The sequence below is a fragment of the Marilutibacter chinensis genome, assembly GCF_021725675.1.
In the GTDB taxonomy this organism is placed as follows: Bacteria; Pseudomonadota; Gammaproteobacteria; order Xanthomonadales; family Xanthomonadaceae; genus Marilutibacter; species Marilutibacter chinensis.
In genome coordinates this window covers 167,473-224,846 of record NZ_JAKJPO010000007.1, presented here as the reverse complement: position 1 = coordinate 224,846, position 57,374 = coordinate 167,473, and the positions used below count along the sequence as shown (strand labels likewise).

46 protein-coding genes, 2 pseudogenes and 1 riboswitch (2 of these 49 only partly in view) are annotated in these 57,374 nt (G+C 69.0%); of the genes and pseudogenes, 27 read left to right on the top strand and 21 right to left on the bottom strand.

From position 1 onward, the window contains the following. A protein-coding gene (locus L3V18_RS19465) for a hypothetical protein (protein WP_425493520.1) crosses the window boundary here: on the top strand, positions 1-36 show its 3' portion. The gene continues 465 nt to the left of window position 1, outside the view; the window shows 36 of its 501 coding nt (coding positions 466-501); its start codon lies beyond the left edge, outside the window; it ends in the stop codon at positions 34-36. 198 nt (positions 37-234) lie between these two features. Here L3V18_RS19465 and L3V18_RS12240 read toward each other — a convergent pair whose 3' ends face one another. Continuing rightward, positions 235-1,563 carry a serine hydrolase domain-containing protein gene (locus L3V18_RS12240; RefSeq protein ID WP_237055238.1) on the bottom strand — a complete coding sequence of 443 codons (1,329 nt, stop codon included), beginning with the start codon at positions 1,561-1,563 and terminating at the stop codon, positions 235-237. A gap of 90 nt (positions 1,564-1,653) precedes the next feature. Here L3V18_RS12240 and L3V18_RS12235 point away from each other — a divergent pair, with 90 nt between their 5' ends. Both L3V18_RS12235 and L3V18_RS12230 read left to right on the top strand, forming a co-directional pair. Further along, complete coding sequence (locus tag L3V18_RS12235) at positions 1,654-2,244, top strand: LemA family protein (protein ID WP_237055344.1); 591 nt, start codon at positions 1,654-1,656, stop codon at positions 2,242-2,244. An 88-nt stretch (positions 2,245-2,332) separates the two neighbouring features. After that, positions 2,333-4,267, top strand: a complete 1,935-nt coding sequence (locus L3V18_RS12230) for a M48 family metallopeptidase (protein WP_237055236.1) — start codon at positions 2,333-2,335, stop codon at positions 4,265-4,267. Between the two features lie 225 nt (positions 4,268-4,492). On the opposite strand, the gene L3V18_RS12225 is transcribed toward L3V18_RS12230, so the two are convergent. After that, positions 4,493-6,127: a GMC family oxidoreductase gene (locus tag L3V18_RS12225; protein WP_237055342.1), complete on the bottom strand. Its 1,635-nt coding sequence runs from the start codon at positions 6,125-6,127 to the stop codon at positions 4,493-4,495. 187 nt (positions 6,128-6,314) lie between these two features. Between L3V18_RS12225 and L3V18_RS12220 the strand changes: the two genes are divergently transcribed. The 3 genes from L3V18_RS12220 (at position 6,315) to L3V18_RS12210 (ending at position 9,634) form a co-directional block, all read left to right on the top strand. After that, positions 6,315-7,724 carry an NTP/NDP exchange transporter gene (locus L3V18_RS12220; RefSeq protein ID WP_425493519.1) on the top strand — a complete coding sequence of 470 codons (1,410 nt, stop codon included), beginning with the start codon at positions 6,315-6,317 and terminating at the stop codon, positions 7,722-7,724. A 74-nt stretch (positions 7,725-7,798) separates the two neighbouring features. Then, the gene (locus L3V18_RS12215; RefSeq protein WP_237055234.1) at positions 7,799-9,004 is read left to right on the top strand and encodes an NAD-dependent epimerase/dehydratase family protein; all 1,206 of its coding nucleotides are present in this window, start codon (positions 7,799-7,801) and stop codon (positions 9,002-9,004) included. Positions 9,005-9,142: 138 nt separating this feature from the next. Beyond that, a complete protein-coding gene (locus tag L3V18_RS12210) occupies positions 9,143-9,634 on the top strand; it encodes a DUF922 domain-containing protein (protein WP_237055233.1) in 492 nt (163 codons plus the stop codon). 114 nt (positions 9,635-9,748) lie between these two features. Here the strand turns inward: L3V18_RS12210 and L3V18_RS12205 are convergent, their stop codons facing one another. Continuing rightward, a complete protein-coding gene (locus L3V18_RS12205) occupies positions 9,749-10,240 on the bottom strand; it encodes a hotdog fold domain-containing protein (protein WP_237055231.1) in 492 nt (163 codons plus the stop codon). 104 nt (positions 10,241-10,344) lie between these two features. Then, a complete protein-coding gene (locus tag L3V18_RS12200; protein ID WP_237055229.1) occupies positions 10,345-12,822 on the bottom strand; it encodes an acyl-CoA dehydrogenase in 2,478 nt (825 codons plus the stop codon). Between the two features lie 286 nt (positions 12,823-13,108). Between L3V18_RS12200 and L3V18_RS12195 the strand changes: the two genes are divergently transcribed. The 4 genes from L3V18_RS12195 to L3V18_RS12180 all read left to right on the top strand — a co-directional run bounded on the left by L3V18_RS12195 (position 13,109) and on the right by L3V18_RS12180 (position 17,926). Beyond that, complete coding sequence (locus tag L3V18_RS12195; RefSeq protein WP_237055227.1) at positions 13,109-13,699, top strand: TetR/AcrR family transcriptional regulator; 591 nt, start codon at positions 13,109-13,111, stop codon at positions 13,697-13,699. A 117-nt stretch (positions 13,700-13,816) separates the two neighbouring features. Next, positions 13,817-15,655, top strand: coding sequence for a phosphoenolpyruvate carboxykinase (GTP) (locus tag L3V18_RS12190; protein WP_237055225.1), 1,839 nt, complete (start codon positions 13,817-13,819; stop codon positions 15,653-15,655). Between the two features lie 7 nt (positions 15,656-15,662). Continuing rightward, positions 15,663-16,262: a 2OG-Fe(II) oxygenase gene (locus L3V18_RS12185; protein WP_237055223.1), complete on the top strand. Its 600-nt coding sequence runs from the start codon at positions 15,663-15,665 to the stop codon at positions 16,260-16,262. Between the two features lie 47 nt (positions 16,263-16,309). Continuing rightward, positions 16,310-17,926, top strand: coding sequence for a tetratricopeptide repeat-containing sulfotransferase family protein (locus tag L3V18_RS12180; protein ID WP_237055220.1), 1,617 nt, complete (start codon positions 16,310-16,312; stop codon positions 17,924-17,926). 62 nt (positions 17,927-17,988) lie between these two features. On the opposite strand, the gene L3V18_RS12175 is transcribed toward L3V18_RS12180, so the two are convergent. The 4 genes from L3V18_RS12175 to hslO all read right to left on the bottom strand — a co-directional run bounded on the left by L3V18_RS12175 (position 17,989) and on the right by hslO (position 23,727). Next, entirely contained in the window at positions 17,989-18,648 is a 660-nt protein-coding gene (locus L3V18_RS12175) for a putative 2OG-Fe(II) oxygenase (protein ID WP_237055218.1), read from the bottom strand. Positions 18,649-18,749: 101 nt separating this feature from the next. Further along, complete coding sequence (locus tag L3V18_RS12170; RefSeq protein ID WP_237055216.1) at positions 18,750-21,587, bottom strand: TonB-dependent receptor; 2,838 nt, start codon at positions 21,585-21,587, stop codon at positions 18,750-18,752. 216 nt (positions 21,588-21,803) lie between these two features. Further along, positions 21,804-22,637, bottom strand: coding sequence for an XOO1806 family protein (locus L3V18_RS12165; protein WP_425493524.1), 834 nt, complete (start codon positions 22,635-22,637; stop codon positions 21,804-21,806). 187 nt (positions 22,638-22,824) lie between these two features. Further along, positions 22,825-23,727 carry an Hsp33 family molecular chaperone HslO gene (hslO, locus tag L3V18_RS12160; RefSeq protein WP_343226334.1) on the bottom strand — a complete coding sequence of 301 codons (903 nt, stop codon included), beginning with the start codon at positions 23,725-23,727 and terminating at the stop codon, positions 22,825-22,827. A gap of 221 nt (positions 23,728-23,948) precedes the next feature. Here hslO and mtgA point away from each other — a divergent pair, with 221 nt between their 5' ends. The 3 genes from mtgA to L3V18_RS12145 all read left to right on the top strand — a co-directional run bounded on the left by mtgA (position 23,949) and on the right by L3V18_RS12145 (position 26,326). After that, positions 23,949-24,680: a monofunctional biosynthetic peptidoglycan transglycosylase gene (gene mtgA, locus L3V18_RS12155; RefSeq protein ID WP_237055338.1), complete on the top strand. Its 732-nt coding sequence runs from the start codon at positions 23,949-23,951 to the stop codon at positions 24,678-24,680. Positions 24,681-24,733: 53 nt separating this feature from the next. Next, positions 24,734-25,789 (top strand): glycosyltransferase family 2 protein, encoded by a 1,056-nt coding sequence (locus tag L3V18_RS12150; RefSeq protein ID WP_237055211.1) that lies wholly within the window; start codon positions 24,734-24,736, stop codon positions 25,787-25,789. A gap of 108 nt (positions 25,790-25,897) precedes the next feature. Then, positions 25,898-26,326: a CBS domain-containing protein gene (locus L3V18_RS12145; protein WP_237055209.1), complete on the top strand. Its 429-nt coding sequence runs from the start codon at positions 25,898-25,900 to the stop codon at positions 26,324-26,326. A gap of 159 nt (positions 26,327-26,485) precedes the next feature. On the opposite strand, the gene trhA is transcribed toward L3V18_RS12145, so the two are convergent. Beyond that, on the bottom strand, positions 26,486-27,217 hold the full coding sequence (gene trhA / locus L3V18_RS12140) for a PAQR family membrane homeostasis protein TrhA (protein WP_237055207.1): 732 nt from the start codon (positions 27,215-27,217) through the stop codon (positions 26,486-26,488). Between the two features lie 204 nt (positions 27,218-27,421). On the opposite strand from trhA, the gene L3V18_RS12135 reads away from it, so the two are divergent. Further along, positions 27,422-28,045, top strand: coding sequence for a sulfotransferase family 2 domain-containing protein (locus tag L3V18_RS12135; RefSeq protein ID WP_237055205.1), 624 nt, complete (start codon positions 27,422-27,424; stop codon positions 28,043-28,045). Positions 28,046-28,078: 33 nt separating this feature from the next. Beyond that, positions 28,079-28,702 carry an aspartyl/asparaginyl beta-hydroxylase domain-containing protein gene (locus L3V18_RS19350; RefSeq protein ID WP_237055203.1) on the top strand — a complete coding sequence of 208 codons (624 nt, stop codon included), beginning with the start codon at positions 28,079-28,081 and terminating at the stop codon, positions 28,700-28,702. Between the two features lie 22 nt (positions 28,703-28,724). Here L3V18_RS19350 and L3V18_RS12125 read toward each other — a convergent pair whose 3' ends face one another. From L3V18_RS12125 to L3V18_RS12115, 3 genes are all read right to left on the bottom strand, one after another. Continuing rightward, positions 28,725-30,329: a peptide chain release factor 3 gene (locus tag L3V18_RS12125; RefSeq protein WP_237055201.1), complete on the bottom strand. Its 1,605-nt coding sequence runs from the start codon at positions 30,327-30,329 to the stop codon at positions 28,725-28,727. Positions 30,330-30,423: 94 nt separating this feature from the next. Beyond that, a complete protein-coding gene (locus tag L3V18_RS12120) occupies positions 30,424-31,350 on the bottom strand; it encodes a peptidoglycan DD-metalloendopeptidase family protein (RefSeq protein ID WP_237055199.1) in 927 nt (308 codons plus the stop codon). Positions 31,351-31,395: 45 nt separating this feature from the next. After that, the gene (locus L3V18_RS12115) at positions 31,396-32,529 is read right to left on the bottom strand and encodes an NHL repeat-containing protein (RefSeq protein ID WP_237055197.1); all 1,134 of its coding nucleotides are present in this window, start codon (positions 32,527-32,529) and stop codon (positions 31,396-31,398) included. Positions 32,530-32,771: 242 nt separating this feature from the next. Then, positions 32,772-32,882: riboswitch (SAM riboswitch) on the top strand. A gap of 110 nt (positions 32,883-32,992) precedes the next feature. Between L3V18_RS12115 and metX the strand changes: the two genes are divergently transcribed. The 3 genes from metX to L3V18_RS12100 are packed head-to-tail and all read left to right on the top strand — an operon-like array spanning position 32,993 to position 36,461. Continuing rightward, positions 32,993-34,135, top strand: a complete 1,143-nt coding sequence (metX, locus tag L3V18_RS12110; protein ID WP_237055195.1) for a homoserine O-succinyltransferase MetX — start codon at positions 32,993-32,995, stop codon at positions 34,133-34,135. After that, entirely contained in the window at positions 34,132-35,331 is a 1,200-nt protein-coding gene (metB, locus tag L3V18_RS12105; RefSeq protein ID WP_237055193.1) for a cystathionine gamma-synthase, read from the top strand. The genes metX and metB overlap by 4 nt, the downstream gene beginning before the upstream one ends. Beyond that, entirely contained in the window at positions 35,328-36,461 is a 1,134-nt protein-coding gene (locus L3V18_RS12100) for a homoserine dehydrogenase family protein (protein ID WP_237055191.1), read from the top strand. The genes metB and L3V18_RS12100 overlap by 4 nt, the downstream gene beginning before the upstream one ends. Positions 36,462-36,573: 112 nt before the next feature. On the opposite strand, the gene L3V18_RS19345 is transcribed toward L3V18_RS12100, so the two are convergent. Beyond that, positions 36,574-38,619, bottom strand: coding sequence for a glycosyl hydrolase family 18 protein (locus L3V18_RS19345; RefSeq protein WP_343226335.1), 2,046 nt, complete (start codon positions 38,617-38,619; stop codon positions 36,574-36,576). Positions 38,620-39,157: 538 nt separating this feature from the next. Continuing rightward, positions 39,158-40,552, bottom strand: coding sequence for an L-serine ammonia-lyase (locus tag L3V18_RS12085; protein ID WP_237055190.1), 1,395 nt, complete (start codon positions 40,550-40,552; stop codon positions 39,158-39,160). Positions 40,553-40,651: 99 nt separating this feature from the next. On the opposite strand from L3V18_RS12085, the pseudogene L3V18_RS12080 reads away from it, so the two are divergent. Then, positions 40,652-40,900 (top strand): annotated as a pseudogene (locus tag L3V18_RS12080) (glutaredoxin family protein); the annotation flags it as partial. A gap of 409 nt (positions 40,901-41,309) precedes the next feature. On the opposite strand, the gene L3V18_RS12075 reads toward L3V18_RS12080, so the two are convergent. From L3V18_RS12075 to L3V18_RS12065, 3 genes and pseudogenes are all read right to left on the bottom strand, one after another. Further along, entirely contained in the window at positions 41,310-41,891 is a 582-nt protein-coding gene (locus tag L3V18_RS12075; protein WP_237055189.1) for a YceI family protein, read from the bottom strand. Between the two features lie 11 nt (positions 41,892-41,902). Then, entirely contained in the window at positions 41,903-42,475 is a 573-nt protein-coding gene (locus tag L3V18_RS12070) for a cytochrome b (RefSeq protein WP_237055188.1), read from the bottom strand. A 185-nt stretch (positions 42,476-42,660) separates the two neighbouring features. Further along, positions 42,661-43,218: pseudogene (locus L3V18_RS12065) on the bottom strand (YceI family protein); the annotation flags it as partial. A gap of 390 nt (positions 43,219-43,608) precedes the next feature. Between L3V18_RS12065 and L3V18_RS12060 the strand changes: the two are divergent. The 6 genes from L3V18_RS12060 to L3V18_RS12035 all read left to right on the top strand — a co-directional run bounded on the left by L3V18_RS12060 (position 43,609) and on the right by L3V18_RS12035 (position 52,943). Then, on the top strand, positions 43,609-47,217 hold the full coding sequence (locus tag L3V18_RS12060) for a hybrid sensor histidine kinase/response regulator (protein WP_237055187.1): 3,609 nt from the start codon (positions 43,609-43,611) through the stop codon (positions 47,215-47,217). Positions 47,218-47,415: 198 nt separating this feature from the next. Then, entirely contained in the window at positions 47,416-49,716 is a 2,301-nt protein-coding gene (locus tag L3V18_RS12055) for a hypothetical protein (protein WP_237055186.1), read from the top strand. 139 nt (positions 49,717-49,855) lie between these two features. After that, positions 49,856-51,253, top strand: coding sequence for a metallophosphoesterase family protein (locus L3V18_RS12050; protein ID WP_237055185.1), 1,398 nt, complete (start codon positions 49,856-49,858; stop codon positions 51,251-51,253). Positions 51,254-51,339: 86 nt separating this feature from the next. Then, positions 51,340-51,777, top strand: coding sequence for a DUF2946 family protein (locus L3V18_RS12045; RefSeq protein WP_237055184.1), 438 nt, complete (start codon positions 51,340-51,342; stop codon positions 51,775-51,777). A gap of 399 nt (positions 51,778-52,176) precedes the next feature. Next, positions 52,177-52,314: a hypothetical protein gene (locus tag L3V18_RS12040; RefSeq protein WP_237055183.1), complete on the top strand. Its 138-nt coding sequence runs from the start codon at positions 52,177-52,179 to the stop codon at positions 52,312-52,314. Next, on the top strand, positions 52,311-52,943 hold the full coding sequence (locus L3V18_RS12035; RefSeq protein WP_237055182.1) for a copper chaperone PCu(A)C: 633 nt from the start codon (positions 52,311-52,313) through the stop codon (positions 52,941-52,943). The genes L3V18_RS12040 and L3V18_RS12035 overlap by 4 nt, the downstream gene beginning before the upstream one ends. A gap of 75 nt (positions 52,944-53,018) precedes the next feature. Here L3V18_RS12035 and hemE read toward each other — a convergent pair whose 3' ends face one another. From hemE to L3V18_RS12020, 3 genes are all read right to left on the bottom strand, one after another. Then, positions 53,019-54,092 (bottom strand): uroporphyrinogen decarboxylase, encoded by a 1,074-nt coding sequence (gene hemE, locus L3V18_RS12030; RefSeq protein ID WP_237055180.1) that lies wholly within the window; start codon positions 54,090-54,092, stop codon positions 53,019-53,021. 129 nt (positions 54,093-54,221) lie between these two features. Beyond that, positions 54,222-54,479, bottom strand: coding sequence for a WGR domain-containing protein (locus L3V18_RS12025; RefSeq protein WP_237055178.1), 258 nt, complete (start codon positions 54,477-54,479; stop codon positions 54,222-54,224). Positions 54,480-54,514: 35 nt separating this feature from the next. After that, positions 54,515-55,477, bottom strand: a complete 963-nt coding sequence (locus tag L3V18_RS12020) for a GlxA family transcriptional regulator (protein WP_237055176.1) — start codon at positions 55,475-55,477, stop codon at positions 54,515-54,517. A gap of 93 nt (positions 55,478-55,570) precedes the next feature. Here L3V18_RS12020 and L3V18_RS12015 point away from each other — a divergent pair, with 93 nt between their 5' ends. After that, positions 55,571-56,212 (top strand): cysteine hydrolase family protein, encoded by a 642-nt coding sequence (locus L3V18_RS12015; protein WP_237055174.1) that lies wholly within the window; start codon positions 55,571-55,573, stop codon positions 56,210-56,212. An 86-nt stretch (positions 56,213-56,298) separates the two neighbouring features. Here L3V18_RS12015 and L3V18_RS12010 read toward each other — a convergent pair whose 3' ends face one another. Continuing rightward, positions 56,299-56,754, bottom strand: coding sequence for a hypothetical protein (locus tag L3V18_RS12010; protein ID WP_237055173.1), 456 nt, complete (start codon positions 56,752-56,754; stop codon positions 56,299-56,301). A gap of 295 nt (positions 56,755-57,049) precedes the next feature. On the opposite strand from L3V18_RS12010, the gene L3V18_RS12005 reads away from it, so the two are divergent. Beyond that, positions 57,050-57,374: the start of a hypothetical protein gene (locus L3V18_RS12005; protein WP_237055171.1), read on the top strand. It continues 353 nt past the right edge of the window; the window shows 325 of its 678 coding nt (coding positions 1-325); the start codon lies at positions 57,050-57,052; the stop codon falls past the right edge of the window.

Here is a 57,374-nt window from a genome sequence, read left to right as displayed (position 1 = left end):
GCCACCATGCCGGCCACGCCGGCGCCGATGATCTAAGAAGTCCCGATACCGTAGTACGCTGTCATCCGACTCTCTCCCCGCAGCCCAGGCGGGGAGAGAGTTTTTTCATGGGGCGGTGCACGACGCCGGCTCGCCGGCACTCCCGGCCCGACCCGGCATCGGAGTCTCGCGCAACGCTACAGCGGTCCTGCCCGGGGGTGGCCCGGTTCCCGACAGTTGCCGGCGTATGACGGTTCAGTGCGCCCTTGCCGCGTGTTCCAGGCCGAAGCGGTTCCCGGCCGAATCGTCGTCCGTGAACATCGACTCGTCGAGATCGATGTCGAGCCAGCGGCGTTCCGGCAGGCCCAGCGCGCTGTCGAGAATCGTCGGCATCAGGCCCGATGGCAGCGCGCTTTCCGAGTTCCACATCACCACCACGCCCAGATCGCGCTCCGGCAGCAGTGCGATCATTCCGCGATATCCCTGCACGGCGCCGCCGTGGTAGATCATCCGCTGCCCGGCATAGTCGTACACGCGCCAGCCCAGCGCATATCCGGCCGAGTGGACGCGCTCCCGGCGCCAGGAACTGCGCATCTCCCCGGGGGTGTCGACCAGCGGTTCGTGCAGGGTTGCCAGCAACGGGGCGGAGATCACGTCGGGACGGTGACCGGTCTGGGCGATCAGCCACTGCGCCATGTCGCTCGCGCTGGCATTGACGCCGGCGGCAGGCGGCAGCTGGTAGTAGGTCGGTTTCGGCGAGACCGATACCCAGCCGCCGCGGGTGCGCACGTGCGGACGCGCCCAGCTCGGACTGCCTTCGATGCCCTCCAGGCCGAGGCTGGCGTCGTTCATGCCCAATGGCTTGAACAGTCGCCGCTGCACTTCCTGGCTGTAGAAGTCTCCGGTCGCGGCGAACACGATGTCGCCGATCAGGCTGAACGCGACATTCTGGTACGCGTAGCAGGTACCCGGCTGGCATTTGAGCGGCGCGTCGGAAAGCCTGTTGGCCAGTGTCCGGTAGTCGACGTAGCGTTCCAGGTCGCGGTCGTAGGTGTTGTAGGGCAGGCCGAGGCGGTGGCTGAGCAGATCGGCGACGGTGACCTGCTGGGTCGAATGGGCGTCGTTGAGCCGGAAGTCGGGCAGGTACTGGGTGACCTTGCTGTCCCAGCGCAGGGTGCCGTCGTTGATCAGCAGGCCGGCCATGGTGGACGCGAAGCCCTTCGACAGCGATGCCAGCCTGAACACGGTGTGGCCGTCGACCGGCGCCGCGTTCTGCATGTCGGTGACGCCGTAGCCGCGCGCGCTGAGTACCTTGCCGTCGTGGACGATGGCCATCGCCAGGCCGGGTACGCGGTTGTCGGCTGCCAGATGCCGGGCCATCGCCTCGAAGCGGGCGACGTTGAAGGCGGGCGGGAGCGGCGTGGCCGATGTGGTGGAAACCGGATCCGGCAGGGAGCTGCCGGACGGGGTGGATCCCCAGTGCGGCGGGGTCTGGGCGGTGGAGCCGAGGGCGAGAGGCAACAGGACGGCAAGTGCCGCCAAGCGCCCAGGAGTACGGGACCGGACGGTCGCCTTGTCTTTCATCGTGCGCGGGGCCTGCGTATGCTGGGTCGTGTTCGATTCTAGCGCCGACCCCGTAAGGGGTTTCAAGCACCGAGGGGAGACACGATCATGCTGGGTTTACTGATTCTGCTGGGCCTGCTGGTGTTGCTCGCGCTTTGGGCGGTGGGCATCTACAACGGCCTGGTGATGGCCCGCAACGCCTACAAGAACGCCTTCGCCCAGATCGATGTGCAGTTGCAGCGCCGGTTCGACCTGATCCCGAACCTGGTCGAGACCGCCAAGGCCTACCTGGCCCACGAACGCGGCACGCTGGAAGCGGTGACCGCCGCCCGCACCGCGGCGCAGGCGGGACTGGCCGCGGCCAAGGCGGCGCCGGGCGATCCGGCGGCGATGGCCGAACTTGCACGTACCCAGGGTGCCCTCGACGGCGCGCTCGGCCGTCTGCTGGTCACCGTGGAGGCCTATCCGGAACTGAAGGCCAGCCAGAACATGATGCAGCTGACCGAGGAGCTGACCAGCACCGAGAACAAGGTCGCTTTCGCGCGCCAGGCCTACAACGACAGCGTGATGGCCTACAACAACAAGCGCGAGGTGTTCCCGTCGAGCGTGGTCGCGGGCATGTTCAACTTCGCTCCGGCCGCACTGCTCGACATTCCGGCCGATCGCGCCGAGGTACGCGAGGCGCCGAAGGTCCAGTTCTGATCGCTGTTCCCGGGGGCGCGGCTGGCAGCCGCGGTTCCGGCAGCGTTCCGATCCAGTCCTTCCGCCCGGGACCCTCGGCCCTCGACGCATGAATTTCTTCGAACACCAGGCGGCGGCACGCCGCAGTTCGTTCCGGCTTGTCGCGCTGTTCGGCCTGGCGGTGCTCGGCATCGTGTTCGCCGTCGACCTGGCGGTGGCATTGGTGGCCGACGCGGGTCCCGGCCTGCTGGCCTTCACCTCGATCGCCACGCTGGCGGTGATCGGCCTGGGGTCGCTGTTCCGTATCGCCAGCCTCGGCGGCGGCGGCGAGCCGGTCGCGCTGCAGCTTGGCGGGGTACCGGTGCCGGAGGACACCCGCGACCTGAACCTGCGGCGCCTGCGCAACGTTGTCGAGGAGATCGCGATCGCGTCGGGCGTGCCGGTGCCGAAGATCTACGTGTTGGAGCACGAGGCCGCGATCAATGCGTTCGCGGCCGGCTACACCACCTCCGACGCGGTGGTCGCGGTGACCCGCGGCGCGCTGGAACGGCTCAACCGCGACGAGCTGCAGGGCGTGATCGCTCACGAGTTCAGTCACATCCTCAACGGCGACATGCGCCTGAACATCCGCCTGATCGGCGTGCTGTTCGGAATCATGATGATTTCGCTGATCGGTCGGAAAGTGCTCATCCACGGCCACTACGCCGGACGCCGCGGCGCGGCAGCGGTGATGGCGGCGGCGCTGGTGGCGATGGCGATCGGAGGTATCGGCCTGTTCTTCGGCAGGATGATCAAGGCCGGCGTCAGCCGCAGCCGCGAGCGTCTCGCCGATGCGTCGGCGGTGCAGTTCACCCGCCAGACCGCGGGCCTGGCCGGCGCGCTGAAGAAGATCGGCGGTCTGCAGGACGGCTCGCGGCTGGCCGCCCGCGGTGAGGCCGAGGAAGTCAGCCACATGCTGTTCGGCGACGGCATCGGCCTGAGCGGCTGGTTCGCGACCCATCCACCGCTGGTCGAGCGGATCCAGGCGCTGGAACCGGGCTTTCGCGCCGAACAGCTCGAAGGGCTGTCGCGGCAGTGGGCGACGGCGCCGCCGAACGGACTGGAAGAGGATCTGCGGATGGGACTGGCGCCGATGGGCCCGTCGGCGGACGCGTCTTCACAGCCGTCCTCACTTCCGCCCCATGGACCGCCGCCTCTGCCGGTCGCCGGCGGCGAACAGCGGATCGCACCGCGGCAGGTGGTCGAGCAGGTCGCCCATCCCGGCGCCGACGACTACCTGCGCGCCGACGCGATCGTGGCGGCGATGCCGGAACCCTTGCGCGAGATCGCCCGCCAACGCGACAGCGTGGTGCCATTGCTGCTGGGCCTGCTGATGGACGCCCGTGCGGAGATCGCCGGCAAGCAGGTCGACGAGGTCTCGGCGCGGCTCGGCCGGGTCGTGGCCGAGCAGGCCAGGCACCTGCAGCAGACCCGCCTGCACGATCTGCATCCGATGCTGCGCCTGCCGCTGGCGGCGATGGCCTTTCCGGTGCTGCGACTGCGTCCGCGGCCCGAGCTCGACGGTTTCCTGGACGCGGCCAACGCGATGGTCTATGCCGATGGCCAAGTGAGCCTGTTCGAGTACTGCCTGGCGCGCCTGCTGACCGTGCAGGTGCGCGAGTCGCTGGATCCGTCCCGCTACCTGCGGATGGGCCGGCGCAAGGCGACCGGCGTACGGCACGAGTTCGCGACCCTGCTCGCGGTGGTGGCGCGCGCTGGACATGCCGACGAAGCCGCGGCGCAGCGGGCCTACCTCGCCGGGCTGAACCGGGTGCTGCCGCGCGACCATCTTCCCTATGCGCCGCCGGAAGAAGGCGTGATCGCGCTCGACGAAGTCTGGGAGCCGCTGGACGCGCTGGATCCGCTCGCCAAGCAGGTGCTGGTCGAAGCGATCACCGATGCGATCGGCCACGACGGCCGCGTCAGCGTGGCCGAGGCGGAGCTGCTGCGGACGATCTGCGGCGTGCTGCACTGCCCGTTGCCGCCGGTGCTGGGGCAGCGCTGAACCCGGGCATCGTGGGCACCCCTGGGAACGGCGTGAGCCGTGATCCGGCCAGCTCCATCTCGGCTTACGCCGCTTGTGTCTGCCCAACCCTGTAGCGTTGTGGCGGAGAGCGATGCGCCGCAGGCACGAATGGGAGTGTGGAAGCGCAACGGCGGAGCCCATGGTTTGCACAGCAAAATTCGAGGATTCCCGGGCGCGGCCTGGGAATCGCGGTTTACGCTGTTTCTACGAACCGCTCGTGCGGATGGTGTCGGCCTGGTTCCGGCCGGATCCGGAGATCATGTCGGAGGCGCGCTCGGCGATCATGATGGTGGGCGCGTTGGTGTTGCCGCCGGGCAGTCGCGGCATCACCGATGCGTCGACGACGCGCAGACCCTCCACGCCGCGCACGCGCAACTGCGGATCGACCACCGCGTCCGGATCGCTGCCCATCCGGCAGGTTCCGATCGGGTGGTAGATGCTCTCGGCCTTGGCCCGCACGAAGGCCTTCAGGCCGGCATCGTCGAGACCGTCTCGGTCCGGGAAGATCGGCGCGCCGCGGTACGGGTCGAATGCGGGCTGGGCGAGCAGCTCGCGCGACAGCCGGGCGCACTCGAGCATCATCCGCATGTCGAAGCCTTCGGCGTCGCTGAGATAGTTCGCCTCGATCCGCACCTTGTCCGCGGCGCGGCCGCTGGCCAGTACCAATCGGCCGCGGCTGCGGGGGCGCAGGAAACAGGCGTGCACGGTGAAGCCGTCGCCGGGCAGACGGTTGCGTCCATGGTCGTCGAGCAGGGCCGGCACGAAGTGCAGCTGGATGTCGGCGCGTGCATCCGGCGCCAGCGCCGAGCGGATGAAGGCGCCAGCCTCGGCGACATTGCTGCTGCCGACTCCGCTGTGGCCGCGCAGGTAGTAATCGAAGGCGATGCGCAGGTCGCTGACGCGGTCGTAGGTGATCGGTTGCGTGCATTGCCGCAGCGTGCAGATGTCGAGATGGTCCTGGAGGTTCTCGCCGACCTGCGACGCGTCGACGATCACCTCAAGGCCGTGCCGGCGCAGTTGCGCGGCCGGGCCGATGCCCGACAGCATCAGCAGTTGCGGCGAATTGAGCGCGCCTCCGCAGAGCAGCACCTCGCGCGCGCACGGCTGGTGGAAGGCCCGGCCGCCGACGCTGTAGGTCACACCCGATGCGCGCGGCACGCCGCCACGGCCGGACTCGAAGGTGATCCGGGAGACCAGCGCGCCGGTCACGATCTCGAGGTTTCCGCGTGGCCGCGCCGGGTTGAGATAGGCGACCGCGCTGGAGCAGCGGGCACCGTCCTTCTGGGTCACCTGGTAGAGACCGAACCCCTCCTGCACCCGGCCGCTGAAATCGTCGTTGCGCGGGTACCCGGCCTGCATTCCGGCCTCGATGAAGGCGTGCGACAGCGGATTGCTGTGGCGCAGTTCGGAGACGTGGAGCGGGCCGTCGCCGCCGTGGAGGGCGTCGGCGCCTCGCTGGTTTGACTCCGAACGCCGGAAATAGGGCAGCACGTTGTCCCAGTGCCAGCCGTCGGCGCCGAGCGCGGCCCACTCGTCATAGTCGCCCGGCACCCCACGGGTGTAGCACATCGCGTTGATGGAGCTCGAACCGCCGAGCACCTTGCCGCGCGGCCACCATAACGTCCGCCCGTCGAGCTGCGGTTCCGGCGCCGTGTAGTAATCCCAGTTCAGTCGCCTGACGCCGACCAGCTTGGCGATGCCCGCCGGCATGTGGATGAAGGGGTGACGGTCGCGCGGACCGGCTTCGAGCAGCAGCACGCGTACGTCCGGGTCCGCGGACAGCCGATTGGCGAGCACGCAGCCGGCCGATCCGGCACCGATGATGATGTAGTCGTACACAGGCGGACTCGCGACGGTGACCCCGGGACCGTAAGCAGGCCCGTTAGAGCAAATGCTCGTGGCGACGATGCCCGGCGGCGGCAGGCTGCAGATGCCGACGTCGAAGCCGGACATGCGGGGCTGCTAGCATCATGCCGCCGACGGCTCCGGCGGCACGCCCCTTCCACCCCATGGCAGCAGGATTCCGATGACCGAAGCAGCGCCGGCAGGGCCTCGCAGACGCCGGGGAGTGATGGCCGGCATGCGCCGGTTCCGCGAAGAACTGGCGGGTTCGCCGTCGTTGTGGTGGGCGACGCTGTATTTCTTCAGCCTGCTGTGCGGCTACTACGTGCTGCGGCCGATGCGCGATGCGATGGGCGCTTCCGGTGACGCGATGGCGGTGTTTCCGCCGGGGCTGCTGGCCTGGGCGGCCGGCCGTGGCGTCGCGCTGCAGGACTACACCCTGCAGGTGCTGTTCACCGGTACCTTCGTGATCATGGTGCTGCTGCAGCCGGTCTATGGCGCCCTGGTCGCGCGCTTCCCGCGCCGGGTGTTCCTGCCGGTCGTCTATCTGTTCTTCATCGCCTGCCTGCTGTGCTTCTACTGGATATTCCACCAGGCCGTGCCGGGCCGCGGCGGCCTGTTCTTCATCTGGGTCGCGGTGTTCAACATGTTCGCGGTCACGGTGTTCTGGAGCTTCATGGCCGATGTCTTCGACAACGACCATGCCAAGCGCTTCTACGGCTACATCGGCGCCGGCGGCACTCTGGGTGCGCTGGCCGGACCGGCGTTGACCAGCGCTCTGGTCGGCTGGCTCGGCGTGGCCAACCTGCTGCTGGTCTCGGCGGCATTCCTTGCCGTGTGTCTGCTCTGCATCCTCAAGCTGCGGCCGTGGGCGATCCGGCGCGAGCGCCTGCACCACGATGTCAGCGGCGAGCGCGCGATGGGCGGATCGATCATCGCCGGCCTGCGCCTGGTCTGGGCGCGGCCGCTGCTGCGCGCGCTGGCGCTGCTGCTGTTCTTCGGCGTCGGCGTGGGCACCCTGCTGTACAACGAGCAGGCGGCGATCGTGAAGGCGTTCTATCCCGATCCGCGCGAGGCCACCCGCTACTACTCGCTGATCGACGGCTCGGTCAATGCGCTGACCCTGCTGGTCCAGTTGCTGCTTACCCGTGCGTTGCTGCGCCGCTACGGGGTCGCGCCGGCGTTGTTGATCCCTGCCTTCGCGATCCTCGCCGGCTACGCCCTGCTGACGATGTCGCCGCTGCCGCTGCTGGTGGCCGCGACCCAGATCGCGACCCGTGCCGGCGAGTTCTCGCTGGGCAAGCCGGGGCGCGAGACGATCTATACCCGCGTCGACCGCGAGTCGCGCTACAAGGCCAAGGCCGTGATCGATACCGTGGTCTACCGCGGCAGCGACCTGACCTTCGTCTGGGTGCACAAGGCGTTGGCGGTGTTCGGCAGCCGGGCGGTGTTCGCGGCCGGCATCGGTGTCGCCGCCGCGCTCGCGTTCGCGGCATGGCGGGTGGTTCGTGCCCAGCGCAATCTGCCCGACGAGGGCTCGGCCGCTTGCCGCCAGCCGGCCGGCGGCGCACCCGAGGACGGCGCCCGGGGATGACCAATGGCGGATGGCCATGGACCCGCGCGGCGTCACAGTCGGAACCGGTATGGAAACGTGAGGGGAGGCGTGCGATGTCGATCGGACGGCGCGATCTGCTGTTGGGCGGCCTGACCGGTGCGGTGGCCATGGCGCTGCCGGGATGCTCGACGATGTTGCGCGGCGCGGCCGCGGAAGCGGAGGCGCAGTCCACGGGAGACCGCCTGCGCATCCTGGTGATGGGCGGTACCGGTTTCCTCGGGCCGCACTTCGTCGAGGCCGCGCGGGCACGAGGCCACAGGCTGACCCTGTTCAACCGCGGCAAGACCAACCCGGAACGCTTCAGCGGTCCGGAATACGACGACATCGAGCAACTGCACGGCGACCGCAAGAGCGACCTTTCGGCGCTCGATGCCGGTCAGCGCTGGGATGCGGTGCTCGATACCTCCGCCTACGTTCCGGCTGACGTGACCCGTTCCACCCGGCTGCTCGCGCCGCGGGTCGGTCAGTACCTCGTGGTGTCGACGGTATCGGTGTACGCACGCAACGACCTGCCCGGGATGGACGAGGGCGGCGAGCTGATCCGCCTGCCTGACCCGACCGTCACCGAAATCAGCGGCGAAACCTACGGCGGACTCAAGGCACTGTGCGAACAGGCGGCCGAGGCCGGAATGCCGGGCCGGACCACGATCGTCCGTCCGGGACTGATCGTAGGCCCGGGCGACACCACCGACCGCTTCACCTACTGGCCGGCGCGTGCCGACCGTGGCGGCGAGATACTCGCACCGGGCACGCCCGACGCGCCGACCCAGTTCATCGACGTGCGCGACCTCGCCGCGTTCCTGCTGCATCTGCTGGAGCAGCGCACGATCGGCACCTTCAATGCCGATGCCCCGGCCGGCGCGCTGACGATGGGCATGCTGCTGGATACCTGCCAGCAGGTCGCACGCCGGATGAACGTGATGAACTGCATCACCACGCCGTGTCCGCAAGCGCCCGGGGCGAACTCGACGCTGACCTGGGTGCCGGCCGTCTTCCTCGAACGCCACGATGTCCAGCCCTGGCGGGACATGCCGGCATGGATTCCGGCCGAAGGCGAATACGCCGGGTTCGGCCGTGTTTCGACAGCGCGCGCCCAGGCCGCCGGGCTGGGCTATCGTCCGCTGCAGGAGACCGTCCACGACACACTGGCGTGGTGGCGGAGCCTGCCGGCCGAGCGACGGGCCAGGCCCCGGGCCGGACTGGACGCGGAGAAGGAACGGGCGGTGCTCGCCGCGTGGCATCGCGACCGCCGCCGATAGTGCGTGCGATGAGATGGAAGTCGGCAGCGCTGGCGTTCGCGGTGGGGGGGATCGGCTACGTCCGCGGCCGCGGACGGCGGTCCGGCGCAGGAGCCGGTTCAGCCGTCGCTGCAGGCGCCGGCAAGAGACCGCGCGCGGGTGACGCGGCGGCTGCATACCTATCCGGTCGACGGCCGCTCGCGTTCGCAATGGGCAACCCGGATGCGTGAGAACGGGCCGCGCGATCCGGTCACCGGACGACGTTACAGCGGGTATGCGGAGTGGCAGGTCACCTGGTCATGGCAGAGCTGGCCGCTCGAGGACGGACAGTGTCAGCTGGGCTACTGGGACGTGGTGGCCGACATCACGATCACGCTGCCGGACTGGACCGGACGGGACAGGGCGCCAGCGGCCCTGGCGGCGCAGTGGGACCGTTTCATCAGTGCGTTGGCCGCCCACGAGCAGGTGCATGCGCGACACGGCGAGCAGGCGGCCGCGGCGGTCCGGGACATGTTCGCGGAGCTGCCGACGGAACTGGCCTGCGAGGGATCCCGCGCGCGCATCGACCGACGCGCCCGTGCGATCATCGACGAGTACCGTCGTCTGGATCGACGTTTCGACCGCGAGACCCGCCACGGCATGCTGCCGTGAAGCGCAGGGGCGGAATGGGCCCAGCTCGGGTCGTCCGGCCTTGACGGGGCAGGCGCGCGGCCTGCCCGAAGGATTCCGCGACCGCGACGCCTGCCGCGGTGGGCGGGAGGCGGCCTATTTCCTTCGCGACCTGGGCGAAACCCACATCATGATCCGTGCGCGGAACACCGCCTCACCAGCGGTATCGGTGACCTCGACCGCGACGGGCAGTTCATGGCCTGCGTCGGCCGCTTCGATCGGACGTTCCGGTGTCGCCACGGCCCGCATCGGGCCCCGCGCCTTCGCCAGGTAGGCGACGGTCATCCCCTTGGGAATCCAGCGCATCCCGCGCGGCAGGCTGGCGTCGAGCATCACCCCGCCGGCCAGCTCGGCCAGGTTGCACAGCGCGATCGCATGCACGGTGCCGATGTGGTTGTGCACCGCGCGACGGTCGCGCATGACGACTTCGCAACGGCCCGGCTCCAGGTCCAGGAATCGCGGCGCGATCGTCGAGAAGTAGGGCGCCTTGAAGCAGACCGCGCGCGAGAACAGCCAGCGGCCGGCGGGCCAGCGGATCATCCGGCGCCAGGTGGCGAGCAGTGGCGCGGTGTATCCGGCGTCGCTCATGGAGTTCTCCCGTGGATGCGGGGACGGCGGGTCGCCCCGCCGTCGGTTTCCGTCACTTCTGCAATCACTTCCGCGATCGCCCTTCTGCGATTGCTGCGCCGATTTCAGGCCGCGTCGCGCTTGGCGGCGGCTTCGATCCGGTCGCTGTAGTAGCCGGCCGAGCGAAGCTCCCAGGGTTCGAAGTCGTCGACCGAGATCGCGTCGATGGTCATTTCGCGCAACGCCTCCAGCTGCTTGCGCTCCTCGGCGGTGATCCAGCCTTCCTTGACGCCCTCATCGAGCTGGGCGGCGAAGTCCAGCGCCTCGATGTCGCTGTTCTTCAGCGCCTTCAGGAACTTGCGCTCGACCGGTTCGGCCAGCACCACCTGCGGCAGGTAGCTGTTGATGCGGCCGGCCGGGTTGTTCGCGCACGGAGTCATGAACACGCCCCGTGCGAGCCGGTCGCGGGCATCGTTCGGCGACATCAGCAGCGCCGCGGTCTTGTGGCCGAGGCGGTCGCTGGGTGCCTGCGCGCGACGGCCCCAGGGGAACACGAGCATCCACAGCAGCCAGCCGACCGGACGTATCGGGAAGTTGCGCAGCGCCGTCGACAGCGCGATCTCGATCTTGTGCACGCTGTTGTGGAACGACCAGGCCAGCAGTGGCTGGTCGGACGCCGGACGCCCTTCGTCCTCGTAGCGCTTGAGCATCGCGCTGGCGATGTACAGGTGGCTGAGCACGTCGCCGAGGCGGCCGGACAGCGATTCCTTGAACTTCAGCTTGCCGCCCAGCAGCAGCATCGAGGTGTCGGCCATCAGCGCCAGCGCCGCCGAGTAGCGGTTGAGCTTGCGGTAGTAGCGACGGGTGTAGGCGTCGCCCGGCGCGCTGCCGAGCTTCGCGCCGGTCAGGCCGAACCACCAGCTGCGTACCGCATTGGAGATCGCGAAGCCGATGTGCCCGAACAGGTTGCGGTCGAACTCGCGCAGGCGTTCGCCCGGATCCGGCAGGGTCGCGGCCTTCATCTCCTTCAGCACCCACGGATGGCACAGGATCGCGCCCTGGCCGAAGATCATCAGCGAGCGCGTCATGATGTTCGCGCCCTCGACGGTGATCGCGATCGGCGAGGCCTGCCAGCCGCGGCCCAGATAGTTCTTCGGGCCGAGGATGATGCCCTTGCCGCCGTGGATGTCCATTGCGTCCTTGGCGGCCTCGCGGCCCATCTCGGTGCAGTGGTACTTGGAGATCGTCGACGGCACCGCCGGCAGCTCGCCGCGCGCGACAGCGGCCGCTGAGGCCTCCGACAGCGCGCTCGCCGCATAGGCGTTGCCGGCGATCCGGGCCAGCGCTTCCTCCACGCCCTCGAAACGACCGATCGACAGGCCGAACTGCTTGCGGATCCTGGCGTATGCGCCGGTGACCACCGCGGCCATCTTGGCGCCGCCGCTGGCGGTGGAGGGCAGGGTGATCGAGCGGCCGATCGAAAGGCACTCGACCAGCATCTGCCAGCCCTTGCCGGCATAGGCTTCGCCGCCGATCAGCTGGCTCAGCGGAATGAACACGTCCCTGCCGTGGATCGGGCCGTTCTGGAACGGCGAGTTCAGCGGAAAATGACGACGGCCGATCTCGATGCCGGCGGTGTTGCGCGGCACCAGCGCCAGGGTGATGCCGATGTCCTTCCTGTCGCCGAGCAGGCCGTCCGGGTCGTACATGCGGAATGCGAGGCCGATCAGGGTGGCGACCGGCGCCAGGGTGATGTAGCGCTTGTCGAAGGTCAGCTTGACGCCGACCACACGGGCGCCGTTCCAGTCGCCCATGCAGACGATGCCGTAGTCCGGGATCGAGGTCGCGTCCGATCCGGCCCACGGGCCGGTCAGGCCAAAGCAGGGGACTTCGCGGCCGTCGGCCAGGCGCGGCAGGTAATGGTCCTTCTGCTCACGGGTGCCGTAGTGCAGCAGCAACTCGGCCGGACCCAGCGAGTTGGGCACGCCGACGGTCGAACTGACCACGCTGGAGACGGAAGCCAGCTTCTGGATCACCTTGTGGTTGCCCAGTGCGGTGAACCCCAGGCCGCCGTATTCCTTCGGCACGATCATGCCGAAGAACCTGTTCTTCTTGATGAAGTCCCACAGCTCCGGCGGCAGGTCGGCGCGGACATGGGTGATGTCCCAGTCGTTGACCATCCGGCACAGCTCCTCGACAGGGCCGTCGAGGAAGGCCTGTTCGTCCTCGCGCAGGGTCGGCCGGGGCTGGTCGTGCAGCACCTTCCAGTCCGGCTTGCCGGAGAACAGCTGGCCTTCCCAGCCGACCGTGCCGGCCTCCAGCGCGACCCGCTCGGTTTCCGACAGCGGCGGCAGGATCTTCGTGTAGAACTTCAGCAGCGGCGCGGTGATCAGCGGCAGCCTGATCGCCGGCAGCAGCAGCGGGATCGAGACTGCCGCCAGCAGCGCGCCGGCGACGATGCTGGCTGCTGCATCGGCTCCGAGCAGCCAGGCGGCGACCAGGGAGGTGGCGCTGATCGCGACCCACACCGCCAGGCGCAGGCGATGGTAGGCGGCGATCATGCCGACGACCAGCAGGACGAGGAAGGGGATCGCGATGCTCATGGCGACACTCCGGAGAACGTGTACGACGACGGACGAACGGTCCGCTGACTCCTGGTGGACGGCGCCGATGCCGTCCTGGCCATCCTGCCGGTTCCGCCGCGAAGACGCGGTGACCTGGCAGGCGATTCGCCGGCTGCATCGGGCGCATGGCCCCGCCGGGCGCGAACACCGGAGTCGCGCGGTGTTAACATACGCTTGAGTATGGTCCGCCCGTCCGCCGCCTGTCAACCGGCGCCGGTCGCCCACGTACTGTCCCCCACCCATCCGTATGGCTACACTTGTCACCATGACCGCATCCGCCTTGCCGAAGACCGAGCGCAGCGGCCGTCTGAGTGCCGAGGACTGGGCCCAGGCCGCGCTGGACCTGATCGCCGAGCAGGGGGTGGCCGCGGTCGCGGTCGAGCCCCTCGCTCGACGACTCGGGGTGACCAAGGGCAGCTTCTACTGGCATTTCCCTTCGCGCGACGCACTGCTGGTGGCGGCGCTGGAACGCTGGGAGAAGTTCGAGCAGGAAGAGGTGTTCGGCCAGTTGGAACCGATCCCGGATCCGCGCCAGCGCCTGCGCGCGCTGTTCAACGTGGTCGCGCACGAGGTCAAGTCCCATATCGTCTATTCCGAGCTGCTGAAGGCGCTCGACCACCCGGCCGTGCAGCCGGTGATCGGACGCGTGTCAGACCGTCGTCTCGAGTACCTGACCGCTTCGTTCCGTCAGGTCGGGCTCAGCCGCACCGACGCGCGGTACCGCGCGCAACTGCTGTACGCCGCCTACGTGGGTTTCCTCCAGCTGAACCTGCAACTGCACCAGACCCGGATGCAGCACGAGGAGTTCGAGGCCTACGTCGAACACATGATGGACACGCTGATCCCCTCAGGCTGACCGCTTCGGGGGCGATCGCGACGGCGTCGCGCTGCCGTTCGTCCGCAGGGTCGGGGCATCCGGCCGCATCGTCTTTTTCAATTCGTCTCATCCTGATGTACGTCCCGGAGCAATGCCGTGAATGCCCTTTCCTCTGACGCGTCGAAGTCCGCCATCCATCCATCCGCCAGCGGCAGCTCGCTGGTCGCGTTGAACCGGTGGGTCGCCGAGGTCGCCGCGCTGACCCGCCCCGATGCGATCCACTGGTGCGACGGCAGCGATGAAGAGAGCGAGGCGCTGATCGCGCAGATGCAGGCCGATGGCACCCTGCTGCCGCTGAATCCGGACACCCACCCCGGCAGCTGGCTGCACCGTTCGCACCCGGACGACGTCGCCCGCGTCGAACACCTGACCTTCGTCTGCACGAGCGAGCAGGACGACGCCGGTCCCAACAACCATTGGATGGCTCCCGCCGAAGCGCATGCGAAGATCGACGCGCTGTTCGACGGCTGCATGCGCGGCCGCACGATGTACGTGATCCCGTACTGCATGGGCCCGATCGACTCGCCGCTTTCGCGTTGCGGCGTGGAGATCACCGACAGCCCGTACGTGGTCGCCAACATGCGGCTGATGACCCGGATGGGCGCCGATGCGCTCGCCCGCATCGAGCGCGAGGGCAGCGGCCAGGCTGCTCGCGGCGGACCGGCGGACACCTTCGTGAAAGGCCTGCACTCGATCGGCGAGCTCGATCCCGAGCGCCGCTTCATCATGCATTTCCCCGAGGAGCTGACGATCAAGTCCTACGGTTCCGGCTACGGCGGCAACGCGTTGCTGGGCAAGAAGTGCCATGCGCTGCGCATCGCCAGCTATCAGGCCCGCAGCGAAGGCTGGCTGGCCGAGCACATGCTGATCGTCGGCATCGAGAATCCGCAGGGCGAGACCCATTACGTCGCCGCGGCGTTTCCGTCGGCCTGCGGCAAGACCAATCTGGCGATGCTGATCCCCCCGGAGGGCTACCGGCGCGACGGCTGGAAGGTGTGGACGGTCGGCGACGACATCTGCTGGATGCGTCCGGGTGCCGACGGCCGCCTGTACGCGATCAACCCCGAGGCCGGCTATTTCGGCGTCGCTCCGGGCACCTCGGCGAAATCCAATCCGAACGCGCTGGAGACCATCCGCAAGGACACCATCTTCACCAACGTCGGCCTGACCGCCGACAACCAGCCGTGGTGGGAAGGCCTCGACAACGGCCAGCAGCCGGTCACCGACTGGCGCGGCAACCCGTACGATCCCGCCAAGGGGCCGGCCGCGCATCCGAACGCGCGTTTCACCGTCAGCGCAAAGCAGTGTCCGAGCTGGTCGCCGATGGCCGAGGACCCGCAGGGCGTGCCGATCAGCGCGATCGTGTTCGGCGGCCGTCGCGCATCGCTGGTGCCGCTGGTGTTCGAGGCCCGCGACTGGACCCACGGCGTGCTGGTCGGTGCCGCGATGGGCTCGGAGACCACCGCCGCGGCGACCGGTGCAGTCGGCGTGATGCGCCGCGATCCGATGGCGATGAAGCCGTTCTGCGGCTACAACTTCGCCGACTACTTCGGCCACTGGCTGTCGTTCGACACGCCCGGCGCGAAGCTGCCGAAGATCTTCCACGTCAACTGGTTCCGCAAGGGCGACGACGGCAGGTTCCTGTGGCCGGGCTTCGGCGACAACCTGCGCGTGCTGGAATGGATGATCGGCCGCGTCAGGGGCGAGGCCGGCGGCGTCGAGACCCCGATCGGCACCCTGCCGGCGGCCGGCGATCTGAAGCTGGACGGCATTGCGCTGTCCGAGGAAGCCGAGGCCAGGCTGTTCGGCTTCGAACAGGCCGGCTGGAAGGCCGAGTTCGACAGCATCGGCGAGTATCTGGACGGCTACGGGTCGCGCATGCCGCAGGCGCTGAAGGCCGAACAGCAGCGCATCGCCGGTCTGCTGGCGGACTGAGGCGCGCATGGCGACGGGGGCGGGAGCGGCCGGTCCGGCAGGCGTGTTGCCGGCCGACCGCGAGCTGTTGGTCGACGGACGTCCGCTGCGCGTCTTCGACGGCCACCTGCCGAACGTCGGCGAGTACGTCCAGGCGCTGTCGCGGGCGGCGTTCACCCGCACCGAGATCGCCCGCGAGGACACCGCCGACTACCGTCACTGGGCGACCGAGCTGAAGATCGAGGCGCTGGTGCGGCAGCCGATCTTCGAGGTCACCCGGCGCGCGGTGATGGGGTTCTCGACGCCGGGCTTCGGCTACCGTCCGTACCGCGCCTACACCAACGTCGCCCACTACGGCGACATGCTGTTCACCCATACCGATTGCCTGCCCGACCAGCACGATCTGACCGCGCTGTGGTACCTGTGCGACCGCTGGGACGTGGAGTGGGGCGGCGAGACCGTGTTCTACGACGCCCACGACGAACTGCTCTGCGCGGTGCGACCGCGGCCGGGGAGGCTGGTGGTGTTCGACGGCGCGATCAAGCACGCCGGCCGTCCGCCGAGCCGGATCTGCTACGCCCCGCGCTACACCTTCGCGATCAAGTTCGAGCGCGTGGCGGTGGCCTGAGCCGTTCCTGTTCCGGTCGCTCCCCGAGCGGTATCTCCCGACACGCCATGTCCGCAGCCCGGTTCATCGACGTCAACGGTTACGGCCTGCGCCAGGAGCTCGCACCGCGCTGGCAGGCCGCGATCGAGCTGGCCCGGCGCGGTGCGACGGCGGAGGCGGCAGCCACCATGCTGGCGATTGCCGAGGCGCAGCCGGAGTTCCTCCCTGCGCGTCTGCAGGCGGGTTACTTCCTGCTCGCCGCAGGTCGCTACCGACAGGCGGCGAAGCTGGCCCGGGAGCTTGCGACCCATGAGCCGCACTCGCTGGAGTCCGGCCTGCACCTGGTGCGCCTGCTGCGCCGTTTCGAGGCGCATGCGTTGATCGAGGCCGTTATGGACCGGCTCGATTACTCGGATTGCAGGAATGCGCCGCTGCTGGGACAGCTGGCCTCCGAATTGGGGCCGATTGGGCTGTACCGCCACGCCGAAGCGCTGCTCGCGCGGGTCTCGGCCATCGCTCCCGGCGTCATCCAGGGCGACGTCCTGCGCGGCACGATCGCGATGACTGCAGGCCGCCAGGACGAGGCGGATGCGCTGCTGCGCAGGGCCATCGCCCGCTCGGCGACCGAACTCCCGCACGCCCGCTGGCTGCTGACCCTGCAGCCGCGGCGCGAGATGCTCGATGCGGACATCGCGGGGATACGCGCGGCGCTGGACCGGGTCCGTGCGGGCAGCGAGGACGAGGCCTACCTGCAGCACGGCCTGCACAACCTGCTGCATGCGGCGAAGGACACTGCGGGAGCGTGGCGCGCGCTGGAGCGCGGATGCGCGGTCAAGCGCGAGCTCGAGCCTTACGACCGAGTGGCCACGGCGCGCCTGTTCGACGCGCTGATGGCGATGCCGCCTGCCGGAGCGGGGTCTGCGCCGCCGTCAAGCAACCCGGTGGATGCACCGGCGATCGTCTTCATCGTCGGCATGTACCGCTCGGGGACCAGCGTGGTCGAACGCGTGCTGGCCGGGCATCCGGAAGTCGCCGACGGCGGCGAGAGCTACGTGTTCCCGGCGGCCCTGCGCGAAGTCGCCGACTGCTACCGGCCGGGCCTGCTCGATGCGGAGATGGTCGGACGCCTTGCAGGCTGCGACCTTGCCGAAGCCGGCGAACTGTTCCGGGCCCACGCGCGCTGGCGCGCGGCCGGCCGTCGCGTGTTCACCGAGAAGCTGCCGTCGAACTTCCTCAACGTCGACTTCATCCTGCGGGCGCTGCCGGAGGCGCGGATCGTGCACATGTGCCGCGATCCGATCGACACCTGCTTCTCAAACCTGCGAACCTACTTCAGCAGCCACGATGCGCGCTACGCCAGCGACCAGTCCGACCTGGCCGACTACTACCGGCGCTATCGCGCGTTGATGACGCACTGGCACCGTCGTCACCCCGGTCGCATTCTCGATGTCGACTATCACGCCTTCGTCGATTCGCCGGCTGAACAGGCGGGGCGGCTGATGGAATTCTGCGGGCTCGATTTCATGCCCGAGACGCTCGACATCGGCCGCGAGGGCGGCCATTCGGCGACCGCGAGCATCGGCAGCGTGCGCCAGGGCATCCAGCGCAACCGCGGCGGAGCGTGGCGCGCGTATCGCGAGTACCTGGATCCGCTGATCGAAGGGTTGGATATTGCCGGCTCCTAGACGGCCGGCGTCGGCAGGTCTAGTGGGCCGAAGCGGCGGACGCGGCCGCCGGTCGTCCTTCTTCAGCCGTCCCTCATCCCGAACCAGCAGTTGAACGCGATCGTGATGCGCTCGTCGCGGCCGTAGAACGGCATCACCTCGTGCTGCACCCATGACGGAAACAGCACCAGCTGGCCGGCCTTGAAGCGGATGCTCCAGGTGCCGTGATGATAAGGCGCACGCAGACGCGTGTTGCCGGCGTCGGTGAAGTAGTTGCTGTAGTGGTGCGGATTGTGGAAACGCAGAACTCCGGATTCGGGGCGGTCGTCGGGAGTCTCGCCCGGGTCGACACAGTACACGCCCGACCACGACGCCATCGGATGGGTATGCATGATGGTGAAGCCGCCGTGGCGGGTCACGTGGAACCAGGTGTGCGAGAAGATCTGCAGCCGCTGCATCTCTTCGGCGCTGTACCGGTTGAGGTCCTGGACCAGGCGTCCCAGTGCGGTCCAGCAGAAGTGGCGCAGCTGCTGGATGCAGGTCTCGGGCCAGGCGAACAGGTTGAAGTCGCTCTCGAACACGCCCGGATGCTGTTTCAGCGAAGGGTTGGGATTGGCGTAACGGGTACCTTCGGCCTCGCGCGCGAGCAGCAGCGACTTGATCTGTGGGTTGAGCCGGCCGGCATCCGGATGCGTGTCCTGGGCCATCGGCACGGCGAACATCGAGCTGATTTCTAGCGGCATGGCGGGTGTTCCGGAGGGCGTTGCCCTGGCTCGGTTGCGGACTGTAGACAAAACTACGGCCCCTTTCGGGGCCGTAGCAAGGTAACGCAGGATCGGGTCGATCAGAACTTCTGGGTGTAGCGCATGTACAGGAAGCGACCCGGGACTTCGTACTGCGGATCGAAGCTGTTCGCGAACGTCGAAGCCGAGAACGGCGGATCCTCGTCGAAGATGTTGTTCACGCCCACGGCGATCTTCGCGTTCCACGGCGCGTTCCAGTAGACGGTGAGGTCGTTGTAGAACGTGTCGTCCAGCTTGTTGCGCGGCGCCGGGCCGTCGGCGGTGCGACGATCCGGATCCGAGCACAGCAGCTGGGTGTTGGCCGCGTTGAAGCCCGAGCAGTCCTCGACCTGGGAGTCGTAGTAACGCAGGCTCCAGGTCGCACCCCAATCGCCCATCTCCCAACGCGTCAGCAGGTTCGAGCGGATGCGCCAGAAGTTGTTGCGGTCGAAGTACTCGCCGACCAGGTTGTCGCCGTCGCCATCGTTCTCGTAGTTCGCCATGTAGGTGGTATCCCACACGAACGAGAAGCGGCCCCACGAGGTTTCCGGCAGACGGTAGCCGACGGTCATGTCGTAGCCTTCGACCTCTGTGCTGCCGATGTTCAGGCCGGCCGACAGCAGGTCGGTGATGATGCCGCCGCCGCCGCGGGTGATCAGGCCGCAGGCCTGCTGGTTACCCTCGCGGTAGCAGTCGTTGAGGATCTGCTGGCCCGAGAACGCGGTGATGGTGTCGGTCAGCTCGATCTTCCACCAGTCCAGCGAGATGTCGAAGCCTTCCAGCCAGCTCGGGTTGTAGACGAAGCCGAAGGTGTAGTTCTCGGCCTTCTCCGGCAGCAGGTTCGGGTTGCCGCCGACGCTGATGCGGATCTGCGTGTTGACCTGGTTGTAGCCGCCGGTCGGCACACCGTCGGCGACGCAGCGGGCCTGCGCGGCCGCGTCCAGACCACCGAAGTTGGTGGTGCTACACGGATCGCTGATGGTCGGGAAGCTGTCACCCACGCCGGAGAACAGTTCGCTGATCGACGGCGCGCGGAAGCCCTCGGCGTAGTTGCCGCGGACCAGCAGGTCGTCGATCGGCTTCCAGCGGAAACCGAACTTGCTGTTCAGGGTGTCGCCGAAGTTGCTGTAGTCCGAGTAACGGGTGGCGACGCTGAAGTCCAGCAGGCGGGCGCCCGGAACATCGCTCAGCACCGGGATCGCCAGCTCGAGGTAGGCCTCGTCGAGCTTGTAGCTGCCCTCGGTGGCGGTACGCGCGTTACCGGTGGTGTCGCCGGCGTTGATCAGCGCGTCCGGACGGTCGAAGCCCGACTCCTCGCGGTGCTCGAGGCCGAACGAGAAGGCCAGCGGGCCGCCCGGCAGGTCGAACAGGTCGCCGCCGATGCTCGCGTAGTAGCTCTTCTGCTTGTACTCGAACTGGTCATGCGCCTCGAAGGTGAGGTAGTTCAGCATTTCCGGGGTCAGCGAACCGGCGCCGCCCAGGAAGTCGGCCGGGACGCAGCCCGGGATCGCCGTCGACGCATCGCCCGGGGTGGTGACGCAGATCGGGTTGCCGCTGCCGTCGAGCATCGACGGGCCAAGCGCGTTGCGGATCGCGGTGTAGGTCAGCAGGCCGTTGGTCGAGTTGTTCGAACGGTTTTCACCGTAGAACATGCCCGCTTCCCAGTCGAACGGCTTGTCGGCGATGTCGAAGGTGCCTTCGAACGCACCGTTGAACGCGAAGGTGTCGACGTTCTGCTTGAACGAACGGCCGCCCGTCTCGACCGCGCGACGCTGGATCCAGTTGATGTCCTGGCCGTACGGGTTGTAGATGCTGTCTTGGCTGATGACGATGTCGGACGCCTGCGACGCACCCGGGAAGCCGACGACCACCGGCATGGCGGCCAGCAGCTGCTCGGACTTGCGGTTGTTGTAGGTGACCGTGGTCTTGAAGCGCAGGTTGTCGCTGATGTCCAGCGAGCCGTTGGCGAAGACCGAGACGCGCTCCTGCGGGGTCAGCAGGTAGTTCAGCGGCGCGAAGTTGAAGTTGTCCGGGGTGCCGCCCCACTCGGTCCAGCCGCGCGGGTCGTTCGGGTTGGCGCGCCACAGGCCGTAGGCGCCGTCCGGGTTCGCACAGGCGAAGGTGGTGGTATCGAGGATGCAGAAGCGGCCGTCCGGGGTGGTCGAGCTGCCACCGAAGCCCGGGGTCGAGCCGAACACCGGCACCGCCGAGATCTCGCGGTCGCCGGCCCAGACCGGCTCTTCCTTCACGTAGCCGACGCCGAGCATGGCCGACCAGCGGTCGCCGACGCTGCCGACGGTGAAGTCGTAGGACTGGCGGGTGCCGTCGCCCTTGTCGAACTGGCCGATGTAGGCGTTGGCTTCGGCGCCGTCGAAGTTCTGGCGCAGGATGATGTTGACCACGCCGGCGATGGCGTCGGAGCCGTAGATCGAGGAGGCGCCGTCCTTCAGGACTTCGATGCGCTCGACCGCGGCGGTCGGGATGGTGTTCAGGTCGACCGCGCCGCCGAGGCCGGTGCCGCCCACCCAACGACGGCCATTGACCAGCACCAGGGTGCGGTTGGAGCCGAGGTTGCGCAGGTTGACGCGGGTTTCGCCGTTACCACCGTTGTTCATGGTGGTGTTCAGGGTCGAGCCGTTGGCGCTGATGTTCTGGATCACGTCGCCGACCGAGGTCAGACCCTGGGCCGAGATGTCTTCGCGCGACAGCGAGAAGATCGGCTGCGAGGTCTCGATGTCGGTGCGCTTGATTCGCGAACCGGTCACCTCGATGCGGTCGAGGGTGGTGGCTTCCTGCTCGCCTTCCTGGGCGAAGGCAACGCCGGTTCCGACGGCTGCAGTGGCGCCCACGGCGAGCGCGAAGGTGATCGCGTCGCGGAGCTGGGTGGTCTTAAGGGTCATCTCTCTCTCCAAGTCAGTCTTGGTTTCCCATGGGAACCTGCCGGTGAAGTCAAGGAAGACGCCAAAACCGGCAAGGTCGGCCGATAGTAGCCCCCTTCGCCGAAAAATTAAAGTGTCGTTAACGAACGAAAAAAGCCGCCCTGTCAGGGGCGGCTTTCTTTTTCTGGATCAATGATTTAGGCCGGAAAAGTCGTTCGATTCGCGTGAAGGCGGCGACTAGAGGTCCTGTTCATAGCGCACGTAGGGCACGGTCCCCTCGTCCTTGTCGCCGGCGTCCGGCGCGAACGGGTTCTTGCCGCGGGTGACGACATTCTCGGCGCCGACGCTGAGCTGGCCGCTCCACGGGGTGCGCCAGGTGATGCCCACGTCCAGTCCCTCCCAGTGCCCGGGCTGGCCGGGCACGTCGACGACGCGGCCGACGATGTTGGCGCCGAAGTTGCCGATCTCCGCGCCCAGGGTGAGGCTGGTGGTGTTCCAGCGCTCGCTGAAGCCGGCCGGCAGGTCGGCTGCCGGGATCAGGCGGGCGCGTGCGCGGGTGCCGCCGATCGAGACGGTGGCCTCGCGGCCGATGTTCTTCTCGCCGTAGAGGGTGAGCGTGTTCTGGTCGAAGCGGCTGTTGCGGCCGCTCGGGCTCATCCAGCCGGGCAGGCTGTCGCGCCCTTCGCCGACCAGCATGCCGATGCGCCCGCTGTTGTTGCCGACCGAAATCCCCGCGTTGACCTCGCGGCTGCCGCTGCGGTTGTCCTGGTCCAGCGCGGCCAGCAGGCAGTGGTTGGCGAGGTTGCCGATCGCCGATGCGAGGCCGGTCTTGCGGTTGCAGACCAGGCCGAGCGTGTTGCCGGACGACAGCCCGAACGCGGTGTCGAGCGTGTTGTTGGCGCCAAAGCGCCAGCGGGTGCCGGCCAGCTGCGTGCCGGTGGGCTCGAGCAGCAGTACCGCTTCCAGCTTGCCGCTGGCGTTGTTCCAGACCGGGAGGACGGTCGAGTCCGATGCGGCCGTCGGCGCCGTGCTCTGCGCACGCGCCCCCGTCGCCGCACCGAGTACGAGCAACAGGGCAAGTGGCAGTTGAAGCAGTCGCGTGCGCATCGTTCTTTTCGACCGGCGGGATGCCGGCCAGTTCCCCTTCCGAGAGGTTCCGACTATAGGTCTTTAATGTTCATTTAACAATCGCAATGGGGCGCCACTGGTCGGATACCGTCACAATTTGACCCATCCGGACAGCGCCAGGCGCTCGTTCTCACTGCGGTCGTTGCGGACCCTCCAGTTCGACCGCGTGCGCCTTGAACAGTTCCCCGATCCGGGCAAGGTCGAAGCGGTACTCCCTTCCGCAGAACTCACAACGGACATGGGCTTCGCCGTCGGCCGCCGCGGCTCGCGCCTCCTCCTCGCCGAGCGACACCAGCACCGCCGCCACCCGGTCTTCCGAGCATGAGCAGGCGAATCGCAGCGGCCGCGTCGCGACCTGTTCGACCCCGTCCTCGTGGAACAGGCGATTCAACAACTCTGCTGCAGGCAGTGCGAGCAGTTCGTCCGGGCCAAGCGTGTCGAACAGGGCGCCAGCGCGGTGCCAGCCGTCGTCGTCGCCTTCATCGCCGGGAAGCTTCTGCAGCATCAGTCCACTGGCCCGGTCGGCGCCGGCGGCCAGCAGCAGACGGGTGGGCAGCTGTTCGGAGCGCAGGAAGTAGCCCTCGAACGCGCCCGCCAGATCGTCCGAATCGAGCGCGACCATGCCCTGGTAGCGCACCGGTTCGCGGCTGCCGGTGGCGGGATTCTCGATCGTGATCGCGAGCACGGCATCGTCGCCGAGTTCGCGCAGGTCGCGCGACGGGCTGGCCCCCTCCTCGAGTCGGGCGATGCCGCGCAGGGTGCCGGCCGAGGTGCATTCGGCGAACAGCGTGCGCAGTGCGTGCTGGCTGCGCAGCTGGATTGACAGGCGTCCGTCGATCTTGGCGTGGCCGGTGAACAACGCGGCGGCGGCGCAGGCCTCGCCAAGCATCTCGGCGGCCGCGGCCGGGTAGTCGCCATGCTCGCGGATCTGCCGCCAGGTCGCGTCGAGGCGGACATGGACGCCTCGCACGCCGGCGCGGCCGATCATGAAACGGGTGAGCTGGTCATGGCCTTGTTCGTCGGGTGCGCTCATCGGGTGCGGGTCGGGCGGACTGGTCGGAGAGGGCCGGTCGCGGCGGACCGGTCGGAACCGGCTGGCCATCGCGGGCCGGCCGGCGTGGGGAGAACGTAACGGACGGCGTGCGGGTCGGCGCCCGATGCGGATAATGCGGCATCGGGCCGGAGCATGTCGCATGGGCACGAACAGGCTCGAGCAGACCAGATGAGGGCGGAGTGAGGCGGTCACAAGAGCGGATTGCGGGTGGAACGCGACAGCATCGGCGGAGCCGGCTCCGGCGGCTGGTCCGCTGGCTGCTGGCATTGCCGGTGCTGGCGCTGCTTGCCAGCGTGTTGCAGGTCGGGGTACTGCGATTCGTCGATCCGCCTTTTTCCGCGTTCATGCTGGCCCGGCAGTTCGAGGCCTGGGGCGATGGCGACTGGAGCTTCCGCGTCGCATGCGACTGGCGCGACCTCGATGAGATATCGGCGCAGTTGCCGCTGGCGGTGATCGCCTCGGAGGACCAGCGTTTTCCCCAGCATCGCGGCTTCGATCTGAAGGCGATCGAGAAGGCGATCGAGAGCAACGAGCGCGGCGGGCGCATGCGCGGCGGCAGCACGATCAGCCAGCAGACCGCGAAGAACCTGTTCCTGTGGAGCGGCCGCAGCTGGGTGCGCAAGGGCATCGAGGCCTGGTACACGGTGCTGATCGAGGCGATGTGGCCGAAGACCCGGATCATCGAGGTCTACGTGAACGTGGCCGAGTTCGGCGACGGCGTATACGGCGCACAGGCGGCGGCGGTCCGTTATTTCGGCGTCGATGCCGCACGGCTGAGCCCGGCCCAGGCCGCGCGGCTGGCGGCGGTGCTGCCGAGCCCGCGCCGCTACAGCGCTGCCAGGCCCGGACCGTACGTGCAGCGACGCACCCATGCGATCCAGCGGCAGATGCGCAATCTCGGCGGACCGGCCTTCCTCGAGACGCTCGACTGAGCGGATCCTCGGCGGATGCCCGGCCGGCGCTGCCGAACCGCTACCATGACGCCATGAATCCGGACACCTCCCGCTACGGCAGCCCCGACTCCGGCCTCCGCGACTGCCTGACGGTGGTGGTCGCGGCGTTCAACGAGGCCGACAGCCTGCCGCTGCTGCATCCGCGGGTGGCATCCACGCTCGACGCGCTGGCCGCGGATGGCGTCGCCGGACGCCTGCTCTACGTCGACGACGGCAGCCGCGATGGTACCTGGGAGGTTCTGCAGAGCCTGGCCGCGGGCGATCGGCGGGTCGCGCTGCTGCGGCTGTCGCGCAACTTCGGCAAGGAGGCGGCGCTGACCGCGGGCCTGGACCGGGTGGAAACGGGTGCGGCACTGATCCTCGACGCCGACGGGCAGGATCCGCCCGAACTGATTCCCGAGTTCGTCGCGAAGTGGCGCGAGGGTTTCGACGATGTCCACGGCACCCGGATCGAGCGCGAGGGCGAGGGCTGGATAAAACGGATGACGGCGCATGCGTTCTACCGCGTGATCGGGCGCCTGTCGAAGACTCCGATCCCGCCCGATACCGGCGACTTCCGCCTGCTGTCGCCACGCGCGCTGGCCGCACTGAGGCAGTTGCGCGAGCGACACCGCTTCATGAAGGGACTGTTCGGCTGGGTCGGCTTCAACCGCGTCTCGGTGCCGTACCACCGCGACGCGCGGATGGCCGGACGCAGCAAGTTCAACCTGTGGCGGCTCTGGAACTTCGCGCTGGAAGGCATCACCAGCTTTTCCACGGCGCCGTTGAGGCTGGCGACGTATCTCGGCCTGCTGACTGCGGCGGTGGCGTTCGCCTACGGCGTCTGGATCATCGTCAAGGCGCTCATCTGGAGCGACCCGGTCGCCGGCTGGCCGACGATGATGGCGGTGATCCTCTTCCTTGGCGGCGTGCAGTTGATCGCGCTCGGCCTGATCGGCGAGTACCTGGGGCGGTTGTACGAGGAGGCCAAGCAGCGGCCGCTCTATCTGGTCGACGACTGGCGCCCGGCCGCGGATGCGGCGCGTGTCGCCGCCGTCTCCAGGCCGGCTGGGGAGCCGTTGGCGGCATACCGCTCCGGCACCGACTGACCGCGCGTCCTGCCGCGCGCCAGCGCCGCGTGGAAGCGGTCGCGTTCACATGCGCGAGCATGCGGCCGGGAGTATCCTCGGCCCAGGGCCCGTTGCAGGAGTGTGCAGATGCGTACGGTTCGGCAGCTGCTTGAGGCGAAGTCCCCCGACGTCTACGCGGTGCGTCCGGAAGCGCCGGTGATCGAGGCGATCCGGCTGATGGCGGAAAAGGGGGTAGGCGCGGTGCTGGTGATGGACGGAACGCGACTGGCCGGCATCGTGTCCGAGCGCGACTACGCGCGCAAGGTCGTCCTGCAGGGACGCGCGTCGTCGGACACGCCGGTCAGTGCGATCATGACGTCCGAGGTGGTCACCGTCGGGCTCGACGATACGGTCGACCGGTGCATGATGACCGTCACCGACCGCCGTATCCGCCACCTGCCGGTGGTGCGTGACGGCCGTGTCGAGGGCGTGGTCTCGATTGGCGACCTGGTCAAGGCCGTGATCGAGGACCAGCAACTCGAGCTGGATCAGCTGCAGCGCTATATCGCCAGTTGAGCCGGCTGCGCACGCGCGGACGGGATCGTTCCTGGCGACGCACGCCGATGCGCGCCTGCAGGAGCGTCTGCGCGAACGGCGCGGGCCGCGATTGATCCCTCTTGATCCCTCATGGGAAGGCGCGATCGCTCGGGTCAGACTCCGGGCTGATCAGCGGCGTCAGTGGTTCGGTGCGAGCACCTGTGCGGTCACCGCGACGAAATGGCAGACGCTGCCGGCGACCACGAACAGATGCCAGATCGCGTGCGAGTAGCGCAGCCCGGGACGGTGATAGAACACCGTGCCCAGTGTGTAGCAGACGCCGCCGGCGAGCAGCCAGCCGAATGTCCAGTCGTCCAGGGCCGTCAGCAGCGGCTTGATCGCGACGATCACCAGCCAGCCCATCGCGACGTAGATCGCGGTCGAGAGCAGCTTGAAGCGTCCGGTGAACAGCAGCTTGAACACCACGCCCGCCAGCGCCAGCGTCCAGATCGCGATGAACAGGCCCCAGCCCCAAGGGCCGCGCAGGCCGATCAGGGTGAAGGGCGTATAGGTGCCTGCGATCAGCAGGTAGATCGCGCAGTGGTCGACGACTTTCAGTCGCGCCTTGGCGGCCGGATGGCCGATCGCGTGATAGAGCGTGGAGGCGAGATAGAGCAGCAGCAGGCAGATGCCAAACACGATCGCGCCGGCCAGCTGCCAGCCGTCGCCGTAGACCGCGGCCAGCGTGATCAGCACCGAGCCGCCGGCCAGGGCTGCGACCGCGCCGAGTCCGTGGGTCAGTGCGTTGGCCAACTCTTCGCGGAAACGGGTTTCGTGGGACGGCTCCTGCCCGGACAACGATGAGCGCGCGGCGGGCGGCCGTTCTGCCGGATGCGTCGGGTGGGGAGTCGCATGGCGGGGGGTGTCCATGCGCCCATCCTACCGTGCGTCGGCGCATGGTGAGCCGCCCGGCACGGCCGGACCGGCTGGCATTCCGATCGGAGCCTGGCGCGTCGAGGGATATTGCATGTCCCGGCGCGGGGCGGACGTCCCGGCGTTGCCCTATGATGACGGCCGCACGGGGGTGGCGACGGCATTCCCGAAGTCCGCCTGTCCCATATACCGCAGCGTCCGATGATCGTTTCCCACCAGCACCGTTTCGTCTTCGTGGCGATCCCCAAGACCGGCACCCACTCCGTCCGCGAGGTCCTGCGTGGCCACATGGGGCCTGGAGACCTCGAACAGGTCGGTCTCTTCGTCAACAAACGGTTCCCCTTTCCGGAATTGGCATCGATCCCGCATGGCCACATCAGCCTTTCGCAGATCCGGCCGCATCTCGGTGAGCAGGCGTTCGCGGACTACTTCAAGTTTGCGTTCGTGCGCAATCCGTTCGATCGCTTCGTCTCCTACTGCGCGTTCATGACCCGCGCCGGCGGCGAGTTCCAGCGCGAACCGCAGGCGGTGATGCGGCATGTGCTGTTCCGCCTGCGGCCGATGCACCACGTGCTGTTCCAGCCGCAGTACAGCTTCCTGATCGGCGAGGACGGTCGGCTGCTCGCCGACAGGGTTGGCCGGGTCGAGGACATGCAGGGCTCCTTCGATGCGATCTGCGAGCGGATCGGCATTCCCGCCGCGCCGCTGGGTCAGGTCAATGGCTCGCAGCGTGGCAGCTATCGCGACTACTATGACCCGCCGTTGATCGACGGGGTGTCGGAGCTGTACCGGCGCGACCTCGAACTGTTCGACTATGCGTTCTGACCGCCGACCACCAGCCTTCTCCGGATTCCCGTCGTGAGTACCGTCCCGCCCAGCGTCCATCCGAATCCGCGCAAGACGACATCGGTGCGGCGCCTGGGAAAGGTCGACATCGCAGCGCTGCGCGAGGCGGTACTCGCCATTCCCGAGGCTGTCTGGGACGAGGAGAACGCCGGAAAGCCGAACCGGTTCGACGCCCTCGACCGCACCCGGCACATCGTGTTCCGGTTCGTCGACGACTTCCGCGACTGGCGCGGTTCGCACGACCGCCCGTTATGGGCCGGCTGGCGGCAGCTGCTGGAACCGGTGCTGGCGCAGGCGGTTGCGCCATACGGCTACGCGCGCGCCGATTTCCCGCGGGTGATGCTGGCGCGGATGGCGCCAGGCGGGGTGATCAAGCCGCACCGGGACGCCAACCCGGCGGCGAAGTGGCCGCACAAGATCCACGTGCCACTGCTGACCAACGAGCGTGTGATCTTCTACGTGGACGGTATCGGTTACCGCTTCGCAGAGGGTGAGGCGGTCGAGGTCAACAACATGGGTGTGCATGCGGTGCAGAATGCAGGCGACACCGACCGTATCCACCTGATCTTCGAATACTTCGATCTCGACCAGCCGGATCCGGACTGGGTCCACCTGATCGAAACGCCGGGCGCCTGACACCGCACCCGGAACGTTCGACTCAGTCCGCCGCCACCGCGTGCGCGTGCTCGCGGGTGGCGAGGAACTCGACGTCGGGCGCACGCTCCTGCGCCAGCTGCAGGTTGACCCGGGTCGGCGCCAGGTAGACCAGTTCGCCGGCGGCATCGTAGGCGAGGTTGACCGCGTTCTTGTCGCGGAACTGCTCCAGCTTCTTCTCGTCCTTGCAGCGGATCCAGCGTGCGGTGGCGACGCTGACCGGTTCGAAGCTCGCCTCGACGCCGTATTCGTCCTTCAGCCTGTAGGCGACGACGTCGAACTGCAGCACGCCGACCGCGCCGAGGATCAGGTCGTTGCTCATCAATGGTTTGAAGAACTGGGTTGCGCCTTCCTCGGACAGCTGCGCCAGTCCCTTCTGCAGTTGCTTGAGCTTGAGCGGGTCGCGCAGGCGCGCGCGGCGGAACAGTTCGGGCGCGAAGTTCGGAATGCCGGTGAAGGAGATCCGCTCGCCCTCGGTGAAGGTGTCGCCGATCGAGATCGTGCCATGGTTGTGGATGCCGATGACGTCGCCCGGCCATGCGTCTTCCGCGATCTCGCGATCGCTGGCCATGAAGGTCAGCGCGTTGGCCAGCTTCACCTCCTTGCCGCTGCGCACATGGAACGCCTTCATCCCGGCGCTGAACCTGCCCGAGCAGATCCGCATGAAGGCGACGCGGTCGCGGTGCGCGGGATCCATGTTCGCCTGGATCTTGAACACGAAGCCGGACAACCTGGTCTCGGTGGCCCCGACCTCGCGGGTGGTGGTCTCGCGCGGCTTCGGCGAGGGCGCATGCTCGACGAAGAAGTCCAGCAGCAACTGCACGCCGAAGTTGTTGACCGCGGATCCGAAGAACACCGGGGTCAGCTCGCCGGACAGGTACTTGCCGAGGTCGAACGGGTGCGAGGCGCCCTCGACCAGCTCGAGTTCCTCCTTGAGCTCGGCCAGCATGTCGGCGCCGATTCGCGCTTCCAGTGCCGGATCGTCGACCGATGCGAAGATCGTCGAATCCTGGCGGGTGAAGTTGCGGCCCTGCTCGTACAGGTGCACTTCGCCGGTGATCAGATGGACCACGCCCTTCAGGCGCTTGCCCATCCCGATCGGCCAGGTGATCGGCGCGCACTGGATGCCGAGCACGGTCTCGACCTCGTCGAGCAGTTCGACCGGGTCCTTGCCTTCGCGGTCGAGCTTGTTGATGAAGGTCATGATCGGTGTGTCGCGCAGCCGGCAGACCTCCATCAGCTTGATCGTCCGCTCCTCGACGCCCTTCGCCACGTCGATGACCATCAGCGCGCTGTCGACGGCGGTCAGCACGCGGTAGGTGTCCTCACCGAAGTCCGCGTGGCCGGGGGTGTCGAGCAGGTTGACGATGCGGTCCGCGTACGGGAACTGCATCACCGAACTGGTCACCGAGATGCCACGCTCCTTCTCCAGCGCCATCCAGTCGGACGTCGCGTGGCGCGCGGCCTTGCGGCCCTTGACCGAACCGGCCATCTGGATCGCGCCGCCGAACAGCAGCAGTTTTTCGGTCAGCGTGGTCTTGCCGGCGTCGGGGTGCGAGATGATCGCGAAGGTGCGGCGCCGGGCCGCTTGCAGGGAAACGTCGGACATGCGGGCGGGGCGCGCAGGCGCCCTTCGGAAAAGTGCGAGGGCGGGAATTATAGACAACCGGCCGCGCCATCGCCGGGGGCCGCCGAGGCGAGGGCTATTGCGGCAAACTGAACCGCAGCACGCCGCGCGGGCCGCGCATCCGGAACGGCAGCGACTCCAGCCGCATGCCCCGATTGACCTGGACCACGAAATGCAGGTGCGGACCGGTGGTGAAGCCGGTATTGCCGGACAGCCCGATCACCTGGCCGGCGCGGACCCGCTGTCCGACCCGGACATGCACGCCCTCCTCGCGCAGGTGCGCGTACAGCGCCATCGTCCCGTCGTCGTGGAGGATGCGGATGAAGTTGGCGCGGCCGCCGTACTTCTCCATGTTCAGGCCGGCGTGGTCGAAATCGGATTCGACCTGCATCACCATGCCTTCGCGCGCGGCCAGCACCGGGGTGCCGATCGGCGCGGCGAAGTCGACGGCGTACAGGTTCTGCGGATCGCGATGGCTGAAGCTGCCGCCGTAGCCCTGTTCGACGCGCAACTCTTCCTGCCGGAGTGGCAGCAGGTACTCGACGTCCTGCGGACGGGCGTTCGGGTCGCCGGGCAGGCTGTCCATCCGCAGCTCGAAACTGCCGCCGTGGCCGGGGTCGACCGGGCCCAGCACCGAGACCAGCGCGCTGCCGCGCGCGGGAACGGTCGCGCGTGCCGGCAGCGCCGGCATTCCGGCGACGTTGTCCTGGCGACTGAAATGCAGCATCACCTCGATCGGTCCGGCCAGGGTGTTGTCGGCCCAGGCCAGATACTGGCCCGCGTCGCTCTCCACCCGCAGCCGCGCCATCGCGCCGGGTTCGGCACGGACCGGAATTTCGGTGACCGCGCCGGTCGGGGCTTCGGGGCGATGGTCGCCGTAATGGGTGATGCCGTTCTCGTCGGTCCAGCGGAACAGCTTGCCGGCACCGGCACCCGGCGATGCGACCACAAGCGAGGCGACCAGCGCGATCGCTGCGAAGCGGGCGGACGATGGAGCGGACATGGGGCGGTGCGGGGAAGGTGCCGTCAAACGATTATCCGCGCCCGCTCATTCGGTGCAATTGCGGCTCAGGTGCAGGACCCGCGCGACCTCGCGCAGATCGAAGGCGGTAACCGCCCGGTCGTCGTGTACCGCGAACAGCGCGCCTCCGGTGAATGCACGGGTCGCTGCCGGGTGCAGGGCGATGCCGTCGGTGTAGGAGGTCGTCTCGCCCTTGAAACTGCCACGATGTTCCAGCGTGCGCCGGTCGAACAGGTGGAACACGGTCAGCGGGGCGAGCTGGTCGACCGCGACCCAGTAGCCGTCCCCGCCGCGGCAGCTCCACAGCGCGACGCCCTCGGCCTCGGCGCCGAACGAGGCGTCCGGCAGGCTGCGCCCGGTGAAGCGGCCGTCGAGGGTGTAATCGCGCAGGGTCGAGACGTGGCGCCGATCCTCGTCGGCGATCAGCAGACGATCGTTGGCCGGGTCGCCGGCGATCGACTCGACCATCCGCAGCGCCGACTCCGGCGAGGTGTCGCCGAAGCTGCCGGCGAAGCGCGCGTCGAGCGCGCCGGTCGCCGGGTCGAAGCGGATCGCGAAGCGCCTGACCCGTTCCGACAGCTCGTCCCAGGCCGGCACTTGGTCGTACTTCTCGCCATACATGAAGCTGTCGGTGACGTAGGCGTCGTACTCGCCGGGCACGGCCTCGTGCATCCAGATTCCATACGGGCTGCGCAGGACCGCATCGCCGAACACCGCCAGCGGAGTGAAGTCGGGCAGAGTGAGGACCTGCACGCGGTGGTTGTCACGCTCGACCACGAACAGGTGGTCGCCCTGCACGATCACGCCGTTGGGACGCCTGAACTGGCCCAGGGCCTCGCCCTTCGAACCGACAGTGCGCAGCTGCGTACCGCTGTCGGCGTCGAACACGAACAGGCGGTGGCTGGCCTTGGCGGTCGCGATCAGCCACGTGCTGCCGTCCTCGGCCGGCCAGGTCGCGAGCGAATCGAGTTCCTCGCCGTCGGCGTCGGCCGATACAAAGGTCTCGGGCACCACCGCGGTCGGGCGCAGGCCGCCTGCGCCCGGTATGGCCAGCGAACTGGAACGGGAGCTGTCGCGAGTGGCGGGGGACGTCGAGCAACCGGCCAGCAGGCCGGCGATCAGGGCGGCACCGGCCGCGAGGGTCGAGAGGCGAATGTTCATCCGGCAGGAGTGTATGCGGGAACGTGCGGCGCGTCAGGAAGGGATGGCGCGTCGGCAGATGCCGAGTGGGGCGACCCGGGAGGCGTGGCGCTGTCGGGTTCGCGCGCCAGACGGCTGAGCGCCGGTTGTGCGATGCGCCGTCCGTGGCCGACGGGAGTTCCGGGAATGCCAGGAATTCACATCAATCGCTTCATCGCAATAAAGCGATTGACACCTGCCGGGTGTCGCTGGCAGACTGCCGCCATCCATCGAGACCGACTGAGGGACAGGCCCTTTGACGTCGGGGCAACCGGTGCGGCAGCAATGCTGCACAAGGTGCCAATTCCTGCGGTGACCCGCCGGACCGATGCATGCACAGCGCATGCGCCGGACGGCCCACCGGAAGATGGTCGTGCCGTTTGCCCGGTGAACCGGTGCGGACGCCGCGTCTGGCTCGATGGCCCCGTCATATCGGATCAATGCCATGAGCCTGACCCACAGCACCACCGCCTCCGAAGCCATCGAAACCGCCTGTAGCCTGCGTTTCGATCCACGGGGCCCCGCCTGCGATGCCGCCGTATCCCTCCCCCAGGCCGCTGCGGCCGACGCCGGTCGCGCGGACGCCGTGCGCGGTGAAATCGAGGTCACCCTCGACCTCCGCCATGCCGGTCCGCGCGAAGTGCTGCTGCGCTACGAGATCCAGCATGCGGGTGGGCCGGAGAACGCCGACGCGCCGGTGGTGTTCGTCGCCGGTGGCATTTCCGCCAACCGTCACCTCGCGCCCTGCCGCGCCTACCCCGAAGCCGGCTGGTGGCCGGCGCAGGTCGGCGAGGGCCGGGCGATCGATCCGCGCCGCTGCCGGATCGTGTCGTTCGACTGGCTCGGTGCCGACGGCCGGCTCGACGTGCCGCTGGATCCGGCCGATCAGGCGACGGCCATCGTCGCGCTGCTCGATGCGCTGGATATCGGACGCATCGAGACCTTCATCGGCAGCTCGTACGGCGCGATGGTCGGTCTGCAGCTGGCTGCGCTCCACGGCGCCCGTCTCGGCAGGTTGGTCGCCATCAGCGGCGTGCATCGCGCGCATCCCTATGCCAGCGCCTGGCGCGCACTGCAGCGTCGTGCGGTCGCGCTGGGCTCGCTGCAATGCGACGAGACTCATGGCCTCGCGCTGGCGCGGCAATTCGCGATCCTGAGCTACCGCACGCCCGAGGAGTTCGACGCCCGGTTCGCACCGCCGCGGGTGGTCGACGGGCGGGTGCGGGTCGGTGCCGAGGACTACCTCGACCATTGTGCGGCCCGTTTCGTCGGCCGCAGCTCGCCGACCGCCTACGTGCGCCTGTCCGAGTCGATCGACCTGCAAGCGGTCGACCCGTCCCGGATCGGAGTGCCGGTCACCGTGGTTGCGGTGGCAGAGGACCGGCTGGTGCCGCTGGCCGACGCCCACGCGCTGGTCGAAGGCCTGCGCCGCGGCGCGAGCGCCGAGGCACCTCGCCTGCACGTGCTGAGCTCGCCCTACGGACACGACGCCTTCCTCAAGGAGGAAGCCGACATCGACACGATCCTGCGCGATGCGCTTTCCGCGTCTGCGCCTGCCGCGAACCCGAACCAGGAGATCCCCGCATGAGCACCCGCAGCCTGTGTACCGCCGCCGTGCGGGCCGGCATCGACCGCGATTCCGCATTCGGGGCGGTCACCCCGCCGATCGTGCTGTCGTCGAATTTCAGCTTCGCCGGCTTCAACGACAAGCGCGAGTACGACTACACCCGCAGCGGCAATCCGACCCGCGACCTGTTGGCCGAGGCGCTGGCCGAGCTGGAGGGCGGCCACGACGCGGTGGTCACCGCGACCGGGATGGGTGCGATCACCCTGGTACTGCATGCCTGCCTGCAGCCGGGCGACACCCTGGTGGTGCCGCACGACGCCTACGGCGGCAGCTGGCGATTGTTCAACGCGCTGGCGGCGAAGGGCGCGTTCGAGCTGCTCACCGTCGACCTGACCGATCCGCGGGATCTGGCCGAAGCGCTGGCGGCGAACCCGAAGCTGGTCTGGATCGAGACGCCATCCAACCCGCTGCTGCGGATCACCGATCTGCGCTTCGTGATCGAGGCCGCGCACGCGCACGGCGCGCTGGCGGTGGTCGACAACACCTTCCTGTCGCCGGCGCTGCAGCGGCCGATCGAGTTCGGCGCCGACATCGTCGTGCACTCGACGACCAAGTACATCAACGGCCACAGTGACGTGGTCGGAGGCGCCGTGATCGCGCGCGAGGCCGAACTGGGCGACAGGCTGGCCTGGTGGGGCAACTGCCTCGGGCTGACCGGCTCGCCGTTCGACAGTTTCCTGACCCTGCGCGGCCTGCGCACGCTCGATGCGCGGTTGCGCGTGCACCAGGAGAACACCGCGGCGCTGGTCGAGCTGCTGGAATCGCATCCGGCGGTCGAGGCGATCCACTATCCGGGTCGCACCGAGCATCCGGGCCACGCGGTCGCGGCGCGCCAGCAGCGCGGTTTCGGAGCGATGCTCAGCGTCGAGATCGCGGGTGGCGAGGCCTCCGTCCGCGCGTTCCTCGATGGATTGCAGTGCTTCACCCTGGCCGAGTCGCTGGGCGGGGTGGAAAGCCTGGTCGCGCACCCGGCGACGATGACCCACGCGGCGATGAGCGCGGAGGCGCGCGCCGCCGCCGGTATCGGCGACGGCCTGCTGCGGCTGTCGGTCGGGATCGAGCATGCGGACGATCTGGTGGCCGACATCGCCGCCGCGCTCGATCGCGCGCTGGCTGCAGTGCCGAAACCGCTGGAAGGCGGGTGTCTGGCGCAATGAACGCGGTGGTGGAGGCGCTGCGCCGCCGGCCGGATCACGAAGCCGGCACGTCGGCGGGGTCGCATGCGGCGGCCCGTGCGCGGCTGGCCCTGCTCGGCACCGGGACCGTCGGCGGCGCGGTGCTCGCGCGGCTCGCCGGATGGCGGCACTCCGGCTTCGCGGACGGGCTCTCGCTGGTGCACGTCGCGAACTCGCGGTACGCGTCGAGCGCCGCCGCAGGCATCGATCCGTCTTCGGCCAGGGATCTGCTCGCCGGCAGCATCCAGCCAGCAGGGCTCGACGCGGTCCCGGTCGCCCTGCGTGGCACGGGCCATCGCATCGTCATCGATGCCACCGCCAGCGCGGAGGTCGCGGCCCGCCATGCGGAGTGGCTGGAACAGGGCATCCACGTCGTCACCGCCTGCAAGCTCGCGCGCGGCACCGCATTGGCGGACTGGCAGGCGGTCGAGGATGCCCGCACCCGCGGCGGCAGCCGTTACGGGGATTCCGCCACTGTGGGGGCGGGCCTGCCGTTGCTGCGTTCGATCCGCGAGCTGCGTGCCGGCGGCGACCGCATCCACGCGATTGCCGGCGTGCTGTCGGGATCGCTGGCGTGGTTGTTCAATCACTACGACGGCCTGCGCCCGTTCTCCGGTTTCGTTCGCCGGGCCCGCGATGCCGGCTATACCGAGCCGGATCCGCGCGAGGACCTGTCCGGCGAGGACGTGCGCCGCAAGCTGCTGATCCTGGCGCGCGCGGCCGGCGTGGGGCTGGAGCAGGAAATGGTCGACGTCGATTCGCTGGTGCCCGATGCGCTTGCCGCGCTGGTCCGGGAGGACGTCGACGCGGCGCTGCCGCAGCTCGACGCGCCGATGCGCGAACGTTATGCGCAGGCTTACCGCAACGGCGAGAAGCTGCGCTTCGTCGCCCGGCTGGAACGGATGGACGATGATGGCTGGAGCGCGAAGGTCGGGTTGGCCGAACTGCCCCCCGGGCATCCGCTCGCCGGCGGCGCCGGCACCGACAACCGGGTCGCGATCTGGTCCGACCGCTACCGCGAGCAGCCGCTGCTGATCCAGGGGCCCGGTGCGGGCGCCGGGGTGACCGCGGCAGGTCTGCTCGACGACGTGTTGCGGATCGTCCACGGCTGAGGACCGACCCGCATTCCGCGGCGGACAAAACGGGGGCGCCGGACCCGAGGGGGTGGCCGGCGCCCCGGTGCCCCGTGGCAGGGTTGCGCGGGGCAAGAGGAACTCCGGATCGCTACTTCAAGCCGTCACCGATGGTGCGGGTCAGCGTGCCCTGGGCGTCGTCGCCGCTGAACTCCCAGAAGAACGCGCCGCCGAGACCCTGCGCCTTCACGTAGTTCATCTTCTCGGTGATCATCGCCGGCGTGTCGTAGCTCCAGAAGGTATTGCCGTCGTACTTCCACGTCGCCCGCGCATTGGCGTCGGTGAAGATCGTGCCCGGCTTGCTCCTGATCACCTTCCAGTCCTCGATCCCGGCCTCGTAGGTGCCCGGTGCCGCCGAACCGCTCTGGTACAGGCCATTGTTGACGTTGGCCACGCCGGTCCAGCCGCGTCCGTAATAGCCGATGCCGAGATTCAGCTTCGATGCCGGCACGCCGCGCGCCAGGAACGCTTCGATCGCGTCGTTGGAGTTGTAGAAGCGCTGGTCGCCCGTCGACGGGTCGTTGGGCGAATCGAACAGGGCCGAGTGATGGTTGGTCTGCGGATCCCACGCGCCGTGGAAGTCGTAGGTCATCACGTTGATGAAATCCAGGTACGGGTGGTACGCGGCCGGATCGGTGACGCGGATCTTGTCGATGCCGGCGCCGGCGGCGATCGTCAGCAGCAGGCCGGGACGCACCGCGTCTAGCTGGCGGCGGAACTCGGCCAGCAGGGCGGTGAAGTTGGCGTTGTCCTCGGGCGTGCCGCAGGTCAGGCCGCAGGCGACCGGATACTCCCAGTCCAGATCGATGCCGTCGAACACGCCCGCCGCCGCGCCGGGGCCGCCGGCGCCGTCGGTGACCGGCAGGTTGCCGTGGATGTAGGCGTCGATGCAGGAGGCGACGAACGCCTCGCGATTGGCGGGCCTGGCCGCCTCGGCGAAACCGCGCGACCAGGTCCAGCCGCCGAGCGAGATCAGCACCTTGATGTTCGGGTGCTTGGCCTTGAGCTCCTTGAGCTGGTTCCAGTTGCCGCGCAGCGGCTGGTCCCAGGTGTCGCCGACGCCATCGACGCTCTCCGCCGCGGAGAACGACTTGGTGTAGTCGGCGAACGCATCGCCGCCTTCGCCGGTGTTCGGGTTGGACGGAATGGTCCTGCCGACCTCGCAGCGGTTGTTGCGCACGTTGCCGAACGCGTAGTTGATGTGGGTCAGGTGCGCGGCGGCGCCGCTGGTGTCGATGTGCTTGACCCGGTAGTTGCGGCCGTAGATGCCCCATTGCGTGAAGTAGCCGATCACCCGCTTGTCGCCGGGAGGGGGATCGCCGCCATCCCGGGTCGAGACGCTGATCGCCGCGCTCTGCGCCGAGGCGTTGCCGGCGACGTCGCGTGCGCGTACCCGGTAGCTGTATGCGGTCTGGGCGGCGAGTCCGCTGTCGATGAACGAGGGTTGCGACGGGCTGCCGACCAGGCTGCCGTTGCGGTAGACGTCGTAGCCGGCGACACCGCTGCCACCCGGATTGTCGGTCGATGCGTTCCAGCTCAGCGAGATCGAGCTGGCGGTCTGGCTGGGCGATGCGAGTCCGGCCGGGACGCTGGGCGCGGTCTCGTCGACCGGCGGCGGCGCGCTGTCGACGGTGATCGTCACCGGCTGCGAGGTGGTGCTGGCGCCGTCGTCGTCGGTGGCGACTGCGGTCAGCACGTGGGTGCCGGCGGTCGCGTTGCTCCAGGTTACGGACCACGGCGCGCTGGCGTCGCTGCCCAGCGATACCCCGCCGCGGAAGAACTGGACGCCGGTGACGGTGCCGTCGCTGTCGCTGGCCGATGCGTCGATCGCAATGTTGCTGCCCTCGGCGAAGCTGGCGCCATCGGACGGGGCGGTCAGGGCGACGCTCGGCGCGACGTTGTCGCCGCCATTGCCATCGCACTGGCCAAGATCCTGGTACCAGCCGCAGCTCGGGCAGTGGGTCGGCGGTGCGTTCCAGATCTGGATGTTCGCGCTGTACAGCCGGCCCTGGTACTGCAGCTTGTCGCCGGGGTTGTAGATGGTGGCGGCATTCCACTCCGGTACGCCGTCGCAAGAGGCGGCGAGGGCGGCGTGGGGGGCGAGCGCAAGGGTGGCGAGCAGAGCCGATGACAGCATGGCCCTGGACAGCGGTCCGCCTGCCGGCGGACGTGCGGGTCCTGCGTGTTTCATGAGTGTCTCTCCCTGGAACGATGTGATGTATGACCGCCGGCGGTGTCGGGCCGGCGCCAATCCCCTCGTCGACTCACAAATGCGAGGACGCCTTGCCCTCGTTACTGCGCGGGAGGCTTGAGCCTCCTCGATCGCCGCCCTTGCATGCGGTCCGTGCCGGACGGTCGCGCCGGATCCCGGCCACGAACCGGCCGACGCGCGGCCGCAGGCGTGCTTTGGGTCGACGCTGCGTCCAATTGATATCGTTGTCAACTGGTGAACAGAGGCTTTGCGGCGATGTTCACAGATAGTCGATGACCTGATAGGTCATTTGACTGGCTTGTGTTGCACTGCCGCATGCGCGATGCGCGGTGGCATCGCCTTCGGCGGCGATCGAGGGATCGCTCCCGGAGGTTCGGCAGGACGCCGGGCGCGCCAGCCGGCGGGTCGGGCGCGACGCAGCGGCTCGGTGGAAGCGTGGTGGCGGAATCGCGTCCCGCGCGCGTCAGCACTCGATCACGTTGACCGCGAGGCCGCCGCGCGAGGTTTCCTTGTACTTGTCGCGCATGTCGCGGCCTGTGTCGCGCATGGTCTTGATGACCTTGTCGAGGCTCACCTTGTGCTTGCCATCGCCGCGCATCGCCATTCGGCTCGCATTGATCGCCTTGACCGCGCCCATCGCATTGCGCTCGATGCAGGGGATCTGCACCAGTCCGCCGATCGGGTCGCAGGTCAGGCCGAGGTTGTGCTCCATGCCGATCTCGGCGGCGTTCTCGATCTGGCCCGGGCTGCCGCCGAGTGCGGCGGTCAGGCCGGCGGCGGCCATCGAGCAGGCGACCCCGACCTCGCCCTGGCAGCCGACCTCGGCGCCGGAGATGCTGGCGTTCTCCTTGTACAGGATGCCGACCGCCGCGGCGGTCAGCAGGAAGTCGCGCACGCCCTGCAGGGTCGCGCCCGGAATGCAGCGATCGTAGTAGTGCAGCACCGCCGGGATGATGCCGGCCGCGCCGTTGGTCGGCGCGGTGACGACCCGGCCGCCGGCGGCGTTCTCCTCGTTGACCGCCAGCGCGTACAGGTTCACCCAGTCCAGCGTGGTCAGCGGATCGCGCATCGCCGCCTCCGGCCGCGAGGACAGCTCCGCGTACAGGCTCGGCGCCCGGCGAGAGACGTGCAGGCCGCCCGGCAGGGTGCCGCTCTCGCGGATGCCACGCTTCACGCAGGACTGCATCGCCTCCCAGATCTCGTCGAGCCCGGCGTCGATCTCCTCGCGCGAACGCCACGCCTGCTCGTTGGCGTACATCATCTGCGCGATGCTGAGGCCCTGTTCCTTCGCGGTACCGATCAGCTCGTCGCCGGAATGGAACGGCCAGGCGACCTCGGTGGTGTCGGCGACGATGCGGTCCTCCGCCGCCTCGTCCTGATTGACGACGAAGCCACCGCCGACCGAGTAATAGTCGCGGGTCGCGATGACGTCGCCATCGGCGTCGTAGGCGGTGAAGCGCATGCCGTTGGTATGGAACGGCAGCTTCTGCCGCTTGTTCATGATCAGGTCGTGCTTCTCGTCGAAGGCGATCTCGTGGGCGCCGCCACGCCCGTCGCCCAGCCGGATGCGCTTGTCCGCGCGGATCCGTTCCAGCGCGGCCGGGATCACGTCCGGATCGATCAGGTTCGGCCAGTGGCCCTCCAGGCCCATCAGCACGGCCTTGTCGGTGCCGTGGCCGCGGCCGGTCAGCGCCAGCGAGCCGAACACCTCGGCGCGGACACGCGCGGTGCGTTGCAGGTCGCCGTTGTCGACCAGCCAGCGTTCCACGAAACGGGCGGCGGCGCGCATCGGGCCGACGGTATGGGACGAGCTCGGGCCGATCCCGATCTTGAACAGGTCGAAACAGCTGACAGCCATGGAACCACTCCGGTGTGTCCCCGCGAGGGATGGCAGGCGGGGCGACGCCTTATTCTACGGGGCCGCCCCTGACCCTCCGCTACCGTCCGGCCTGCCGCCATGACCGCAACGCGATCCGTGAAGCCTCCGGCGCTGGTGCTCTACCAGCGCGACGACTGCCACCTCTGCGACCTGGCGCTGGAAGAGCTGGCCGCCGCGCGCGTGCCCGAGTTCGAGAGCGTGTTCATCGATGGCGACGACCTGTTGGAGTCGCGCTACGGCACCCGGGTACCGGTGCTGCGCGACAACCGGCGCGGTGCGGAGCTGGACTGGCCCTTCGACCGCGACCTGTTGCGTCGTTGGTGCGCGATGGCGATGACGGTGGCATTTCCTGCGGTCGCGGTGCCTGCCGCCGCCGCCGCCGAGGACGTCCACCTGGTGAAGGCGGTGGCGCCAGCGCCCGACTGGTCGGGGCGTACGCTGGACGGGATCTTCGCGGGCGACGCGATCGAGCGGATCGTTCTGACCAAGGCGGTGACGTCCACCACGGCCGATCGCGATTTCGAGGCCGTGCGGGGCCTGTTCGCCCGGGTGGAAGGGCCGGCGCTTGGGGGTCGCGACACTTCCGCTTCGTTCCTCGGCACCGGCAGCCCGGACTCGACCTGGGAAGGGCTGTTGATGATGCGCTCGGGCGCGATCCATGCGTTCGCGATCGGTGGAGACGAGCTGTGCCTGCACGGCGCAGGCGGAGCGCGCGCGTGCTGGCAGGTCGACCGCGCTACTCGGTCGGACTGAACACCACCTTGGTGCTGACCGCGACTTCGTTCGGCAGATCGGCGGTGTCCGCCCAGTCGCCGGCACCGATATCGAAATCCAGCCGCTTGACGGTGGCCTTGCCGGTCAGCACCGGCCGCTCGCCCGGCGTCCAGGTGAAGGTCAGCGTCACCGGCTTGCTGATCCCGCGCAGGCTCAGGGTGCCGTCGGCGGCGTAGCGGTCGCCGCCGAGCGGGCGGAAGCCGGTTGCGGTGTAGCGCGCCTGCGGGAAGCGGTCGCTGGCGAAGAAATCCGAGCCCAGCAGGGTTTCGTCGCGTTCGGGGTTCTTCGTGGAGGCGGTCGCCAGCGGAATCACCACGTCGAGCCTGGCCGCGCCCGGGTCGGCCGGATCGAAGCTCAGCGTGGTCCTGAAATCGGGAAAGCGCCCGACGAAGACTTCGCCCTGGTACTGGCTGGCGAAGGTCAGTGCCGAGCCGGGGACCTGCTGGTAATCGGCGGCGGCGGCGTTGCCGGCGACCAGCGCGATCAGCAGCAGCGGCACGGACAGGGCGCGGGTGGACGGCGTGGGGCGGGGAGCGTTCTGCATCGGAATTCTCGCTATCGGGACGTGGGCGTCGCATTGCGACGGCGGGGGAGCATCCGGGTGAGGGTGTCGTCGCGTTGGAAGACGTGGTGATAGAACGCGGCCGCCGCGTGCAGCACGACCAGCGCGACCAGCGCCCAGAACAGCCACTCGTGCGCCTCGTGGGCGAGGTCGCGGATGCCGGCGTTCGGGCCGCTGAGCTTGGGTACGGTGAACAGGCCGAACCACTTCAGCGGGCGCAGGCCGCTGGCCGAGTCGTACAGCCAGCCGGACAACGGTATCGCGAAGATCAGCGCGTACAGCAACCAGTGGGTCGCGCCGGCGATCCGCGCCTGCCATGACGGCGTTCCGGCGACCGGCGCAGGCGCGCCGGCATACAGCCGCCAGCCGAAGCGCACCACGACCAGCGCCAGTACCGTCAGCCCGGTCGACTTGTGCAGGTCGTAGACCCAGAAGTACTTCGGCGACTTGGGCAATGAGTCCAGGCTCAGGCCGACCACGGCCAGGATCAGGATCAGCAGCACGATCAGCCAGTGCAGGAACTGGCTGACGCCGCCCCAGCGGTCTGCGGTGTTCTTCAGGGTCATGGCGTGGGCTCGTCGGTGGAATCCATGTCGGCGGGGCTTTCGTCGGCCGGTTCGTCGGTCTCGTCCAGGGCGGCTTCGGCCGCGTCCTCCAACGACCGGTACGTCGCAGCGGGCCGGGACGTTACGTCGGCTGCCGCGGCATCGGCTTCGGCCGCCGCGGCGACCGCGGGATGCAGGGCGGCGAGCGCGTCGGCGTCGCGGACCGCCTCGGCCTCGATCCTGAGTTCGACCTCGTCGCCGATCACCGAGCGCCAGGCGTCGATTCCGAACCCGGCGCGGCTGAGCGTCGCGCGCGCGGAGAAACCGACCATCCGGCGGAACGGCGGCAGCGGGTGGCGGCCGATCGCGTTCAGGGTGACCTCGAGGCACTGCGGCCGGGTCGTGCCGCGCAGGCTGAGTTCGCCGCAGACGGTCGCATGTCGCGGGTCGTGTCCGGTGACGGTGGTCGAGACGAAGCGGGCCTCGGGGTGGCGTTCGCTGTCGAGCAGGTTGCGCGCGGCGACCGCGCGGTTCCAGTCTTCGTCGCCGAAATCCAGTCGCGACAACGGCACCCGCACATCGAGCCGCGCCGAGCTCCAGTCGTCCGGATCGAACAGCAGCCAGCCGTGGGTGCCGGAGACCGTGCCCAGCGCCTGCGAGAAACCGGCGTGGCCGACCGCCACCAGCACCCGCGTATGCACCGGGTCCAGCGCGTAGCCCGTCGGTTGCTCCGCAGCGACCGCGCCCGGCACCAGCAGCGCCATGCAGACGAGCGCGCGGATCGCGGTGCCAGCGCCTGGGCGGGCATCGGGGGCGGATCCGGTGGCGGTGGTCGACGGAAGCATGCAGGCGGATCGCAGGCGATGAACGGGGCGGGTACCCGGATGCCGACACCATACCAACCGGCCGAGCATGGATGCATGGCCACGGCCGGCAACGGTTCGTTCCGGATCTGCGGCGATCGAAGCCGGGGGGCGGTCGTCATCGTCGCGCGGGCCACGGTCCACGTGGCCATCGGTGCCGTGGAGTCCGCGCGGGCGGACATCGGCGTGCGGCTGCGGTATGGTCGCGCTCCTGTACGCCGGTTGGCGGGCGTACCCGCCGCCTGTCGAGGCGGGCCGCGGGCATGGCCGGCGAAAGGGGGCAAGGAGCCGATGACGACGCATTTCCCGAGGGGACTGGCCATGCTGCTGGCGGTCGCGTTCGCGTGGCTGGCATCGTGGCCGCTGCCGTTGCGGGCCGCGATGCCGGACGTTCCGCGGGTGCGGGTGATCGGCGTCGAACATGGCCTGCCGGCGAGCTACATCAATGGCATCGCCGAGGATCGCGACGGTTACATCTGGCTGGCGACCACCGACGGCCTGGCCCGCTACGACGGCGCAGGCATGCGCGTCTGGCGCCACGATCCGGCCGATCCCGACGGCCTGCCGGGCAACCTGATCACCTACGTCCACGTCGACGACCGCAACCGGGTCTGGGCCGCGGTCGAGACGCGCGGCCTGAGCGTGCTGGAGGCCGACCGCAAGACCTTCCGCCATTACCGGATGGACCAGGAGCCCCGGATCGGCAGCGACGACACCTTCGCGATCGCCAGCCGTCCGGGCGAGGTCTGGTTCGGCACCTATGGCGGCGGCCTGCACCGGCTCGCTGCCGACGGCCGGATCACCCGCTTCATGCCGCAGGAGGGCGATCCGGCCAGCCTGCCCTCGACCACCGTCACCTCGCTGGCCTTCGACGGCGACGGCACGCTGTGGATCGGCACGCTGGCCGGCCTCGCGCGCTGGAACGGCCAGGCGATCGAGCGGGTTCCGGTACCCGGCGAGGTACCCGCACCGCTGGTCTATTCGGTCAGCCCCCGCGCCGACGGCCTGTGGGTCGGAGCCGACAGTGGCGTCTACCGGCGCGTCGCCGACGGCCATTGGGACGATCCGAAGTGGTCGGCGATGTTCGCCAAGCCCAATGCCGTGCTCAGCGTGGTCAACGACCTCAGCGGCCATCTGTGGCTGGGCACCCAGCGCAGCGTCTGGAAGGTCGCGCCCGGCGAGATTCCGGTGCCGGTGCAGACCGGCGCGCACGGGCCGACCCGGGCGATCCAGCAACTGTTGATGCAGGACAATGGCGCGTTGTGGCTGCCGGTGCCGGGGCGCGGACTCGGTTACCTGCGTCCGGACTGGCGCGACGTGACCCAGCTCACCCACGGCGACGGCGGACTCACCAGTTCGCTCTATCTCGGCATGGCGCCTTCGGCAGACGGCGGGCTGTGGATGATGGGCGAACGCGGCGAGCTCGATTACCTGGACGAGTCCGGCATCGTCCACCCGATTTCCGAGGCCACCCGTGCGGCGCTGACCGGATGGCGCCCGATCTCGATCGTGGAGGACGATCGCGGCCGGCTGTGGCTCGGCACCGCGGGACTATTCGGCAATCTGCTGCGGATCGACGGCGACGGCGTCGTCCGCGGCTGGGCGCCCGAGGACGACACCGATGCGACCCCCGGCGGAGCGATCCCGCTGATGAAGCAGGCGCCGGACGGCACCATCTGGCTGGTCGCCTCCGGCGGCGGCATGCAGCAGCGCGACCCCGACAGCGGGCGCGTGCTCGCCAATATCCCGGCCGGCCCCGACGGAGGGTTGGACACGGTCGACGTGGAAGATCTGGGCTTCGACCCGGACGGCGTGCCGTGGGTCGCCGCCGACGCAGGAATACTGCGCCTGGCGGCTGATGGGCGGCGCTTCGAGCCGGTACCGGGATTGGCCGGCGATCGCGTCTACGGGTTCGACTTCGAGGGCCCCGACCACCTGTGGCTGCAGCGGTTGGCGGGGCTGGAGCGCTATCGCCGCGACGGCGACCGCTGGGTGCCGCTGGCGCGGGTCGGTGCCGAACACGAGATTCCCGCGATCGAGGGGCGCGGACTGCACGTGGATGTGCGCGGCCGGGTCTGGCTGGCGACCGCGCGCGGGCTGTACCGATGGGATCACCAGGCGGGCCGCCTGCGCCGGTTCGGTCTGGCCGACGGTCTGTCCAGTCATCAGTTCGTCGACCATTCGACGGTATTGACGCCGGACGGTCTGCTGGCCGGAGCGCTCGACGACGGCGGCGTGGTGCTGGTCGACTCCAGCGCCGGCGATCCGCCGCCGCTGCAGCCGCGCCTGCAGTGGGACGCCGTCGAGGTGCGCCGGGATGGCCGCTGGCGGACGGTCGGGCACGAGGCGCTTCAGGCGCTGACCGCCGCCGACCGCGAACTGCGGATGCAGTTCCGGCTGATGGCCTTCGACGATCCCGAGGCGATCCGCTACTTCACCCGTCTGGATGGCTACGACCCGGACTGGGTCGGGCACGGCAGCCGCGGCGAGCGCGAATTCTCCGGCCTGGCCCCAGGAAGCTACACGCTGCGCGCGCGCGCAGACGACGCCCTCGGCAATGCGTCGGCCGAACAGATCCTGCACTTCACGGTGCAGCCGCCGTGGTGGAACACGCCGGCGGCCTGGGCTGGCTTCGGCGGGCTCGCGGTGCTGCTGCTGTGGTGGGCGTCCGACGTCTATCGCGACCGGCTGCGCCAGCTGCACGCCCGCGAGCGGGCAGAGCACGAGCGCGAAATCGCGACCCAGGCGTCGCTCGCCAAGACCCGCTTCCTCGCCACCCTCGGACACGAGGTGCGCACGCCGATGACCGGCGTGCTCGGCATGAGCGAGCTGCTGCTGGGCACCGACCTGGATGCCGAGCAGCGCGAGTTCGCCGAATCGATCAAGCAGGCGGGCGAGCATCTGCTGCGCCTGGTCAACGATGCGCTGGACCTGGCCCGGATCGAATCCGGCAAGCTCGAGCTGATGGTCGCGCCGTTCGAGCTGGAACGGCTGCTGCGCGAGGTGGTCGGGCTCAATGCGCCGCTTGCGCGCGCCAAGGGGCTGGAATTCGTCTCCCGCCTGTCCGGCGATCTGCCACGCCGGGTCGACGGCGACGCCAAACGGGTCCGGCAGATCCTCCTCAACCTGCTCGGCAACGCGATCAAGTTCACCGCGGTCGGTCACGTCGGCCTGCACGTCGCGCGCGATGCCGGCGGCGGATTGCGTTTCACCGTCGAGGACACCGGGCCGGGCCTGAGCGAGGAGCAGCAGGGACGGCTGTTCCGCCGCTTCGAGCAGGCCGAGGGTGCCCGTACCGCCGACCGCTACGGCGGCAGCGGACTGGGACTGGCGATCTGTCATGAGCTGGTCGAGGCGATGGGTGGCCGGATCGAAGTCGACAGCGCGCCCGGCCGCGGCGCACGCTTCCATGTCGTGCTGCCGTTCGCGGAAAGTGCGGCGGCTACCGCGAACGAGGCGGGTACGGCGGGAACCGCCGCCACGGCGTCGCCACCCACGCCCATGCGCGCCCTGGACCTGCTGCTGGTCGAGGACGACGCGACCGTTGCCGATGTGCTGGCCGGCCTGCTGCGGGCGCAGGGCCATCGCGTCGTCCATGCCGAGCACGGCCTCGCCGCGCTTGCCGAAGTCGCCACGGCGAGCGCGAAGACGACGGGCTTCGATGCCGCGCTGCTCGACCTCGACCTGCCGGGCATGGACGGTCTTTCCCTGGCGCGACAGTTGCGCGTGCAGGGCTTCCACGCACCGCTGATCGCGATCACCGCGCGCGCGGACGTTCCGGTCGAGCAGCAGGCCCTGCAGGCCGGCTTCGACCGTTTCGTGCGCAAGCCGGTCACCGGCGCGATGCTGGCGGAGCTGCTGGCGGCGGTGACGCGGGAGCCCTCCAGGCCTTCCGCCTAGCGACTTCGACTGCGAGCCACCCGGGCCGGCGCGCGATGACGGGGTCATCACGGCACCTGCGGTATGTCCGAGAGTGTTGCGGGCCCGCCGTTCTGCGGAGCGCAGGCCGGCCACGCAGGGGACAGGGGAAACGCATTGGACACCTCATCAGGGAAAGGAGGAGCGCCGACGGCGTGGTGTGGGCTCCCCATGCGCGGCATGCCAACCGCAGGTGCGCTGGCGCTGGCCTTGCTCCTGGCCGCCTGCGGACAGGCGCAGCGGATCGGATCCGAAGAGGAACCGGTGCCCGTCGGCCAGGTCGACGCGGCCTCGGCCGCCGATGGGGAGGCCCATGCCACTCCCGCGCCGATGTCCCTTCCCCCGGACGAGATCGATGCGCCCGCCGGGCGGGGGATTTCCGAAGCCGAGCGGATCGCGGAGGCGCTTCCCGCGGGAACGGCGACCGTGGCTCGGGAACGAGCGTTGGCCATGCGGGCGATCGCTGCCGCGCCGGCACCGGCGGAGTTGGTACATGAGGAGGACGAGCCTGCAATCGTCCCGACCGCCGCCGCGTTTTCCGGGCCCGCGGAGGATCTCCCGGTCGAGGGCTTCCGGATCGGTTGGACGGCCGGGGTCTCCCCGCGCATCGATTGCCCGCCCGATTGCGCGCCGGTAACCACGGTCGCACGCGGGCGTTCCTACCAGTTGGACGTGGCGGTGGTCGATCGGGCGCTCCAGGCGCGGGTGTCCACGACCCTGGAGGAACGGCTGCGTGAACTGCGGGAAGATCGGGCGCTTGTCGTCCACCTGGTGCCGATCTTCGCCGACGGCGTTTCGCCGGCCCCCGGGAACGGCACCACGGCCTACCCGCTGGTCCTGCGCAAGCCGTCCCCGCCGCCTTCTCCGTCGATCGATGACGAGGAGGCCGGTACCGGGGCGGACGGGACGGGGTCGGATGACGCAGGAGCGGATGACCGCACGGACCGGGTATTCGGTCGGCAGTCGATCCCGTTTCTGGTCAACGCCTATGCGCGCGGTTGTGCGCAGATCGTGCTTTCCGTCTGGAACGAGGAAATGACCATCGCCCTGGACGGGTTGGTGGTGACCATGCCGATCGATGGATTCTTCGGACAGACCAGTTGCCGCGACCCGTCCGACCGCGAACGGCGACTGCAGGCGCCGGTGGTCAAGAGCATGGCCGACGTCGTCGACGTGCTCGACAGGCCCGCCGGTGTCGCGGACGACGCCAGCCATGTCGGCCTGCACGTGTTCGAGGTCGGTGCCTCGCGTGGCGACAGTTACGCGGTGATGGTGGTGCAGCCGCGCGACGGCGAACGCCAGGTCGCCGGCTGGCGACTGGTGTCTTCGATCGAGGATGCGTTCCGCGCGAACGCCGAATTCCAGCGCCGTGTCGTCGCGGACCGCGGCTATCTGAGCCAGGCCGAACGGGGGCACTGGGCCTATCAGAAGGCGGCGAAATTCATCAAGGACAAGCTGTTCAGCGCGCAGGCCTCCTCGCAACTGCCGGGAATGAGCGCGGAACAGGCGTTCGCGGCGCTCAAGGCGCTGGCCGAGTCGGATGATGAGACCGTGGTGTCGGCGCAGTTCTTCGTGCCCGGTCGTGGCGGCGACAGCGAGCGCATGTATCTGCCGCTACGGATGCTGGCGGCGCCGGGGTCGCAGCTGATCACGAACGACTTCACTCTGGTCGAGCCGATCTCCGTCCCCGGTGCGCTGACGCCGGGCTGCGTGAGCCGTTGGCACGTACTGGTCGGTCGCTCGGTCGCCCATGACCTGCCCGACGAGCACAAGCGCATCGTCGACCGGATCGTCGCGCTGCCGCCAACCGACTGGCGCAATGCCGCGCTGACCGGCCACACGCAGGTCGAGGCCTTCTTCGCCGGAACGGCGGGTACGCCGCCGTCCGCGGCGTCGTCCGCGGCGTCCGCGCCAGCGGGTGCGGAGGGAATCATCCTGGTCGCGCATTACGGCAGCGACGGCATCGAGATCGAACGAGGTTCGGGCGAGGTGATCGACATGGAGGACATCCGGCGCCGGTTCGCCCCGGGCAGCGCCGCTTTTCTCGCCGCGTGCAACACCGCCTCGCCGAACGCCTCCAACGGACTGATCCAGCGCTTGCACCGGCACAACGTGGAGTCGTTCATCGCCTCGCCGCTGTCGGTGCCGACCGACTACGCCCTGGTGCTGACCGAGCAATTGATCAACGACATCGACCGGGCCTACTACGAAGGCGATACCCCGACCCTACAGGCGCTGTACGCGCAGGCAGTGGCGACCACCGAGCGTCGCTACAGCGAAACCAACGGTTTCGTCGGCGACGGTCACCTGCACCGCGAGTATGTGCTGATCGGCGATCCATCGGTCCGCCTTTGCCCGCGGCCACGGCAGCCGGACCCCGAGCATGAGGACCCCGAGCATGAGGAACGTGTGGAAGAAGACGAAGCGGATGGACGCGCGAGTGACGGGCGCGGGACCGGCGGGGACCCCGCGGAGACCTGAGGTCGGGCTTCGGAGGCCACTGGCCCCGTTCGTTCTGGCTGCGTTGTCGGCACTCTGCCCACCGGCCGCCGCCCAGCCCGCGGCTGTCGTGCCCGACCCTGTTTCGCCACGCACACTCGTATTCGTCAGCGACACTCACATGGGGCTGGGAAGACGGGATGACGGTCAGTGGAGTCGGCAGGAGGACTTCCGCTGGAACGCCGCGCTGGCCGGTTTCCTCGACGATGTCAGCCGCCGTCATGGCGACAGCGTCGACTTGATCGTGCTCGGGGATTTCCTCGAACTCTGGCAGCCATACCCAGGCATGGCCTGCACCGCGCCCCACCCCGATGCCGGCTGTACCGCCGAGCAGACCCTGGCCCTCGCGCGGCGGGTGATCCAGGCACATGCGCCGGACCTTGAAGTGATCGACCGTTTCGTCGCCCGCGGCGACAACCGCTTGCACGTGGTGCCCGGCAACCATGATGCGGCGCTGCTGCTGGATCCCGTCTGGCAGACGCTGAAGGAGGCGCTGCCGGCCGCCGGCAACCGCGTCCGGCGCCTGGACGATGGTATCTGGCTCAGCGAAAGTGGCATGACCGTGGCCGAGCACGGGCACCAGATCGGCAAGGACGCCAACCGCTACGATGCCTGGCCGCAGGTGACGGTCGAGATCGACGGTGCGGCGCACATGATCCGCCCCTGGGGCGAGCAGTTCGTGCAGACATTGTTCAACGACGTCGAGGGCGAATATCCGATCATCGACAATCTGAGCCCCGAGTCGCTGGGCGCGAAGTACCGCCTCGCCGATCGTGGGCTGGGGCGGTCGGCACAGGATCTGGCGCGGTTCGTGATGTTCAACCTGTTCGAGACCTCGCGCCGGCAACGCGCGCGGATGCTGTCCGTCGAGCCCGGGCAGACGCCGGAGTGGGATCTCGACTACGCCCGCACGCGGGGACACGCGCTGGTGCTGGCCAGCCTGGGCGACGGCGATGAGTTCGCCGAACTGATCGTGGATCAATCGGAACTGGGCGCAGCGATCCGCGCCCAGCTCGATGTCGAGGTCGCCGGCCTGCCTGACGATCACCTGCGGCAGTTGTGCGACCACGCCGCGATCAATGGCCGCTTGGCCTGCGCGCCGCCGAGCCTGGCGGCGACGGTGGAGTCGACGCTCAACTCCAAGCAGGCGGTCGTCGCCCGTCATCTGCGCGAGCGCCGCAGTCGCTACCCGGCGATGAGGCAGTTCGTCTACGGTCATACCCACGAGTACGAGACGCCCTGGACGGCCACGCTGAGGACCGGCGCCAAGGTCGAGGTGGCCAATACCGGCGCATTCCAGCGGGTAATGGATGCCGGCGGCTTCGAGCGGCGTCGTGAAGCGATGGGTTTGTCGGCATCGGAGGCGCTGAAGGGGATCGCCCTGGAAGACCTGCCCGCCTGCTATACGTTCGTGGTGATCGAGGACGAGTTCAGGGAGATGGAGCTGTTCCGCTGGCACCAGCCCGAATCGGCGGCAGAGGGACGACGCGTGGACGCCGGGGATCCGGTCTGCGACTGAAGCCTGATCGCGGTCGTGAAGGGGACGCTGCTTCGCGGGACTCGGGGCCGGCCTGCATCCGCCGGTCCCCGCGCGCGGCCGCTACAATGCGCGCCGTGATCCGCTTCCGCCCGTACCAGACCGGCATGCTCAGGCTGGCGTTCCTCGCCACCCTGCTGCTGCTGATCGTGCCGACCCTGGGGCGGCTGGCGGAATCGCGCGTGGGGGCCGATGGCTGGGAGAGCGCGGGCGCGCACTGGACCGCGATCTGCACCGTCGCCGGGCTGAAGTACGTGCAGTTGCCTGGTACCGACGGCGGCATGGACGAGGCCGGCGCGGACATGCCCGGCAAACCCTCCGGCCATGCGGGCGCCGACTGCGATTACTGCCCGCTGCTGGCGTCGCTGCTGTTCCTTGCGCTGTGTCTGGGATTGTTCCCGCCGTTCAAACCGCAGGTTTCGACCGGTCGAATCGGCGCCGGTCTGCGCCGCGAATGGCGGCATCCGTGCGGACTGGGATCGCGCGGGCCGCCTCTGGCGCTCTGAAACGCAAAAAACCTTCTGCCGCGTGCGGCTGTGTCGTGCGCGTTCTTTGCATTTCGGAGTTTCCATGTCGAACATCCCGTTCGCGGCGCCATGCGCGCCGTATCCGGGCGCACGCACGCGTGTGGCCCTGGTCGTCTGTCTGTTTCCCTGCCTGTCCGCTTCCGTCGCGCATGCCGACGAGCTGGCCGGCGGTCCGGCACGATCCAGCAGCCGCTTTCGCCGCCACGCTCGATCCGGTCGTGGTCCACGACCGCCGTCCGGGCGCGACCTCGCCGACCGCAACTGGATCTCGACCACCGGCGCCGTAGTCGATCCGGCGGCGTCGACCAGGCCCGGTTCCTGCGCGGCGACGGGCGTTCGTTCTGCCTCGGCCTGCGATGGCGGGGGCGCCGACGGATGATGTCGGTTCTATTCGTCACCGTCATTGGCACCTGGACCCTTCTGTGGCTGTGCCTGCTGGCCTCGATGTCGCAGCGGAACCTCCCGTTCCGCCGCCGTTCCCTGACCCTGTTCGATTCACTGGAGGAGTACCGATGAAGTTCCGGAAAGACCTTTCGATGAAGGACGCGGCTCCGAGCCGTTTGCCGCAGCTGCGAAGCGCCGCCACCGCCGTCGCCACCGCCGCGCTGCTGGCGGCCTGCTCACCCGGCACCTCGCCCGAACCGCAGCCAGGAACCGGCGCCGTCGACGCGCCAGCACAAGTGCCTGCCGCCGAAATGACGGCATCGGCACCGATGCCGGCCGGTATCGGCGCCGGTGATGCCTGGATGCGGGCGATGCCGCCGGGCGCGAAGGTCGCCGGCGGTTTCCTGACCCTGCGCAACGGCGGCGCCGATGCCGACCGGCTGGTATCGGTCCGGAGCCCCGCGGCCGAACGCGTCGAGCTGCACGAGATGCGGACCGTCGACGGCATGATGAAGATGCGCCATCTGGACGAAGGGCTGGAGATTCCGGCCGGCGGCGAGGTCCGGCTGGCGCCGGGCAGCTATCACCTGATGTTCATGGAGCCCGCGCAGCCATTCGCCGAGGGCGATACGGTGGGGGCGACCCTGGTGTTCGAGCACGCGGGCCCGGTCGAGGTCGAATTCCAGGTGCTCGCGCTGGGCGCGTCGGGCCCGTCCGCCGGCGCCGGCGACGGCCCCGACGCCGACGGCGGGCATCGCTGATCGGGCGCTTCATCCGGCCGCAACGAAAACGGCGCCTTCCGGCGCCGTTTTTCTTCCTCCTGCCGTGCGTGCCGGTCAGCGCGCGCTGTGCGTATGCACCGCATCGACCAGCACGGCGACGTGCTCGGGATCCATGTCCGGCGACATGCCGTGACCCAGATTGAACACATGGCCCTCGCGCGAACCGCCGTTGCCATCGCGCCAGCTGTCCAGCGCGCGGCCGGCCTCCTCGCGGATCGCATCCGGCGATGCGTACAGGGTGACCGGGTCGAGATTGCCCTGCACCGCCACCTTGCCGCCGACGGCGCGCGCGGCGTCGCCGAGGTCGACCAGCCAGTCGGCGCCGACCGCATCGGCGCCGCTGTCGGCCAGCTCGCCCAGGTAGGCGGCGTTGCCCTTGCCGAACAGGATGAGTGGAGTACGCGCGTCGCCGTCGCCGCGCTCCAGTTCGCGCGCGATCCGTCGCAGGTAGCGCAACGAGAATTCGCGATACATCCTCGGTCCCAGCACGCCGCCCCAGGTGTCGAATACCTGCAATGCCTGCGCGCCGGCCGCGCGTTGCGCCGACAGGTAGGCGATCACCGCGTCGGTCACCACGCCGAGCAGCCGGTGCATCGCGGCAGGATCGTTCAGTGCGAGCGATTTCACTTTCGCAAAGTCCTTGCTGCCGCCGCCTTCGACCATGTAGCAGGCCAGCGTCCACGGGCTGCCGGAGAAGCCGATCAGCGGCACGCTGCCGTCGAGTTCGCGGCGGATCGTGCGCACCGCGTCGGTCACGTAGCGCAGCTCGGTCTCCATGTCCGGCACTGCCAGCCGCGCGATGTCGTCGGGGCTGCGCACCGGATGCCGGAACTTCGGTCCTTCGCCTTCGACGAAGTACAGGCCCAGCCCCATCGCGTCGGGCACGGTCAGGATGTCGGAGAACAGGATCGCCGCGTCGAGCGGATAGCGGCGCAGCGGCTGCAAGGTCACCTCGCAGGCCAGCTCCGGGTTCTTCGCCATCGCCAGGAAGCTGCCGGCCTGCTTGCGGGTCGCGCGGTACTCCGGCAGGTAACGGCCAGCCTGGCGCATCAGCCAGACCGGGGTGCGGTCGACGGGTTGGCGGCGCAGCGCGCGGAGGAAACGGTCGTTCTTGAGGGGGGAGGTCATCGTCGGGTCGTCAGTATTGTCGTCCGGGGCAGGGAGGGACCTGCCTGGAGGAATTGCGTGGGGGCGCGCGGCCTTCGCAGGGTCGTGGGAAACAGATCCGGATCCCTCATCACTTCGCAATGAGGAATGTCATCGCGGCGCGCTCGCGCCTTGCGCGAACATCACCTGGAAGCCGCGCTTGATCTGCTGGTCGCGCGCGCGTTCCATCGCCGCGACCGCGCTGGCGTGGTCGAGGAACTGCTCGCGGCGCACGCTGCTGCGGCCGCCGATCTGTCCGGATTCGCGGACCAGGGTGAAGCCGCCGAGCAGGTCCGGTTGCAGGAACAGCTGCACGAAGCGCGGAGCTTCTTCCGGGCCGTCGGGGCGTTGTTGCAGGAGCATTCGCATAAGGGCGGCAATTGTACGCCAGTGCCGCCCGGCTCTCAGGTGCCGCGGAACTCGCGGCGCCAGGCCGACGGCGGAACCCCGAAGGTGGCGGCGAAGCGCTGACGCAGCGATACCGCCGAGCCGAAGCCGGTGCTGGCGGCGACCGCCTCCAGTGGCTGGTCGGTGGTTTCCAGCAGCCGCTGCGCCCGCGCCAGGCGCTGGGTCAGCAGCCACTGGTGCACGGTGGCGCCGGTGGCCTGGCGGAAGCGGCGGGTGAACGTGCGCCGGCTCATCAGCGCGCGCTCGGCCAGGTCATCGAGGCGGTGCGGGCGATCGAGGTTCCGCAGCGCCCATTCCAGCACTCCGGCCAGGCGGTCGTCGCGGGAGGCGTCCGGCAGCGGGCGTTCGACGTACTGCGCCTGTCCGCCTCGCCGGTGCGGCGATACCACCATCATCCGCGCCACCCGGCTCGCGGCCTCGGCGCCGTGCTCGCGCCGCAGCAGGTGCAGGCAACAGTCGATCGCCGCGGCGGTCCCGGCCGAGGTCAGCACGTCGCCGTCGTCGACGTAGAGCACGTCCGTCTGCAGCGCGACCTGCGGATGGCGGCGGGCGAAATGCTCGCTCCAGGCCCAATGGGTGGTCGCGGGACGGTTGTCGAGCAATCCCGCCTCCGCCAGTACGTAGGTGCCCAGGCACAGACCGACCACGCAGGCGCCGCGCGCATGGGCTGCGCGCAGGGCGTCCAGCAGCGGGGCTGGCGCGGGCAGGTCGGGATCGGGCCAGGCCGGCACGATCACGATGTCGGCGTCGCGCAATCCGGTCAGGTCGTGATGCGCCTCGATGTCGAAGCCCGCATCGGTGCGCAGCCGGCCGCGCCCGATTCCGCACACGCGCAGTTCGAACCGGGGCAGGCCTTCGTCGCTCCGGTCCTCGAACACCATGCACGGCACGCCCAGGTGGAACGGGCTGATCCGGTCGAAGGCGACGACGGCGACGGTGGAGGTGCTTTGCGGCGACATGGCCCGATTGTATCGAATAATGTCAATCAGGCCACTTCTGGTACGTGCAGTCCCGGCGAAGAATGGCGCCATCCCCACCGACGGAGCCATGCCATGAACGAAAACCCGCCGCGCAAGCGCGCCCTGATCGTGGTCGACGTGCAGAACGAGTACTTCGACGGTCAGCTGCCGATCGAATATCCGCCACCGCGCGAGAGCCTCGCCAACATCGGTCGTGCGATGGATGCCGCGCGTGCCGCCGGCGTGCCGGTGGTGGTGGTGCAGCACACCGCGCCGGCGCGGTCGCCGGCATTCGCCGAGGGGTCGCACGGCTGGGCGCTGCATCCGGAGATCGCCGGGCGGCCGCGCGACCACTACGTCGACAAGTCGCTGGCCAGCGTGTTCGCCGGTACCGGCCTGCGCGAGTGGCTGGCCGGGCATGGGGTCGATACCGTCACGGTGGCCGGCTACATGACCCACAACTGCGACGCCGCGAGCGTCTTCGACGCCGCGCACTCGGGACTGGCAGTCGAGTTCCTCATCGATGCGACCGGCACGTTGCCGTACGAGAACGCGGCCGGTCACGCCAGCGCCGAGGAGATCCATCGCGTTTTCAGCGTGGTGTTCCACAGCAACTTCGCCGCGGTGCTGGATACCGACCGCTGGGTCGGCCTGCTGGCATCGGGCGCGGGCGTGGAGGCCGACAACCCGGTGGCGTCGAACCGGCGCGCCCGCGAGCGTCGCCGGGTCGCCTGAGCACGCCGGCACCGGATCGCGTGGCGCCGCGTCCGGTCGGCCTGGAGGCGCAGTCCCGCCTGACGTGGCTGCGCCGTTGCGCGCGCTCAGGAGGCAGACGGATTCTTCAGTTGCAGGTTCTTCACCCATGTGCCGAAGCCGGTGCTCAGGTGCACGACATCGCCGAGCAGTTGCCCGCCGAGCGCTTCGGCGTTCACGAACACGCTGCCGTTGCTGTACTCGGCGATCGAGTACTGCGAGCGGCCCTGGACCACGGTGCGGGTGGCGTTCACGTACTGCAGGCCGGTCAGGACGATGTTCCACTGCCGGCCGTCCTCGCTCAGCGTCGCCGCCGCCGAACCGGTGGCGACGCCGCCATTGACGTAGGTCAGTACCGCCTGGCTGATCGCGTCGGTCAGCGCCGACCAGGCGACGTTGAAGATCACCGTGCTGGTGTGCGCGTTGGGGTAGTTGCCAAAGCGCTCGAACGCGGTCTGGGCGGCGACCTCGGGGATGTCGGTCGGGTCGTAGTGCTTGTCGAGGAATTCGAACTGGCCGGGCATGGACGGCTCCTGGAAGGGGGGGGCGGTTGACGTGACGGAGGGCGTGCCCGCTTGAGTCTCCGGCGGCGACGGACGCGACAGGCGGTGCAGCAACAGCAGCAGTTCGAGCGTGTCGTGAGCCATCCGGGGCCGGTTCTCCGCGCGGGTACACACCGTGAAACGCGGCGACGGGCCACATGTGAAGTTGGTCGAGACCGGTTCACGACCGCGCCCGTGCGGCGTTGTTGCAGGTGACGGATCGACGCCCTTCGGGATGGAGGGCGCGCCGCCGAAACCTCGACAAGGAGCCGATCCCATGCCGCAACTCACCGATGCCCAACTGCAAGGACTTGCCAGCGACGACCTCGGCGCCGGCACCGAGCTCGATCAGGCCTGGCCCGATCCCCATCCCGATGCGCCATGCTGGGGCTTCGCCCTGTTCGGCGGCCCCGGCGGCCATGCCGACAACACACCGCCGTCGATCTACGACCAGGCCTGGGTCTACGACGCCGAGGAAGAGGAGATCGCATACAACCCCGGCTTCGTCGCGTGGGTGCGTGACACCTTCGCCAATCCGGCCGCCACCGCGCAGGCGCAGGTGGTCGCGGACAACGCCGCCACCGCCGCGGACGACAACGCCC

What these genes read in the sequence shown, in the direction of transcription:
- L3V18_RS12240 (WP_237055238.1), bottom strand. Translation starts at nt 1,563, where the DNA reads ATGAAAGACAAGGCGACCGTCCGGTCCCGTACTCCTGGGCGCTTGGCG.
- L3V18_RS12230 (WP_237055236.1), top strand. Translation starts at nt 2,333, where the DNA reads ATGAATTTCTTCGAACACCAGGCGGCGGCACGCCGCAGTTCGTTCCGG.
- L3V18_RS12220 (WP_425493519.1), top strand. Translation starts at nt 6,315, where the DNA reads ATGACCGAAGCAGCGCCGGCAGGGCCTCGCAGACGCCGGGGAGTGATG.
- L3V18_RS12215 (WP_237055234.1), top strand. Translation starts at nt 7,799, where the DNA reads ATGTCGATCGGACGGCGCGATCTGCTGTTGGGCGGCCTGACCGGTGCG.
- L3V18_RS12205 (WP_237055231.1), bottom strand. Translation starts at nt 10,240, where the DNA reads ATGAGCGACGCCGGATACACCGCGCCACTGCTCGCCACCTGGCGCCGG.
- L3V18_RS12200 (WP_237055229.1), bottom strand. Translation starts at nt 12,822, where the DNA reads ATGAGCATCGCGATCCCCTTCCTCGTCCTGCTGGTCGTCGGCATGATC.
- L3V18_RS12195 (WP_237055227.1), top strand. Translation starts at nt 13,109, where the DNA reads ATGACCGCATCCGCCTTGCCGAAGACCGAGCGCAGCGGCCGTCTGAGT.
- L3V18_RS12185 (WP_237055223.1), top strand. Translation starts at nt 15,663, where the DNA reads ATGGCGACGGGGGCGGGAGCGGCCGGTCCGGCAGGCGTGTTGCCGGCC.
- L3V18_RS12180 (WP_237055220.1), top strand. Translation starts at nt 16,310, where the DNA reads ATGTCCGCAGCCCGGTTCATCGACGTCAACGGTTACGGCCTGCGCCAG.
- L3V18_RS12175 (WP_237055218.1), bottom strand. Translation starts at nt 18,648, where the DNA reads ATGCCGCTAGAAATCAGCTCGATGTTCGCCGTGCCGATGGCCCAGGAC.
- L3V18_RS12170 (WP_237055216.1), bottom strand. Translation starts at nt 21,587, where the DNA reads ATGACCCTTAAGACCACCCAGCTCCGCGACGCGATCACCTTCGCGCTC.
- hslO (WP_343226334.1), bottom strand. Translation starts at nt 23,727, where the DNA reads ATGAGCGCACCCGACGAACAAGGCCATGACCAGCTCACCCGTTTCATG.
- L3V18_RS12150 (WP_237055211.1), top strand. Translation starts at nt 24,734, where the DNA reads ATGAATCCGGACACCTCCCGCTACGGCAGCCCCGACTCCGGCCTCCGC.
- L3V18_RS12145 (WP_237055209.1), top strand. Translation starts at nt 25,898, where the DNA reads ATGCGTACGGTTCGGCAGCTGCTTGAGGCGAAGTCCCCCGACGTCTAC.
- trhA (WP_237055207.1), bottom strand. Translation starts at nt 27,217, where the DNA reads ATGGACACCCCCCGCCATGCGACTCCCCACCCGACGCATCCGGCAGAA.
- L3V18_RS12135 (WP_237055205.1), top strand. Translation starts at nt 27,422, where the DNA reads ATGATCGTTTCCCACCAGCACCGTTTCGTCTTCGTGGCGATCCCCAAG.
- L3V18_RS12125 (WP_237055201.1), bottom strand. Translation starts at nt 30,329, where the DNA reads ATGTCCGACGTTTCCCTGCAAGCGGCCCGGCGCCGCACCTTCGCGATC.
- L3V18_RS12120 (WP_237055199.1), bottom strand. Translation starts at nt 31,350, where the DNA reads ATGTCCGCTCCATCGTCCGCCCGCTTCGCAGCGATCGCGCTGGTCGCC.
- L3V18_RS12115 (WP_237055197.1), bottom strand. Translation starts at nt 32,529, where the DNA reads ATGAACATTCGCCTCTCGACCCTCGCGGCCGGTGCCGCCCTGATCGCC.
- metX (WP_237055195.1), top strand. Translation starts at nt 32,993, where the DNA reads ATGAGCCTGACCCACAGCACCACCGCCTCCGAAGCCATCGAAACCGCC.
- metB (WP_237055193.1), top strand. Translation starts at nt 34,132, where the DNA reads ATGAGCACCCGCAGCCTGTGTACCGCCGCCGTGCGGGCCGGCATCGAC.
- L3V18_RS12100 (WP_237055191.1), top strand. Translation starts at nt 35,328, where the DNA reads ATGAACGCGGTGGTGGAGGCGCTGCGCCGCCGGCCGGATCACGAAGCC.
- L3V18_RS19345 (WP_343226335.1), bottom strand. Translation starts at nt 38,619, where the DNA reads ATGCTGTCATCGGCTCTGCTCGCCACCCTTGCGCTCGCCCCCCACGCC.
- L3V18_RS12085 (WP_237055190.1), bottom strand. Translation starts at nt 40,552, where the DNA reads ATGGCTGTCAGCTGTTTCGACCTGTTCAAGATCGGGATCGGCCCGAGC.
- L3V18_RS12075 (WP_237055189.1), bottom strand. Translation starts at nt 41,891, where the DNA reads ATGCAGAACGCTCCCCGCCCCACGCCGTCCACCCGCGCCCTGTCCGTG.
- L3V18_RS12070 (WP_237055188.1), bottom strand. Translation starts at nt 42,475, where the DNA reads ATGACCCTGAAGAACACCGCAGACCGCTGGGGCGGCGTCAGCCAGTTC.
- L3V18_RS12060 (WP_237055187.1), top strand. Translation starts at nt 43,609, where the DNA reads ATGACGACGCATTTCCCGAGGGGACTGGCCATGCTGCTGGCGGTCGCG.
- L3V18_RS12055 (WP_237055186.1), top strand. Translation starts at nt 47,416, where the DNA reads ATGCCAACCGCAGGTGCGCTGGCGCTGGCCTTGCTCCTGGCCGCCTGC.
- L3V18_RS12050 (WP_237055185.1), top strand. Translation starts at nt 49,856, where the DNA reads ATGGGGCTGGGAAGACGGGATGACGGTCAGTGGAGTCGGCAGGAGGAC.
- L3V18_RS12045 (WP_237055184.1), top strand. Translation starts at nt 51,340, where the DNA reads ATGCGCGCCGTGATCCGCTTCCGCCCGTACCAGACCGGCATGCTCAGG.
- L3V18_RS12040 (WP_237055183.1), top strand. Translation starts at nt 52,177, where the DNA reads ATGTCGGTTCTATTCGTCACCGTCATTGGCACCTGGACCCTTCTGTGG.
- L3V18_RS12035 (WP_237055182.1), top strand. Translation starts at nt 52,311, where the DNA reads ATGAAGTTCCGGAAAGACCTTTCGATGAAGGACGCGGCTCCGAGCCGT.
- hemE (WP_237055180.1), bottom strand. Translation starts at nt 54,092, where the DNA reads ATGACCTCCCCCCTCAAGAACGACCGTTTCCTCCGCGCGCTGCGCCGC.
- L3V18_RS12025 (WP_237055178.1), bottom strand. Translation starts at nt 54,479, where the DNA reads ATGCGAATGCTCCTGCAACAACGCCCCGACGGCCCGGAAGAAGCTCCG.
- L3V18_RS12020 (WP_237055176.1), bottom strand. Translation starts at nt 55,477, where the DNA reads ATGTCGCCGCAAAGCACCTCCACCGTCGCCGTCGTCGCCTTCGACCGG.
- L3V18_RS12015 (WP_237055174.1), top strand. Translation starts at nt 55,571, where the DNA reads ATGAACGAAAACCCGCCGCGCAAGCGCGCCCTGATCGTGGTCGACGTG.
- L3V18_RS12010 (WP_237055173.1), bottom strand. Translation starts at nt 56,754, where the DNA reads ATGCCCGGCCAGTTCGAATTCCTCGACAAGCACTACGACCCGACCGAC.